We start from the raw sequence: 57,196 nt of genomic DNA, 5'->3' as shown, positions 1-57,196 counted from the left end.
GCCTGCTGCAGTGCAGTCAAGATAAGCGCTATACCGAGTGTGATTGCGCGTCGCGGCCTTCTCCAGTCTCTCATCATGCTCTCCTTGAAATCCAAAATTCGGTTGCGCGGCAGCAATGACAGCCGTGAGGAGAGGCTCGGTTGATCTTGATCAATGATGGGAGGGATTTAACTAAAGTGATAAATTTATTAATAAAACTGTCGGGTGATCACCGACGATGGCAGCAAGGGAAGGCGGCGCGGCAAGCGGTTGCAAGGGGGCGCAGACTTGGCTCTGGCATTATCGCGATCTGATCTGTGGCAGGGCCGAGCCCAGCCCGATGCCACGACCCTTTCCGTGAGCAGGATCATCCGCTGAGTGACGTTTCCAACGACCCACATCGTCGGCCGGGCCTTTGGTATGAATCTGCCGTGCTTCCGTAACCAAGTCACGGTACTGGTCCGCCTTTGTGGTCGTCGGCTGTGCCTGCTACGTCCGACCGGCTGCTGCTCGCTGCGGGCCTGCGTTGGGCGAAGATTCGTTGTCACAATGACGGCGAGCCATGTAGAAGCCATCATCTGACAAGCGTTACGCTTTGGCGAGGCCACGACGAACACGCCTGCCGCAACTTCGATGCGGCGCCGCGGGCGAACAAGCGCCTTCGCCGAAATCTTCGCGCATGCTGGCGCGCAGACCACCCATGCTGGTTGCCATCGCACTGGCCAACAAGATGGCGCGGTCGGCATGGGCCATGCTGACGAAAAAGGAGAACTACCGGGATCCGGCGACGGCGCCAGCTTGATTGACGATCGAGCCGTCGCTCGCTGGTCCGTCGGGAAGTGCGGAGGGCAGCGAACAGTAAGGGCAAATGATCGACACGATCGGGACAGCGAAAGCGGTCAAGCGTACGGAGCTGCAAATCTGATCCGCACCTGTCCGCGAATCTCCATGCCGGCCTGCGGCATATAAAGTGCCGCAACTGCGAAGCCTGATGGATGACCGGACCCGCTCACATTGCTATCGGTGTTCGAAATCCACTTGCATCACGGGGGGCATCCACACATGCGCTTGGGTCCTTGCGACCGAAACGAGGTTGTTCACCGTTAACACCGCCGAATAGCATAGTATTGCGCATATGATTGGGGATCATCCCTGGAGTTGGAGATTTGACTAGGCGCAGAGAAAGCGGCCCGCCTATGGCGAGCGCTTTTTGGTCGGTGATTTTTTAGTTCGCAGCCCGCCCGTCTTGTGCACCTTCGAGTGGGACTTCGCCAAGCCCGCCCAAGAGCTGCCAGGGCCAGGGCGCCAGCTTAGCGCATTGGTGACAGCGAGCCCGAAAAAGCTGGAGCGACTCATACCGAATGCCGCCGCGCGCTTGTCGGCCTGGCCAATCAGCCTTGTGGGCAGGTAGACGTTCACCCTCTCCGACTGATCCGGCGGATCCACGCCTACAACGAAATAAGCCAGCAGATCGCAGCCCTTGGGAAGCACGATCCCGTCGATCGGCGTCGGCTCGGGCAGAGACTTGCCGTGCTCGAACAGCAGATCAACCGCTTTCGCCAGCGTGTTCTCCGCTTTCTCGATTGCTTCCTCTAGCGATCTGCCACCGGCGACGCTGCCGGGAAAATCGGGGAACCACGCGCCGAACGTTCCCTTAGGACCGCGCTCCAGGACCGCCGGATATAGTTGCTTTTTCATTTGGCCTCTTCATAGCTGCTATTTCACACACTCTACGTGTGTCGAATCACACACAATCCGGGCGGCCATTGGGCGACAAGTCGCTCACCGCGCTCTTCGTCAGCGTCGCTGGCGCAAAACCAGCAGCCGTACGCGCGAGGGTGCATCGGCAGGCGGTACGTGACTCGATCGATCAGCGCCTGATATCGATATGGCAGCACGCCCGATCGCACGCGGCGAAGCCCAGCCTGGACACAATTGCCTACGAACCCTTCTCGTCTCTTACGATCCGGCGAAGCGGCCGGCGCGGATCGTGATGCCGGCGAGGCCTTTGCCCTCCGAAGAGCGCCGACTCGAACAGGACGAGCGCATAGCCGCTCAGACCGGCTGCAGTCGATATGCTGATGGGTATGCCATGCAGTGGGACGTGCTCACTTTGCTGCAATCCTCTGGGCCTCGCATTCGCCGTTCCTGCCTCGATGACGTCCGATGTGTGTGACCAAGGGAAACGCAATTTAGGTCCCGTGTGCGGCTAGAGAATTACCGGCCCCAGAAGGTCGGCTGCGCAAGGTCGGCCGCCGGCAAGGGCGGCTATACGGCGGCGAACGCACGGTCGGCGAGCATAATAGATCAAATCTCCGTTTGCGCCGCAGCGTGTTTGCGGATGCTGCGCAAGTGCCGTGCCAAATCGAAAAATTATTGCTGAACAACATGATCCGCCTGCGTCGCATTGGTTCATCCCCGACATTGTCACACATCCGACAAGGTTACCGAGGTCAGCCATGCGCAGATGCGAACGTCGCGCCGATGAGGAGCCCGGACGCGAACGGAAAAGTGACGGCGAGGCGCTGGTGGCCTCGACATGCTTTGGACATGCGGGTTGCGTTTGCTAGCACTGGATCGGCCTCGGCCTCGGCAGGGAAGCTAACGCCTGCACGCGCCCGACGGATTTAGGTTCGCTGAAGCGGCATCTCGTTACCCCTATCGTCTGACGCCCGACGAATACCGCGCCAGGTGGGGCCTGCCGGCAGACTATCCGATGGTAGCCCCTGATTATGCCGCGGCGCGCTCGGCTTTAGCCAAGACCATGGGCCTGGGTAGAAAGCCTAACCAGGGCGAACAGGCTGCCCCTGCAAGAGGGCCCGCAAAAAACGGCGCGGCCCTGAGCGTTGTCCTGGCGCGCTGACCGCCCTTCGCTCCAAACGGTCCGGTTTAGACGTTTGCCGGCATGCAGCAAGTGCGCAAGGCTTCTGTCGATTGCTGGTCCGGGGCGATTTCGTCCTCGGCGGTCGGTAAAGGATCGCCGTTGGTCGGCTGTTGGGCAATCTCCAAGAGGCAATCAGCTTACTTTGCTGAGATTGTTCGGCTGAGGATTTCCCGGTGCGGCGGTCCTGCTCGATTCGTAATTGACCTTCGTCAGGGAGAGCTGAAAGACCCGCACGCTCCGCAGTCCAGTCGCCATGCATTTTTCCTTTATGACAATTGCAGCGTGAATTGGGTTGCGGCCAAACCGGTTAAAATTGAGTTTGGCACAAGCGTGAACTCGCCAGGCCCTGAATCGACCAAGGAAGCCGCGATACCGACTCTGATGTAAAAGCTCGGGCACAACCGCTTCGTCCGCGGTCCGTTCGCTGCATTGGCCCATGCCCGGGCTCGCCAGTCACAGGGTCGTGGGGGTTCCGCCACGGGCGGACCCTAATTGGATAGGGCCGCCAAGCTTCGCTGCGACGCGCAGATCGAGAATGCCACTATCATTGCACTCGGTCTCGATGCCGGACCCGTTCATAGTGGCTGCTGCATCTTAGGGGTCGGCAACATGGCCTTGCCCTTCCTTGGCGTTACCCTCCGCGGGTGTCGCGTTTGGGCCAGTTTTTTGCCACTGCGAAGAACAAAAGTGATCCCGTACAGGTATGCGGTTAGCACGCGCCCCGGTATAGTCCAAGCCCATTTAATCGGTTTAGCTCCGCCGCAGACCGCATCTTACGTTTTGGAACATGCACGACAAGGCAACACGAACCAAAAAGAGCAGCGCCTCCCGGAAGGGTGGCGATATCAATGTGGATTTGATCGCGGTTGTCGCGGCCGTGACCGACCGCGACCCGTGTGTGCTCAGCATTGGGCAGCAGGATGCGCTTCCCTCCGGTCCATTCGAGCTCATTCACCGTTCGCTGCAGGCGGGTCTGAGGGGCTGGGTCGAACAACAAACAGGTCACCCGCTGGGCTACATCGAGCAGCTCTATACTTTCGCCGACCGCGACCGGATCAGCGCCGGGCGCGAGCAGCGCAACATCTCCATCAGCTATCTCGCATTGACCCGGCAGGAAGCTCTTGCCGTGCCGCGCAAGTCCCACTGGAAAAGCTGGTATGCGTATTTTCCCTGGGAAGACCATCGATCCGGCGCCCCGGAGGCGCTGAATGTCTTACGGCCGCGCCTGATGGCTTGGGCGAAGGGCGCCAGCGATGCAGCGGCGCAGCGCGAACGCCGCCAGCGCGCCGCCATCGCCTTTGCCTTCGATGATCGTCCCTGGAACGAAGACCTCACGCTGCAGCGCTATGAGCTGCTTTTCGAGGCAGGCCTGGTCGAAGAGGCTGGTAGCGGGCCGAAAACGACTCTCCCGGCGCCAGTGTCAGGCAACGCGATGCTCGGCGACCATCGCCGGATCCTTGCGACAGGCATCGCTCGGCTGCGCTCCAAGATCAAATACCGGCCCGTCGTGTTCGAACTCATGCCGCCGGTTTTCACGCTGCTGCAACTGCAACGGACCGTGGAAGCCCTGGCAGGCAGGCTCATCAACAAGCCGAACTTCCGCAGGCTGGTCGAGCAGCAAGAGCTGGTCGAAGAAACTGGCGAAAGTGCCCTCGATACGGGCGGGCGACCGGCGAAGCTCTATCGCTTCCGCCGCGACGTCCTCGACAACAGTGCTGTCGTTTCGGGGACAAAATTGCCGCTCTCACGCGCTTGACAATGTTATAGTCAACGTAGATATAAACCGCTTATTGTCACTCAGAATATAAGCGGAGGCGCGGATGACTGGCGCGTTACCTACGGCCGCGTCCCTCTACGAGCGCGTCCGGCGGGTGATCCCGCCAGTCGAATGGCCGGCCTTTGCCGATGACATCGATGCCATCCTGGCGCTGAAGCGCGAGCGCAACGCCGTCATCCTCGCGCACAACTACCAGACCCCCGAAATCTTCCATTGCGTGGCCGATATCGTCGGCGACAGCCTGGCGCTCGCCCGCAAGGCAATGAAGGTCGAGGCTGATACCATCGTGCTCGCCGGCGTGCATTTCATGGCGGAGACCGCAAAGCTTCTAAATCCCGACAAGACCGTGCTCATTCCGGATCTTGCCGCCGGGTGCTCGCTGGCCGACTCGATTACGGCCGGGGACGTGCGGCTGCTGCGCGAGCGCTATCCCGGCGTTCCGGTGATCACCTACGTCAACACCTCCGCCGCCGTAAAGGCAGAGTCGGACATCTGCTGTACCTCTGGCAATGCGCTCGCAGTGGTGAAGTCGCTCGGCGCGCCACGCGTCATCATGCTGCCCGACGAATATCTGGCAAGGAACATCGCGGCGCAAACCAAGGTCGAGATCATCGCCTGGAAGGGACGCTGCGAAGTACACGAGCGCTTCACGGCGGCCGACATTCGCGAACTGCGCGACGCGCACCCGGGTATCACCGTGCTCGCCCATCCCGAATGTCCGCCGGAGGTCGTCGCCGTAGCCGACTTCGCCGGCTCGACAGCGGCGATGTCCGACTATGTCGGACAGCATAAGCCGGCACGCGTGGTGCTGATGACGGAATGCTCGATGAGCGACAACGTCGCGGTCGAGCATCCAGACGTGGAATTCGTGCGCCCATGCAATCTCTGCCCACACATGAAGCGCATCACGCTCGCCAATATCCGTACCGCGCTCAAGGAGAACCGTCACATCGTGACGATAGATCTGCACGTCGCAGAGCGGGCCCGCTGGGCCGTCAAGCGCATGCTCTTCGTATGACGCCTGTTATCCATGACATTCGCGGAGCGCCGGTCATTGTCGGCGCGGGCATCGCAGGCCTCCTGACGGCGCTGCACCTGGCGCCGCAGCCGGTCATCCTTCTCTCCGGGACCCCGCTGGGCACGGATGCCTCGAGCACGCTTGCCCAGGGCGGGCTCGCAGCAAGCCTCGGCGAGGACGACAGTCCCGAGCTGCATCTCGCCGATACGCTTGCCGCCGGCGATGGGCTTTGCGACGAAGCGATGGTCAGGCGGGTGGTCGAGGCCCTACCCTCAGCCATCGACCATCTCATTCGCCTGGGTGCTCCCTTCGACCGCGCCTTGGACGGGAAGCTGCGGCTCGGCCTGGAGGCGGCGCATTCGCGCTGCCGGATCGTGCACGCCGCCGGCGACGCCACCGGCCGCGAGCTCTTCCGCGTGCTGCTCGCCGTGGCGCGGCGGACACGCTCGATCACCATCATGGAAGGTATGACGGCCCATCGTCTGGTGGTTGCGGAGGGCAGCATCGTCGGCATGCTGGGTGTGCTGCACAATAGCGTGTTCGCGTTGCCCACGCGCCGTGTGGTGCTCGCGACCGGCGGTATCGGCGGTCTTTTCAGCGACACCACGAACCCGCTCGCTTCGTTCGGGCACGGCCTGGCACTTGCCGCCTGCGCCGGCGCGGAGCTCGCCGATCTCGAATTCGTCCAGTTCCACCCGACCGCGCTTCACACGCCGCGCCGGCCAATGCCGCTTATAAGCGAAGCAGTCCGTGGCGAGGGCGCGGTACTGGTGGACGAATACGGTCAACGCTTTCTTGCCGCCACACCCCGCGCTGAACTCGCATCGCGCGACGTGGTCGCGCGGGCGATCGCCAATCAGCTCGCAGCCGGGCATCGTGTCCATCTCGACGCCCGGCAATGCCTCGGGCAAAAATTCGCAAAACGCTTCCCGGCGATCGATGCGGCTTGCAAGCAGGCCGGCATCGATCCTGCCGTGGAACCGATCCCGGTGCGTCCCGCGGCTCACTATCACATGGGCGGCGTGGCCGTGGATGCTGAAGGCCGTAGCTCCGTCTCTGGCCTGTGGGCGTGCGGCGAGGTAGCATGCACCGGACTGCATGGCGCCAACCGGCTCGCCAGCAATTCGCTGGCCGAAGCGGTGGTAACGTCTGCCTGGGTGGCGGCAAGCGTCGCCGGCACCTGCGCGGGCTGGCAGTGGTCCAGGCTCCCCGCAATCCTTCCACAGCGACCCGACCCTTCACCGATACGCCAAGTCGTCTCCAATGCGCTCGGCATCTTTCGCAAGGGCAAAGTGCTGCGCGAGGCGATCTCTACCCTTCTGCCGATCGCGGTTGGCGAAACGACGGCGGTCGACCCGGCGCTGGTGGCGCTGTTGATCGCGATCGCGGCATTTCGGCGCGAGGAAAGCCGCGGCTCGCATTACCGGTCCGATTTCCCCGGGCGCGATGCTGCCGCCCTGCCCTCGCGACTGACGCTCTGCACAGCCTTCGAGAATGCCGTCGCGCTCAACTGGCAGAGATCCGAACGGAGCTGTTGATATGACTTCCCTTGCACCGCTTCCCCAGATCATCATGGAACCCATTGTGCGCAATGCCCTGCTGGAAGATCTGGGCAGAGCCGGCGACATCACGAGCGATGCGATCATCCCCGCCGATTGCAAGGCGACGTTTGCGTTAAACGCCCGGCAGGGCGGCGTTGTTGCGGGGCTCGATCTGGTGATGTTTGCCTTCCTCCTGGTGGATCCCGGGATCAGCATACAGTTGCGGTGTCCTGAAGGCGGCAAGATTCCGGCGGGAGGCACCATCGCCATCATACACGGGCCGGCGCGGAGCCTGCTGACAGCCGAGCGGACGGCGCTCAACTTCTTGTGCAAGTTGAGCGGCATCGCCACGGCCACAGCCGCACTCGTAAACGCGGTGCGCGGCCATAACGCAAAGATCGTGTGCACGCGAAAGACGACCCCGGGCCTGCGTGCGCTGGAGAAATATGCTGTGCGCGCTGGCGGCGGCGCCAATCACCGCTTCGCGCTCGATGACGCCGTGCTCATCAAGGACAACCACATTGCCCTTGCCGGCGACATCCGGACCGCGATCGAGCGCGCGCGCGGCACGGTTGGCCACATGGTCAAGATCGAGGTCGAGGTCGACACGCTGGACCAGTTGGAGATGGCACTACAAGTCGGAGTGGACGCCGTGCTCCTCGACAACATGTCGGTCGAGGACCTTTCCCAGGCTGTGGCAATGGTCGGCGGCCGGGCGATCACTGAAGCCTCGGGTCGGATAACGCGCTCGAACGTCGCGGCCATCGCGGCAACCGGCATCGACCTCATCTCGGTCGGCTGGCTCACCCACAGCGCTCCGATCCTCGACATCGGCCTCGACATGCCGTCCGACCGAAACTGCAACAGGCATCTTAACTGAGGGAGAGGACATGAACCGGGATCGCAGGAACTGCTTTGGCCGCGGATCAACCTGCGCCAGCCCGTCCGGAGTTCCACCGTCGGCCGAGGTAAGCCTGCTTGCTACCGGGCGAAACGCTTCAACGGCCGAAGCGCGAGTGACAGACCAGCAAGTAACAAAAGGCCGCGTCGAAGCCCTTGGCCTCATCATCTGCCGACTCGACGAGCTACGCCAGTTGGCGGCCTCTCACGGGCTGGAGCTGCTTGGATATCTGCTGGACGTCGCCTTCACCGAATCCTGCGACTCGATCAGAAGGGTGCGTTCCGCCGCCGAAGACCAAACAACGGATGGAGCGGTTCATGCTGAAGATATCGGCTGAGCGAACGATGGCGCAGCCTGAGCTTTCGTTAGAAACGCGGGAAACTGCCTCTCCTTTCCGGCACCGGTCTCGGATCCTCAACGAGTGGTGGCGGATCAGCAGTCCGCGACAACACTGGCCAGCCAGTCGATGATTCACGAGGACACGAAGCAACGAACCCAATTTGACCGCGGGGGCCTTCATCGATGAGATCCCAAGAGGTGATCCGTGCCCAAGAACCTGGTCTACGGCGCCCAAACAGTGCACCGCACAACCCATGGGCAGGCGCCGACACGAATAGGGACCGCAAGGCGGGTAGGTTTAGAAAGTTGTCTGGAGAACAAAGGAATGCGTAAGATCGTCGCCGGCAAGCTCCACGGCATATACGTCACGGAGGCCAATCTCGACTACCATGGCTCAATCACGCTAGACCCGGATCATTGCGAGGCAGCAGGCATTCTGCCCATGGAATTCGTCGAGATCTGGAACAAGAATTCGGGCGAACGGATCTCGACCTATGTAATCCTCGGCGAGCGCGGATCGCGCTGCTGCATCCTCAACGGGGCCGCGGCGCGCACCTGCCAGCCTGCCGATCAAGTCATCATCTGCAACTCGGTCTATATCCATGACATAGAGTTGACTGCACTGAAGCCGCGCGTGCTGACCTTTGACAGAGACAATCGCATCGTTGATCGGCTGACCTATTCGGTGGGTCACAATGGCGACGGAGGCTACAGCTTTTCCATCCTCGACGAGGCCAGCAATGCCCTACCCGTGCCAGCGCTGGTGGGCAGATCATGACGGACCGGGCCGGCTGAGGCCCCAAGACTGTTCCGCGGAACAGGGTTTGCGAAACTTTTTGACTATGGAGGTGGAATGAACAGCGAATCATACCCCAACGCTGCCGCAAACTCGTTCGACGGAATGTCCCCCCAATGGACCCGCGAGGCGGCCGAGGCTATCCACGACCTGCCGTTCAACGATCTGCTGTTCCAGGCGCAGACGATCCATCGCCAGAATTTCGATCGAAACCAGGTGCAGTTGTCGCGCCTGCTTTCGATCAAAACCGGCGGCTGCCCCGAAGATTGCGGCTATTGCAGCCAATCCGCGCACCACGAATCGGGCCTCGACGCCTCGAAACTCATGGAGGTTCAACGCGTCATCGCCGAGGCCAGGAAGGCGCGGGACGCAGGCGCCACGCGCTACTGCATGGGAGCTGCCTGGCGCAGCCCAAAAGCACGCGACATGGACGCCGTGGTCGCCATGGTCGAGGGCGTGAAGGGTCTCGGCATGGAAACCTGCATGACGCTCGGCATGCTCGACCTCGATCAGGCGCACAGGCTCAAGCAGGGCGGCCTCGACTATTACAACCACAATATTGACACCTCCGAGCGCTACTATAAACGGATCATCTCGACTCGGACCTTTGCCGACCGACTGGACACGCTCGCCAATGTCCGGGAGGCCGGTATCAATATCTGCTGCGGCGGCATTGTCGGCATGGGCGAAGAGAAGGCCGACCGCATCGATATGCTGGTCACGCTCGCCAACCTGCCGGAACCGCCCGAGAGCGTGCCGATCAACATGCTGATCCCGATCGCCGGCACGCCGCTGGCACAGAGCAATCCGATCGAGCCGATTGAATTCGTGCGGATCATCGCACTCGCCCGCATCCTCATGCCAAAATCCGATGTGCGCCTGTCGGCCGGTCGCACAGCGATGAGCGACGAGATGCAGGCGCTGTGCTTCTTCGCCGGCGCCAATTCGATCTTCGTCGGTGACACGTTGCTGACTGCCGAGAACCCGGGCCAGGACAAGGACAGCGCTTTATTCCGCCGGCTCGGCATCAAGTCGATGGAGCCGGAAGCCAAGTGAGCGGGCGAGCCTTGCTCGACCGCTACGAGGCGACTTTGAGCGGGCTGGGCCGCAAGGACCGGTTGCGCACATTGAGCGCCCGCTCGGGGCTCGACTTCGCCTCCAACGACTATCTCGGCCTGGCGGGCTCGAAGCGTATGGTGCAGGCGATCACGGCGGCACTCGCAGCAGGCACGCCTGTGGGTGCGACCGGCTCGCGGCTACTGCGCGGCAACGATCCGGAACACGAGGCGCTCGAAGCCAAGGCAGCTGATTTCTTCGGCGCCGAGCGCGCGCTGTTTTTCGGCGGCGGCTATGTCGCCAATTTCGCTGTGCTCACGACCTTGCCCCAGAAAGGCGATCTGATCGTGCTGGACAAACTCATCCATGCCAGCGCACAAGAGGGCGCGCGAGCCGGCCGGGCCGAAGTGATGGAAGCCGCGCACAACGATGCGGGTGCCATCGACGACGCCATTGTCGCCTGGCGAGCCATGGGTGGGACTGGCCGCCCCTGGATCGTGGTCGAAAGCCTCTACAGCATGGACGGCGACCGGGCTCCGCTCGGCGAACTCATCGCGATCGCGGACCGTCACGAAGCGTTCCTGTTCGCCGACGAGGCGCATGCTACCGGCGTCTACGGCCCGACCGGGCGCGGTCTCGCGCACGAACTCGAAGGCCGCGACAATGTCGTGGTGCTGCACACCTGCGGCAAGGCGCTCGGCGCATCCGGCGCACTGGTCACCGCGCCGGCAGTGCTTTGCGACTACCTCGTCAACCGCTGCCGCCCCTTCATCTACGCCACCGCCCCCTCGCCGCTGATGGCAGTGGCGGCGGCAACAGCCCTCGACATCGTTGCCGATGAGCCGCAGCGCCGTGAGCGGCTGGCGAGCCTCGTCGCGCTTGCCGGCAAGAGGGCCGAGGCGCTTGGGTTGCCGGCGGCCGGTTCGCAGATCCTGCCGATCATCGTCGGCGACAATGAAGGCGCCATGGCGTTGGCGCATAAGTTGCGGGCGCGCGGTTTCGACGTGCGCGGCATCCGCCCGCCCACCGTGCCCGAGGGGACGGCGAGGCTCAGGATCTCGCTGACGCTGAATGTCGGCGAGGCCGACATTTCGGCGCTGTTTGATGCGCTTGCCGCGGAATGGGAGCGCACCCATTGACGGTCCAGATCGTTGTCGCCGGCACCGATACCCGCATAGGCAAGACTGTGTTCGCGGCGGGGCTGACCGGCCTGCTTGACGGCATCTACTGGAAGCCGGTGCAGTCGGGAACCTGCGAAGAAACCGACAGCGAAGTCGTCTCCCTGCTCGCCGATCTGCCAGCAGCTCGTGTGCTGCCAGAAAGCTGGCGCCTCAGGGAGCCGCTATCACCTCACCGCGCCGCAGAGTTGGACGGGGTGGAAATCGATGCATGCGCGCTTGTCCTGCCGACGACTGATCGGCCGCTCGTGGTCGAAGGCGCAGGCGGGCTGATGGTGCCGCTCAACAGGCGCGCGCTCTACATCGATGTCTTCGCGCGGTGGAACGCGCCAGTGGTGCTCTGCGCCCGCACTACCCTTGGCACCATCAATCACACGCTGCTCTCGATTGAGGCTCTGCGCGCCCGCTCCATACCATTGCTTGGCGTGGCGTTCATCGGCGACAGGATGGTCGACACGCAAAAAACGATCGCGGAAATGGGCAAGGTTCGCGTGCTTGGCCGTCTGCCGCGCCTGGAATCCCTGACGCCCGGAACGCTCGCTGCCGCCATGCGCGCGTCATTCAATGCCTGCGACTTCATGAGGATCCGGCCATGAGCTCCGCTGTGTGGCATCCCTTCACCCAACATGCCGTCGAGCCGGCCATGCCGTCGATCGCGCGGACCGGGGGCGCTTATCTTGAAACGGCCGACGGAAGGCTCATCCTCGATGCGATCTCGTCCTGGTGGGTCGTCACCCACGGCCATCGTCACCCGAAGATCATGGCCGCGATTCGGAACGCGACCGAGTCACTAGACCAAGTGATCTTCGCCGGTCTCAGCCACGAGCCGGCCGAGCAATTGGCCTCGGCACTGGTCAACATGGCGCCTGCAGGCCTCGACTGGGTCTTCTTCTCCGACAGCGGCTCGACCAGCGTCGAGGTGGCCCTCAAAATGGCGCTCGGCTTTCACCGCAACAACGGCGCGCCGCGCTCGCGCATCGTCGTTATGGAACACAGCTATCACGGCGATACGATCGGCACGATGAGCGTCGGCGCGCGCGGCGTCTTCAATGCCCCATACGAGCCCCTGCTGTTCGCGGTCGACAGCATCCCCTTCCCCGCCGCCGGACACGAACAGGAAACGCTCGACGCTTTCGAACGACTGGCGCGCGACTGCAAAGTTGCAGCATTGATCGTCGAGCCGCTGGTGCTCGGTGCCGGCGGCATGCGAATGTATCCCGCATGGGTTCTTACCGAACTCAAGCGCATTGCCGAGCGATCTGAAACGCTTTTCATCGCCGATGAAGTCATGACCGGCTGGGGCCGCACCGGTACCACGTTCGCCTGCGAACACGCAGCCATCACGCCCGACATATTGTGCACTTCGAAGGGTCTGACAGGCGGCTCGTTGCCGCTTGCGGCGACGCTGGCCACCGATGCGATCTTCCGCGCGCATTATTCCAGGGATCGATCCAAGACATTTTTCCATTCTAGTTCCTTCACGGCGAATCCTATTGCCTGCGCGGCAGCACTCGCCAATATTGCCATCTGGAAGGAGGACCCCGTGGCGGAGCGTGTGGCCACTCTGTCGGGGATGCAGACCGACAAGATCGCGCCGTTCAACGGGGACCCGCGCTTTGAGAACGTGCGCACGACCGGCACCATCGCCGCGCTCGACCTCAACGTCCGCAATGTAGGCTACCTCGCCGACGTCGGCCCAAAGCTGCGCGGCTTCTTCCTCGCGCGCGGGTTGCTGGTCAGACCACTCGGCAATGTCATCTATGTGCTGCCGCCTTATTGTGTGACTGCGGGCCAACTCGACCAGCTCTACGCGGCAGTAGATGAGGCAGCCGAGCTTGCGAGCGACAGCCTATGAACCGCACGGCCCGCATTATAGGCCTTGGCCATCATGTGCCGGCGCGCAAGGTGGGGAATGCCGAGATCGAGGCAGGCCTGGGGCTGGAAGACGGGTGGATCGAGGGGCGGACCGGCATCCGGTCACGCTTCTGGGCAGAACCCGACGACACACTCTCTGGCCTAGCGGCACAAGCAGGCGAGATGGCGCTTGAGGCCGCCGGCATCGATCGCAAGGACATCGGTCTGCTTTTGCTGGCCACTTCGACGCCGGATCACCTCCTGCCGCCCAGCGCGCCATTGGTGGCGTACAGGCTCGGCCTCGAAAATGCCGGAGCGGTCGACCTTGCCGGCGCCTGCGCGGGGTTCATCTATGCGCTGACCTTCGCCGACGGCTTCGTGCGCCTGCACAACAAGCCGGCCATCGTCATCGCCGCCAACATCTTGAGCCGTCGGATCAATCCGGCCGAGAGGGCCAGCGCCGTGCTGTTCGCCGATGCCGCTGGCGCCGTGGTGCTGGCCCCTTCAAACGATCCCGGCCACGGTATCCTCGGCTGCTCGATTGCCTCGGAGGGGTCCGCTTATGGCCTGATCCACATGCCCGCGGGCGGCAGCAATCGTCCGTTTTCTGGTGAAACTGATATCGCCGAAACGCGCATGACCATCGCGAGCGGCCGCGAGGTCTTCGTCAAGGCGGTCGCGATGATGAGCCGCTGCTCCAGGCAGGCGCTGCTGGCAGCTGGCCTCTCGGCGCCAGACATCGACCGCTTTGTGCCTCACCAGGCAAACGCCCGCATCTTCAATGCTGTTGGCAAGTCGCTCGGAATCGAGGATGAGCGCATCGTCAAGACCATCGCCGACTATGGCAACTCGTCAGCGGCAACCATCCCGCTGTCGCTCTCAATCGCGCACAGCGCCGCTCCGATCCAGCCGGGCAAGAAATTACTGCTGACGGCGGCCGGTGCCGGCCTTGCCGGTGGGGCATTGGTGGTCGGCGTTTAGCCCAGCCCGAGCACTGATGGGCGGTTGACGATCATGGATCTTCCTGGCGACGCAGCGCCATGATCGCTTGTAGGTGACCATGACTGATCGATGAACGGTGGGCCGTCGCAGATTTACGTCTTGCAGGTGGCTGGTTCCGACCTTCAAAGCTGGTGACATCCTGAGCACCGGCGCGTGGACACTCCGCTTCGCGTGATTGAGATCTTTGGAACGGTCTGGAGCTTGGCCGGGTACCGGGATGTGTCGGGCACTGGTTCGGCTGTCGTGGCTCGCGAAAGCATATGGAATTCACGGATCAGGTCCAACTCAATCTCGCCATCGGTCAGGCCGGTTTCATTGCCGGTTGAACCCCTCCCCCGAGCTCACGCGAACTGGGTCTTGGCCTCGGGCCACCCGTCAGGAGCGTTTCCAAATCGACGGCGGTGTAATTCAGCACCAGACAGGCAGCTTCATCGCCGCGTCGTCGGCGGAGAGTCGCTGCGTCCCCGCAGCGGTGAGGCACCGGCGATGATCAAGCGTCGAGTGCGACGAGGAGATTGAGATCCAGGGCCTTTGGGAGCATGCCCCTTAGCCATCCATCCCGTTGATCGCCGCCACTAAAGCAATCGATTTTACAACTGGGGGAATGCTGCGCTAGCAAAAGCAGTTTCAATGATGAGGTTCCCGTGAGTATATGGATGGTTGTCGATAGCCGCCTCCCGAAAAGTGAATGGCGAGCATCACCCGAGGCACACATGGCCAACTGGGACGTCCTGCCCATTCCATCGCGAATGCACTTCCGGTCGGATGCGCGACTAGCGCATGCTGCGACCATATAGATGACACCCTGTCTATTGAGCGCGTTTCAAATGAGCCCTGCGCACCGAGAACGAAAAGATGCTTTCTGGAGAGCCTTACAATGTTCTCGACCCCTTTCTGATCTCAGAGAGATACAGGGTGAGAGCTTTGTGTCAGAAGATAAACTTGACAGCGATTCGGACAACTATCTTCGTCGGACACTTTGCAAGCAAATTTTCGGTAAAGGCGGCAACACTGTTCGATACAGCCCCCTTTTTCTGCTATTACGGTTCCAACATAGGGTTTGGCATGCAAGTATTCCTCAATTTTAACTCCATAATCCTCGACGCTTGTCCAGTTCGCATAGGCGACTACATGCTTTTGGGGCCGGGCATCCAAATTCTGACGCCGATGCATCCACTAGATGCAGCCTTCGACGGAAAGAGCTGTACGGGAAGCCGGTTGAGATTGGGTCAGATGTATGGGTGGGAGGCGGGATCGGATCAGGCACTGTGATCGGTGCAGGCAGTATCGTAAACACGTGATGTTCCAGCCGGAGTGTTTGCAGCCGATAACCCTTGTCGCGTGGTCCGAGAAATCTCCGCAGACTCGACAAGTTAGGAACTAAATTTGGTTACAACCGCAACTCTTCAAACAATAAACCTTACGAAATGTCCGGTGTGCCGCTACAAGCACGTGACTTGAACCGGTGGCGGCATTGAAAGGTGGGCTAGCGGTATTTCTCACCACGACTTTCTCTGCGACCACACAACATGCACAAATGAGATCGACAGCAAATTCTCTCCCGCGACAGCGGTCACCTATCCTATGAAGGATCTGAAATCATAGGCTATACAAGACTTGCTGAGAACTGCTCGTTAGAGCATCTTCCACCAAAAGGCGTTGATCCATTCGCCTCAAAGCTCCTTTCCTAGGCGCTCCCCTTACCGCGATTCCTTTGAGATTCGTCAGCTTCTCGAAAGCTAGCCCTCTTAGAGCATGGGGCTCAAGGCGGGGCGCTGGCCTATTACAGCCGTGGATCTGAGCACAACCGATGCGAACTCAGACCGAAGTTGCGGCTATTTTTCGGCGTCCCTGATGAAGACTTGCACGACCTTGCCGAGGACCTCCCGGTCGGCTGGCGCAGGATAAAGACCGTCGCGGAGAAAACGTTCGACGTTTTGCCGAGTTGGACGCTGCAAGGAGAGAACTCGCAGCCTGGGAGAATTCACGATGATCAGCCCCTTCGTTACGCGCGACGGCTCTAGATGGATGCCAGACTATCTGACCTTTATCGATGGCAAGACCTGCATCGGCTGCGGCCGCTGCTTCAAGGTCTGCTCGCGCGAGGTCATGCATCTTTACGGCGTCGAGGACGCGGGTGAAATCCTCAGCGTTTGCGATGACGAGGACGACTTCGAGAGCGAGCTCAATCGCATGATCATGGTCGTCGACCAAGCCGGCCGCTGCATCGGCTGCGGAGCCTGCACTCGCGTTTGTCCGAAGAACGCCGCAGCTTGATCTGCCTGACAAACAGGAGAACGTCGGTGCCCCTCAGAATGTTTTGCCACATCATGGCGGTGGTCCTGTCCATCAATGCTGAAGCTGTCTATCTCGCCTCGCAATCCGTCGGATCGGCAGTCGTCAAGACGCTCACTTGTGCGCTCTTTCTCCAGGCCGGCTATTTCGCAAGCGTGCTCTTTCTCATCCGGCGATCTGCCCGTCCTGGCAGCACTGCACCACAGGCCAAGCATTTGGACGGCGGCAAGGAAGTTCGGCGCCAGTTGGCGCCCTGCCGTGAGGAGGAGGAATGAACCTTCGGATATCGCCGCGTCGGGGTGCGGGTTGCTTCGTTTCTACGACGGATCAGAAGCTAGGAATTAAGACGGTTCTCTTTGGAACACGACCTTTGGAAGCATTCGTGCATAACAGTTTTAGCTCAATCGCACCCAGTTGGAGAGAACACGGTGGCAAAGTTCTTTGGCCCGCCCCCCACGGGGGGTCGAGCGGCTCCTGCCAAGTCCAAGGTACGCTCCGGCCGACGCGGCCTGCGCTTCGTCGACTTGGCCGCCAGCATGGCGGCCCGCGGCTGCAACCTGGAGCGGGTCAGAGTCTACGCGCAGGCCAAGCCGGCATAAGGTTGCGAATGCCTGCAATCCACCGATCGGGTGGCCTGAGCCCCCGCAACGCTGGACAAGGCCCGGCAAAGGTGCACCGACAGCGCACACCTGCCGTACAAAGAATGCTCCCCCCGTCAACGGCACCCAGCAACGCTGCCCGTGCCAAGACCTCCGGATAGGACACGAAATGCGAACGCTACTCGTGGATCACCATGCAAAGCTCACCCAGGTGATGCAACGAGCGCTCTTGGATCGCGGTTTCACCGTTGATGTGATGCCTACTGTCGCTGACGCGTCGCTTGCATTCGGTGTTGCACGCTATGAAATTCTCCTGATCGAGTTAGCCTTGCCGGATGGAGATGGGTTGGATTGGCTGAGGCAGTTGAGGCGCCAGGGGCATTCGGTTCCTGCTATCATAATGAGCAGCCTCGATGATCCCGAGACGCGAATCTCGATTTTCAACGGGGGCGCGGACGACTTCTTGCGTAAACCGGTCTTGACCGATGAGCTCATTGCACGAATACGGGCCGTTCTGCGGCGGTCGACGCAGGTGGCCGATCCCATTGTCACGTTTGGCAATCTCACATTCGATCCGATTGGCCGCCAGGTTTCCGTTGCTGGTCAGCCGCTAAAGATCCCGCGCCGCGAACTAAGCATTCTTGAGCATCTGCTCAACCGCGCGGGTCGCACGTGTCCGCGCGAGCACCTAGTGGACAGCCTCTATGCCTTCGACGACGAAGTCTCGAGCAATGCGCTTGAAGTCGGAATCTATCGCTTGCGCGGGATTTTGGGCCAAGCCGGTGCGACGATAACGATCAAGACGGCGCGGGGGATCGGTTATGTCATTGAAGTGAACGACGTGCGCCAGACGGGTAGCTAGTCGAATCTGGCGGTCGATTGCCTTCGCCGCTGCTGATCTGGTTAGCACTCCTCGATAGGAAAATAAGGGCGTTAAGCTCTTTCGCCCGAAACCGCTCGATGACTCACACAAGCCCAGCACCCTCACAACGGTTCATCGGTTAGCGATGAGCGTCCTTGTGGATCCGCTCTAATAACAGGTTGGGCGATCTCGATAAGTGTCGAATGCGGCAGCAACAGCTCGAGTCACAAAGCGGTGCTCCTGCCTGACGCGGATGCACCCCTTTTCGATGTCGACTATCCCATCCTTGGCGAGGATGGCCAGGCGTTCAGCTGAATTGATAAGACGGATTGGGTCAAACCCGTAGGCGGCGCAAATTGCCGGCACATCGGCCTCCAAATCGCACATCAGCCGCTCGATGATTGCGGCTCGGACGCGATCTTCGTTGGTGAGCCGGCAGCCCTTTGCCGTCGCCAGACTGCCAGCTCTGATGTTGCGGCTATAGGTACGGGTTGCAACATCGTTCTGAACATAACCATCTCCGAGACGGCCAATGGCGGACGCACCGAAGCCGATCACGGTGTCGGGGGTGTCGGCTGAGTAACCGAGCGAGTTACGCCGCAAGCGGCCGGTTTGCTGCACCAGGGTGAGTTGGTCGTTCGGCAAGGCGAAATGGTCAAGTCCGATTTGGCGGTAGCCGGCTGCAACCAACGTCTCTGCCACGGCCGAGGCTTGTTCGGCGCGGGCAGCGATGTCCGGCAGCGCGGCCTCATCGACGAGGCGTTGGTTTTTCTTGAAGATCGGGACATGAGCGTAGCCGAACACCGCAAGCCGGTCGGGGCGCATGGCGGCCGCCGCGGCTGCGGTTTGCACACAGGACTGCACGGTCTGATTGGGGAGACCATAGATAAGGTCGAAATTAACGCGACCTATTCCGTGCTGGCGCAGGTTTTCTATCGCCGCTGTCGTCTGCGCTTCACTCTGGGTTCGATTAATCGCCTTTTGAACAACGGGATCGAAGCTCTGCACGCCGAGGCTCGCGCGGGTCACGCCGGCTGCCCCTAAGGCTTCCGCCATCTCGGCCGTGAATGCGCGCGGGTCGATCTCGACGGCGATCGTAGCCATTTTCCTGAACGCGAAACGGTGGCGCAGGAGTTCCATCAGGGCCAGAAACCCCGCAGGTCCGATCAGAGTCGGCGTGCCGCCGCCGAAGTGCACGTCGCTTACCGGTAGGGCCTGTGGCGCTTGCTCCGCGACCAAACGGATCTCTTCGCGCATAACCGTCAGATAATCGAGGATCGGCGCATCCCGGCGAGTGGCTGCGGTGGGGAAGCCGCAATACCAGCACAGTGATCGGCAGAACGGGATATGGAGATAAAGCGACACGGGCTCTTCGGCCGGCAGACCCCTCAGCCATTCCTCACAAGCCTTGGCGCCGACCGCTACGGAGAACTGCGAAGCAGCCGGATAGATCGTGTACCACGGCGGGCCAGCCTCGGCATATTTTGCTAGAATTGAGCTCTGCAACGGTCGCTGTTCCTTACTCAGATCAGCATTATCATGGCCGCTGCGGTCTCCAATGTCTTTGCGCTATGTCAATCGGTTTGGTTCAGCCGGAATCTGAAATCGATCTCGGAGCCCGCGTGGCTGTCCTCTTCACAGGCCGCAACCGCCGTTTACTGCCTTGTCCCCTGGAGCGCGCTCCAATGGTTCACCACCTATTGATGGTTTCCTGAAATTTCTCAATCCTGGAAAGAATGTCGTTGAACGATGGCGGGGTGTCATCGAACATCATCGGCGCCATTGCCCGATAATCCGCTCTGAGATCGTTGATCCGCGCCTCGCTTGGCATCAGCCGCAAAGTGCCTGGGCGCGCCTTATCGTAATTGGCCCAGCTCGAGCGAAAGAACGTCGCCTTGTGCTTTGCCACGGTTGCCAGCAGCTCGAGATCAGCGAGGGCGGCCTTTCCCTCGACGGAGTCGAGCATCATGGCGAGGTCGTAGTAGTGGCGCGAGAAATATTGCGGGGTTGCCGATTCTGCCGGACGATGGGTTTCGGCGTGTAAGGCGGTGGCCTTTTCCCAAAAGGTGCGCCGTGCTGACAGGACCATGACGGTCGTATCCGAGTCTTCGAAGAAATCGGGAAAATCCTCGGCCGCGTAGGGGCGAATGACCCTCCCCTCGGCGGGCCAAGGATCGCCGCGAGCGCCGAGCTCGAGCCTGACGCGAGGCGTGATGTACGCCATGCCTTGATATTCAGCCGTCGTAAGCGCGACCGGGTAGTGGAAGTTTACCGTTTGTGCGTCGGCTTCGTCGATCACTAGGGACCATTCGTCGTGCTGCGGTTCGCCGAGCTCTCGGACGATCGCGGCACGAAGACTGGGAAGCAGCGTGTCGGCGATATGCTTCTCTACATCTACAACCAGGTCATTGATGAGTTGACCCGACTTTTTTCGGCTGATGCCGTCCTTTTCTGGATCGCGATCGCCCGTATAGCCGAGGTCAGCCCGGTCGAAGGACAAATCGATGTCCTCGGAGAAACGGCGGATAATGCCAAAGGCCTTGGATAGGGACGTTCCGCCTTTGAAGACCAGGCTGGCTACGGCGTCCTCCGGAAGATCGAACAATCGTTTCAAGGTCCAGCAGACCCAGAAGTCCTTCTCGATGATCGTGTTGGCGACGCCGCGCGCGGCACCGGTTTCGCCAAAGAGTGCGGCCCGATCACTTTTCGGAAGGAGAGCAACCTTATCCATTCGACGCCGTGTTGCCGATCGAGATCAGCGTTGGACGCATCCAGGCGGGAGCCTGAACCGCGTTGGTCGCAAGTAGTCTCTTGTCACCCGCCGACAACCGACGCGCGGCGAGCTGGGCCACGTCGGCGGCCCGCACCGGCCCGACATGGCGAAGAGCTTGAACAACGGTCCCGGCAGGACTGCCCGGTGCGATCAGATGCTTGGGCGAAGCGTGACGCAGATCGACCATGCGCTTGCCCAGCAAGACCCGGCGCGGTGGCCCGTCCGTCAGATAAAGGCTCTTTGCGGGAACCTGCGTCGAGAGGCCGAGCGCATTGGCTGCGTGCGCGCCGGCGATCTGCGCTTTTGAACCGGTCTCCCGCGCGAGCGCCCGCGCGACGTCGTCGGGAGCCGGGGAAAGCTGACCCAGCTTCGGATGCACCCTCGGATAGTCATAGAGGCCACGCGCAAGACGGCGCAGCTTTCCACTCTTGACCAAGCGGGAGAGGGCCTGATCGACAGCAGCACGCCCCGCCACGTCGAGGAAGTCGCTGGGCGTGAAAACACCCCCACGCCCGCCGGCGCGGGCGCGGCGCATGATCCGATGTGCAACTGATGTCATGTTCGTATTCATTGTCGGAAAATAATCTATCTTTTTCTGACATTCAAGAGGCGTGCAAGTGGGCCTACCGCCGCAAACCGAGGAATCAACTTGTCCCTGTAGAGCGTCTCATTGTGAGCGCGACAGATTGCCCATGCGACTTTTCGAAGCACAAATGGAGAACACGCGGGAGGGAAGAGGTCAGCCTTCTGGCGGGTTCAAAGGATTTCCAACCGTTGGATGCTCTCGATCGCCAAATCGAAATTCGGGAAGGGATCCGACGATCATGGCGCCATAGTCTCGGTGCAAAGCGTCAATCAATCCGTCATGTGGCAGCGTTGCGGTCGAATTTCATTGCACGGGAATTTCCCGCGTCAGGAGCCCTCAATCGAGATCAGGTATCTCGACACGCAAATTCTTATTTTTTTTCACACTTGGGCATCCACCATCAACCAAGTCGCTAAACGCGGCAAAGACACCTGCTACTGCCGGTTGGACGAGCCGAGCCGGTTCAATCCTCAAGCACATTGGACCGGCTCCGCGCTCCAGACGACAGTTGACGTGGGCTCAGTCAGAGGCGTACCGGCATTCTGGAGGCTTAATAGGACTTATTGGCGAAAACTCTGCGGCGGTCCTCCAATATGGAGCGTTTGGCAGAGTGACAGCCAGCTAGGGTCAGGACTCATTGACCAGAAGATGAAGGCTGCAGCGAAGGCGATCGCCGACAGGAAGGTGTGAGCACATCGGTCGTATCTGGTGTGGATGCGTCGCCAGTCTTTGAGGCGTGCGAACATGTTCTCGATCCTGTGGCGCTGTCGGTATAGGACAGGATCGTAGTGGTGCTGAACACGATGCTTGGCATGGGGCGGGATGCATGGCGTGATACCGCGCTCGACGAGCGCCTGGCGGAAGGCCGCTGAACTGTAGGCCCGATCGGCCAGCAGGGCGTTGGCGGCGGGCAAATCCTCGATCACTGCCGCAGCAGTCTTGTGATCATTGGCCTGCCCTTCGCTCAGATGCAGCAGCCGCGGACGTCCCTTGCCGTCACAGACCACTTGCAGCTTGGTGGTCAGTCCGCCTCGGCTGCGTCCGATACATCGGGATAGAGCCCCTTTTTAAGGAGGCTGGCGGCAGTGCGATGCGCTTTGAGATGGGTGGCATCGATCATCAGATTGTCCGTTTTGCCGCCCTGCGCGGCCAGTTCCGCCAGGATGCGGTTGAACACACCCAGCCGACTCCAGCGGATGAAGCGGTTGTAGATGGTCTTGTGCGGACCGTAGTCGGAAGGGACATCTCGCCAGCGAAGGCCATTGCGGATCACGAACAGGATGCCGCTCAGCACCCGGCGGTCATCTACACGCGGCACACCATGCGACAAAGGAAAATAGGGCTCGATCCGGCGCATCTGCTCCGGCGTCAACATCAGCAAATCACTCAAGGCAGCACCTCCTGCCACCTTGAATCACCCAACAGATATCAAATCAACAAATTAATGGGTCCTGACCCTAGCTCGGGGTAGGAAGGACGCCAGTGATATCATTCAAAGGCGCGCTCAATGTTCTTCTCCGGATGCTCGGACTGGCGAAGCCCGAGCCAGTGGAACCTCGGGGCTGGTGGCGGCCGGTCATCGGATTAGAGTGTTGGAAGAATGATCGGCGACCGCCCCCTCTTATGTGGAAGGACTGTAGCGCGCGGACGCGCGCCACCTTCAAAGCAGAGCTCACTTGCTCGAACGGCCACGGAGTGTCACTGCGTAGACACTCGATTGCTGCGGATGGAACGGTGTTGCCGAGTGTCGTGTGCCTGGCGCCTGGTTGCAGCTTCCACGATTTCGTACGGCTCAAAGGCTGGTCGGCAGGCGCTCTGTGACGATCGTTTAGGCTGCGTTTCCGCGTTGTCCGGTATCCGACACGATGTTGGACATCCGACAACCCGATAGCAGAGCTATCTTACCGTTGAAATGGTTCTCCGTTTGGCACGGTATGTGCTGCGTTATGCGCAAACGCGTCAGGAACGAAGGAGACAGCGTACCATGATCACTCTTGCCGAAAATGTAGTCGCCGAAGTGTTGACCGGCCAGGCGCGGAACGCCGCCGTCGAGACTAGCTGCTATTCCTCCATCAGGCTCTCGATTCTACGCCTTTTCGCGAGTCGCGGTGCCAAGCCGATCGGTGTGATCCAGCCTGCCAGGCCTTTTGCGAGCCCCTACGGCGACCAAACGTCTTTCGCTGCCCGCAGCGCCTGCCGGTCACCTTCCGCCCTTCCGTCGCTTAGAGAGTGAAGTGCCAGCCACCATGTCCGAACAGCCCTTGCCGACGCTGCCGATGTGGCGCGTCGATCACATCGAGCCCTCGCCCGAGATGTTGGCCCTATGCGCCAACGGTCCGATCCATCGCGTGCGCTTCCCGTCCGGGCACGAAGGCTGGTGGGTGACAGGCTACGGCGAGGCCAAGGCGGTGCTGTCCGACGCGGCGTTCCGGCCCGCGGGAATGCCGCCGGCGGCATTCACCCCAGATTCGGTGATTCTCGGTTCGCCGGGGTGGCTGGTCTCGCACGAGGGGGCCGAGCATGCCCGGTTACGCATGATCGTGGCGCCGGCCTTCAGCAACCGCAGAGTGAAGCTGCTCGCGCAGCAGGTTGAGGCGATCGCCGCGCAGTTGTTGGAGACGTTGGCGGCCCAGCCCCAGCCCGCCGATCTGCGGAGCCACCTCTCCTTTCCCCTTCCGGCCATGGTCATCAGCGCGCTGATCGGCGTCCTCTACGAGGATCACGCCTTTTTCGCCGGGCTGTCCGACGAGGTGATGACTCACCAGCATGAAAGCGGCCCGCGTAGCGCGTCGCGCCAGGCCTGGGAAGAACTGCGCGCCTACATTCAAGGCAAGATGCGGGACAAGCGCCAGGATCCGGGCGACAACCTGCTGACGGATTTGCTCGCGGCGGTCGACCAGCGCAAGGCCACCGAGGAAGAGGCGATCGGCTTGGCGGCGGGCATCCTGGTGGCGGGGCACGAGAGCACGGTCGCGCAGATCGAATTCGGCCTGCTGGCCATGTTCCGCCATCCGCAACAGCGCGAACGCCTGATCGGCGACCCATCCCTGGTGGACAAGGCGGTGGAGGAAATCCTGCGCATGTACCCGCCGGGCGCGGGCTGGGACGGCATCATGCGCTATCCGAGGACCGACGTCACCATCGCGGGCGTGCATATTCCCGCGGAGAGCAAAGTGCTGGTCGGCCTGCCGGCGACGTCATTCGATCCGCGCCATTTCGACGACCCTGAAATCTTCGACATTGGACGCGACGAAAACCCGCACCTGGCGTTCTCCTACGGGCCGCACTACTGCATCGGCCTGGCGCTGGCCAGGCTGGAACTCAAGGTGGTGTTCGGTACGATCTTCCAGCGCTTTCCCGCCCTGCGCCTGGCCGTGGCGCCCGAGAAGCTGAAGTTGCGCAAAAAAATCATCACTGGCGGGTTCGAGGAGCTCCCGGTGCTCTGGTGATGCGCACACGCCGCCGCGAATCGCGATCTTCTCCGCAATTTGCCGGCGCGCCTGGCGCGCCGGTCAGATCAGCCAGCCAACAGGTAACCAAGATGGACGTGCAAGAAACCACGGCAGTATGCCGGGACGCCTTCGCCGAACTGGCCTCGCCAGCGTGCATCCACGACCCGTATCCGTTCATGAGGTGGTTGCGCGAGCACGATCCGGTGCATCGCGCGGCGTCGGGCCTCTTTCTGTTGAGCCGCCACGCCGACATTTCCTGGGCGCTCAAGGCCACGGGCGATGCGTTTCGGGGACCGGCGCCGGGCGAACTGGCGCGCTATTTCCCGCGTGCGGCGACCAGCCTGTCGCTCAATCTGCTGGCGTCCACACTAGCGATGAAGGAACCACCGACGCATACGCGTCTGCGCCGGCTGATCTCGCGCGATTTCACTATGCGCCAGATCGACAACCTGCGGCCGAGCATCGCGCGCATCGTCGCAGCGCGCCTGGACGGCATGGCGCCCGCGCTGAAGCGCGGGGAGGCGGTGGACCTGCATCGGGAATTCGCGCTGCCTTTGCCCATGCTGGTTTTCGCCGAACTGTTCGGCATGCCCCAGGACGACGTGTTCGAGCTCGCCGCCGGCATCGGCGCCATTCTGGAAGGCCTGAGCCCGCACGCCAGCGATCCCCAGCTCGCCGCGGCGGACGCGGCCAGCGCCAGGGTGCAGGCCTACTTCGGCGACCTCATGCGGCGCACGCGCAGCGATCCCCGCCGCGACATCGTTTCGATGCTGGTCGGCGCACACGACGGCGATGCCGAGACGCTGTCGGATGCGGAGTTGATCAGCATGCTGTGGGGCATGCTGCTGGGCGGCTTCGCCACCACTGCTGCGACCATCGACCATGCGGTCCTGGCGATGCTGGGGCATCCCGAACAGTGGCACTGGCTGCAGGGAGACGCCGCGGGGGTAGAGGCATTCGTCGAAGAAGTCCTGCGCTGCGACGCGCCTGCCATGTTCAGCTCCGTTCCGCGTATCGCCCGGCGCGACATCGAATTGGGCGGCGTAGTGATCCCGAAGAACGCGGACGTGCGCGTGCTGATCGCGGCCGGCAATCGCGACCCGGACGCCTTCGCCGATCCCGACCGCTTCGATCCCGCGCGGTTCTACGGCACCAGTCCTGGCATGTCGACCGGCGGGAAGATCATGCTGAGCTTCGGCCACGGCATCCACTTCTGCCTCGGTGCGCAACTGGCCCGGGTGCAGTTGGCCGAGAGCCTGCCGCGGATCCAGGCGCGCTTCCCCACGCTGGCATTGGAGCAGCCGACCCGGGAGCCCTCCGCGTTCCTTAGGACCTTCCGCGCGCTGCCAGTGCGGCTGCATGCGCCAGGGTGGGGCTGAGATGCGCGTCGTGGTCGACCAGGATCTGTGCGGAACCACCGGGCAGTGCGTGCTGACGCTGCCGGGCCCCTTTCGCCAGCGCGAACCGGACGGTGTGGCCGAAGTGTGCGTGGCGACGGTCCCGCAGGCGCTGCACGCCGCCGTGCGGCTCGCGGCCAGCCAGTGCCCGGTCGCCGCCATTCGGGTCATTGAAAGCGATGCTGGCGATGACGAGCGCGCCCGCGCTGACCCTGCGCCTTCTCCGGCGGAGGGCGAGCGGCATGCCGCGAAAGACCAACGCAATCCAGGAGTACCCGATGGGACGCTTTGAAGGCAAGGTGGCCGTGGTGACCGGCGCCGGCGCCGGCATCGGCAAGGCATGCGCCCTCGCCATCGCGCGCGAGGGCGGCGGAGTGGTGGTGGCCGACATTGATGGCTCGGCGGCCATCGCCTGCACCGCGCAGATCGCGGCCGAGGCGGGCCACGCGCTGGCCCTGGCTATGGACATCGCCGATGCGCAGGCGGTGGCAGCGCTGTTCGAGACGGCGAAGCGGCACTTCGGTGGGGTCGACCTGCTGGTGAACAACGCGAGCGCCATGCATCTGACGCCCCGCGACGGCGCGATCGTCGACCTGGACCTGGCGGTCTGGGACCAGACCATGGCGACCAATCTGCGTGGCACGCTGCTCTGCTGCCGGCAGGCCATCCCGCGGATGATCGCCCGCGGCGGTGGCGCGATCGTCAACATGTCGTCGTGCCAGGGGCTCAGCGGTGACACCGCGCAGACGTCCTACGCCGCGTCAAAGGCGGCGATGAACATGCTTTCGGCCTCGCTCGCCACCCAGTACGGTCATGCGCAGATCCGCTGCAACGCGGTTGCACCGGGTCTCATCATGACGGAGCGTCTCCTCGCCAAGTTGGACGAGTGCATGGAACGGCATCTGCGCCGGCACCAGCTCCTGTCACGCGTCGGCCGCCCCGAGGACGTGGCCGCGCTGGTGGCGTTCCTGCTCTCCGACGATGCTGCGTTGATCACCGGGCAGGTTGTGTGCATCGACGGCGGCATGCTGGCGCATGTGCCGACGTACGCCGACGGTGGCAACAGCCGCGCCGCGCGGGCTGCTGGCGACACCGCCGAAGCGGCGCGCTGCTGATGAACATGCTGCTCAACCCGCTGGACCGTCGGCACCGGCTGCGGTACGACATCCCGGTCGTGCCCGGCGCTTTTCCCCTAGTCGGGCATCTCCCCGCCATAGTCTGCGACCTGCCCCGCCTGCTGCGGCGCGCGGAAACGACGCTGGGCAGCCACTTCTGGCTGGATTTCGGCCCTGCCGGACACCTGATGACCTGCGTTGATCCGGATGCGTTCGCATTGCTCCGGCACAAGGACGTGTCCTCGGCGCTGATGGAAGAAATCGCGCCCGAATTGCTGGGCGGAACGTTGGTCGCCCAGGACGGCGGCGCGCACCGGGAGGCGCGCGGTGCGATTAATGCGGCATTCCTGCCCCAGGGGCTGACCCAGGCCGGCATCGGCGAGCTGTTCGCGCCCGTCATCCGGGCGCGGGTGCAGGCGTGGCGCGACCGCGGCGACGTAACCATCCTGCGCGAAACCGGCGACCTGATGCTCAAGCTCATCTTCAGCCTCATGGGAATCCCCGCGCAGGACCTGCCGGGATGGCATCGCAAGTACCGGCAACTGCTGCAGTTGATCGTCGCGCCCCGGATCGACCTGCCAGGACTGCCCTTGCGGCGTGGCCGCGCCGCCCGCGACTGGATCGACGCTCACTTGCGCCAGTTCGTCCGCGACGCGCGCGCGCATGCCGAGCGCACCGGGTTGATCAACGACATGGTGAGCGCCTTCGATCGCAGCGACGATGCGCTCTCCGATGGCGTCCTGGTCGCCAATATCCGCTTGCTGCTGCTTGGCGGTCACGACACCACTGCCTCGACGATGGCCTGGATGGTGATCGAACTGGCGCGGCAGCCTGGGCTGTGGGACGCCCTGGTCGAGGAGGCGCAAAGCGTGGGCGCGGTGCCGACCCGGCATGCGGACTTGGCGCAGTATCCGGTCGCCGAGGCGCTGTTCCGCGAGACGCTGCGCGTGCATCCGGCGACCACGCTCCTGCCGCGTCGCGCACTGCAGGAATTGCAACTCGGCCAACGGCGCATTCCCGCGGGCACCGATTTGTGCATCCCGCTGCTGCATTTCTCGACCTCGGCGCTGCTGCACGAGGCGCCTGATCAGTTCCGCCTGGCGCGGTGGCTGCAACGCACGGAGCCGATCCGCCCGGTGGACATGCTGCAGTTCGGTACCGGCGCACACGTCTGCATCGGCTACCCCCTGGTATGGTTGGAAATGGTGCAGTTCTGCATCGCCTTAGCGCTGACCATGCACAAGGCCGGGGTGCGGCCGCGGTTGCTGAGCGACGCCGAAAAAGGCCGGCGCTATTACCCGACCGCACATCCGTCCATGACAATCCGCATCGGATTCTCATGAACTGGCATCGCATGCCCCGTGTGGCGAGGCAGCTGCGCCGACGACACGCGGCATTGCCGCACTCGGCGCGCGCGCACGGTGCGACGCCGGCAACACCGCGGCGGCTCGGCGCTCGCCCTGGCCGTCTCCTGTCAGGTACGAGGACATGAACAACACGCACGGCAGCCTGCTGCCGCAGATCTGGATGCAGGACGGCGCAAAGCGGGTCGAACAGGCGCTAGCGCGTCTTCTCTGCGCCGAAGACGAGGGTGAGACCGAGCTGATGGCGGCGATGCGCTACGCCACCTTGCATGGCGGGAAGCGCACGCGGGCCTTGCTCTGTCTGGCTGCCGGCGCACTGACCGACACGCCGGCGCACATGCTCGACGACGTCGGCGCCGCAATCGAGATGATGCACGCCTGTACCCTGGTCCACGACGACCTGCCCGCGATGGATGACGACGTGCTTCGCCGCGGCCTTCCGACCGTCCACCTCAAGTTCGGCGAAGCCACTGCGATCCTGGTCGGCGATGCGCTGCAGGCGCACGCCTTCCTGACCCTGGCCAGCCTGAAGGCGCCTGGCGACAAACGTATTGCGCTCGTGCGCGATCTAGCGCAGGCGGTATCCGCCGAGGGTGCCGCAGGCGGGCAGGCCATGGATCTGTCGCTGGTCGGAAAGCACGTCGAGCTGGACAGGATCGTGGCGATGCACCGGATGAAGAGCGGAGCGCTAGTGCGCGCGTCCGTTCGCATGGGGGCGCTATGCGCCATCGCGGAGGATCCCGCGCACGCTGCGCTGTACTATGCGCTCGATCGCTACGGCGCCTGTTTCGGCCTGGCGCTGCAGGTGGTCGACGACATTCTCGACGCGACAGCGGACACCGCGACGCTGGGCAAGACCTCCGGCAAGGACGCGGCGGCGCAGAAGCCGACCTGCGCGTCGATCATGGGGCTGCAGTCAGCGCGCCAGTTCGCGCTGGATCTGTTGCACGACGCCGAGGGCGCCATCGCCCCGCTGGGGCCGCGTGCGGAACGGCTGACGCAGATGCTGCAGCGGGCCAACGCGTATCTGTTCAAGCACACGCCATGGGCATGAGCGCGCCCGTCCGGGTGGAGTTGCCTTTGTGCCGCTGCGATCGGCCAGCAGCAGCGGTGCATGCTGCACTGTGTCCGAGCCGCCGCGCCGATTGGAGCAGTTGGCCAGCACGGCCACGGCGCACGCGGCGCGCTACGCGCAAGCCTATGCGGCCTGGTTCTCGTCAACCGCAGAAGGAGCGTCCCGCGTGAACGCGCTGTCCGAACAGATCCTTTCCGAATTGCGCCACCTGCTGAGCGAGATGAGCGACGGCGGCAGCGTCGGTCCGTCCGTCTACGACACGGCGCGAGCTCTGCAGTGCCACGGCAACGTCACCGGTCGGCAGGACGCATACGCGTGGCTCATGGCGCAGCAACAGGCCGATGGCGGATGGGGAAGCGCGGACTTCCCGCTGTTCCGCCATGCACCCACGTGGGCGGCGTTGCTGGCATTGCAGCGTGCCGATCCTATTCCCGGCGCTGCCGACGCAGTCCAGGCTGCAACCCGATTCCTCGAGCGCCAGCCCGATCCCTACGCGCATGCGGTGCCGGAAGACGCGCCGATCGGCGCGGAGCTGATCTTGCCGCAGTTGTGCGGCGAGGCCGTATCCTTGCTGGGCGGCGTGGCGTTTCCGCGCCACCCGGCGTTGTTGCCTTTGCGGCACGCGTGCATGGTCAAGCTGGGGGCGGTGGCGACATTGCCGAGCGGCCATCCTTTGCTGCACTCCTGGGAAGCCTGGGGGACGTCGCCGACCACCGCATGCCCGGATGACGACGGCAGCATCGGCATCAGTCCGGCGGCCACCGCCGTGTGGCGTGCACACGCCCTGACACAGGGGAGCACGCCGCAGGTCGGGCGCGCCGACGCGTATCTGCAGTCGGCATCGCGGGCGACGCGCAGCGGCATCGAAGGTGTCGTTCCCAACGTCTGGCCGATCAATGTGTTCGAGCCGTGCTGGTCGCTGTTCACCCTGCATCTGGCAGGGCTGTTCGCGCATCCTGCGCTCGCCGAGGCGGTGCGCGTGATCGTCGCGCAGCTCGACACCCGCCTGGGCGTGCTCGGTCTGGGCGCGGCCTTGCACTTCGCTGCCGACGGGGACGACACTGCCGTTGCGTTGTGCGTCCTGCGCCTTGCAGGGCGCGACCCGGCGGTCGATGCGTTGCGCCATTTCGAAATCGGCGATCTGTTTGTCACCTTCCCCGGCGAGCGCAATGCCTCGGTGTCGACCAACATCCATGCCCTGCATGCCTTACGACTACTGGGAAAGCCCGCCGCCGGCGCCAGCGCCTACGTCGAGGCCAATCGCAACCGGCACGGTCTGTGGGGCAACGAAAAATGGCACGTTTCGTGGCTGTATCCCACCGCGCATGCGGTCGCTGCGCTTGCGCAAGGCAGCCCACAGTGGCGCGACGAGCGCGCGCTGGCGGCACTGCTGCAGGCGCAGCGCGACGACGGCGGCTGGGGCGCCGGTCGCGCGTCCACATTCGAGGAAACCGCCTACGCGCTGTTCGCGCTGCATGTAATGGACGGGGGCGAAGAGCCGACAGGGCGCCAGCGCATCGCGCAAGCGGTGGGGGGTGCGCTGAAGTGGATGCTCGCCCGCCATGCGACGCATGCATTGCCGCAGACGCCGCTGTGGATCGGCAAGGAACTGTATTGCCCGACCCGGGTCGTGCGCGTGGCCGAACTCGCCGGATTGTGGCTGGCGCTTCGTTGGGGGCGGCGCCTCCTGGCGGAGGGAGCAGGAGCGGCGCCATGATCCAGACCGAACGCGCGCTACAGCAGGTGCTGGAGTGGGGGCATTCCCTGACCGGTTTCGCCGACGAGCATGCCGTGGAAGGGGTCAGGGGCGGCCGTTACATCCTGCAGCACATCCACCCGAGCCTGCGCGACACCAGCTCTCGCACCGGCCGCGATCCGCTGGACGAAACGCTGATAGCGGCGTTCTATCGTGAACTGGCGCTGCTGTTCTGGCTCGACGATTGCAACGACCGTGGCCTGATCGCGCCGGAGCAGCTCGCCGCGGTGGAGCAGGCGCTTGGGCAGGGCGTGCCGTGCGCGCTCCCCGGATTCGAGGGCTGCGCTGTACTGCGCGCTTCGCTGGCCGCGCTCGCCTACGATCGTCGCGACTATGCTCAGCTACTCGACGATACCCGGTGCTACTGTGCGGCGCTGCGCGCCGGCCACGCGCAGGCGGCAGCGGCGGAACGCTGGTCCTACACCGAATACATGCACAACGGCATCGACTCGATCGGCTACGCGAACGTGTTCTGTTGCCTGTCGTTGCTGTGGGGGCTGGACATGGCGACCTTGCGCGCGCGTCCGGCGTTTCGCCAGGTCCTGCGGCTCATCTCCGCGATAGGGCGCCTGCAGAACGATCTGCATGGACGCGACAGGGACAGGTCGTCCGGCGAGGCCGACAACGCCGCGATCCTGCTGCTGCAGCGCTATCCGGCTATGCCTGCGGTGGAGTTCCTCAACGACGAGCTGGCCGGCAATACGCGCATGCTGCACCGGGTGATGGCGGACGAACGCTTTCCCGCGCCGTGGGGACCTTTGATCGAGGCCATGGCCGGCATCCGCACGCAGTACTACCAGACCTCGACCACCCGCTACCGCGGCGAATAGGTCTCCGCCTCATGGCTGACGACCGCGCTGTGCAGAGCTGCCATGAGCTTTTTGCCATCGTCGATAGACCGTCGATGTCGCCGTCGAACAGGCGCTCCCAGCTCTTGTCGACGCGGACGTCCTTCTGACAGCTGTCGCCAAATTCGTTCCTGCCCTCGATCGTGATCGTCCTTTCCACCGCCATCTCTTTGTCTCCGAACAAAACGATGCTGATTGACGGCTCAAGCCTAACGACCCGTGTTCGACCGCAGAGAAATTACCGGTCTCTCCGGTCCGCCGGTGATGAAACCACAGTGCCCGATATCCAGGAAAAATCATAAGACAAGGGCGTCGCATGAATCCGTTTCGCCGCGACGCGCTTTAAGGCGGTCAAACAGAATAACAAAAAGCGCTGACCGCAAGGCCAGCGCTTTTTGTCTGGGCAGGGAAGCCTCAGTTGGCAATGCAGAAATGCTGTTCGCCGTCATAGCCGGTGAATGTGCCGGTACGGGCGTTGAAGCTGCGATAATGGTTCGAGCAATAGACACACCATTCACGTGTCCACGGTTCGGCATAACGGTCGGCGTAGACCACCTGCGGCTGCGCGTAGTAGCGGCGAACCGGGGCCGGGCGCACCAGTACGTCGCGATGATAGTGATCGCCATCGTAGTAATCGCGCGGCGGCGGCCGGTCATTGGTCAACCCGCTAACGATCACCGCGCCGGCGGCAAGGCCGAGCACGCCGGCGGCAACCGCGTCACCGTCGCCGTGAAGGCGCCAATCACTCGCATTGGCAGCGGGCAAAGTCGCGAGCGTGGTGGCGACCACGGCGGCGGACAGAACGGCAGTCTTGAAAATTCGCTTCATGTCGATCTCCTTCGTGCCGGATCGTTGAATTTCGGGGATGCGGTCCGGCGATACCGAACAAGCAAGCGGCGTACCTATTTGAAATTTCTGATTTTGCGCGTCTCTGACCGTCGGCATTGTCAACTTGCCGACCTTTTGGGTCTCGGTCCGACAATCGACCCACCCAAAATGCGCGAAAGCAACGGTCTAGTCCGGGCATGTCAGTGCTCATCTTCTGGCCCAGCAGTGTTGCCGCTCCTAAGTATGAAGCAACCGCCGTTCCATCTCGATCGGCCTATGAATTTGCTCAGGACGCCCGTGGTCATAGACCGGCACGGTGCGCTTTCCCCGATGCTCGGGCAGCAAGAGGGCATGGCCGCGATAGTCGGCGGTCGGCGCGGCTACGGCCCGATGATCTAAGACTATTCGCAATAATCAATGTTTGAGCACGATCTTGCCACGGGCTCCGGTTGCAACTGCGCTGTGCGCCGCACCGATGTCCTTTAGTGGAAAGGTGCTGGCGATATGAGTGGGCAGCAGGCCTTGGGACGCTGCATTCAACACGGCTTCGAGCGTGGCCGCGTCAGTCCGATGATAAAGCTCGCGGATAGTCACGCGATTGCCGATATTTGCACCGTCGGGCACGGGAACAATACTGGCAACCTGACCCGCGTTCCGCACATGCGCGATGAGATTGCCCGCCACTGGTTCCGCTGCGCTGACTGCATAATCAAATGTGCATCCGTAAGCGCAATGGAAATATCGAGCGCTTCGCCGGCCAAATCGCGTCCTCGGCGAGGCGTTCCGGCCGCACTGCGGCCACCGGTCTGGCCCCGATTTCCTGTAGATAATGAATAGCGACGCGCCGACCGAACCCAAGCTGCCCGAGATCAATACGCGATCACCCACCTTGACACTCAAAGCGTCTACCGCTTGCTGTCCCATGAGCCCGGCCTTAACCAAGGCCGCGCCCTGCTCAAAGCGCAGATTGGCTGGCAACAGGCAGTGGCCGGCACAACCCCATATTCGGCGTGGGCGCCCTTGCCGTTCGCTGCAAAGTCGGCAACGACGCGGTCACCAACCGAAAACTCAGTCACCGCGGCGCCAAGTTCAGCAATGATGCCTGCGGCATCGCCACCCAGCATCGCAGGAAGTTGCAAGGGTATGTACTGGGGCACAAAGCCCTGCCGCAGAAGGAGATCGAAGGGATTCACCGCCGAGGCTGCGATTTTGATGAGAATCTCAGCCGTTTGCGGCTTCGGCTTGGATACCTCTTCGATTACGAACTGATCGATGTCACCATAGGACTTAAGAAGAGCAGCTTTCATGACTTGACTCCAGAGCGTTGCTGGCTCGCCCAGCCACGTTTTCAGGCGGTCGGCAAGCATTGGTAGGTTTTTTGAACGGTTTCATGCCCGGGATGCGCGCCGCCAGCTGGAACATTTCGATGCCGAGCTCGAGCCGCCGGAGAGTTTCGCAGTCTATGACTACGTGCCGCCGCCGCCCGTGCCCGCGATCTTCGTGGAGCCACGGCCGCGCGACTTACTTCATCGAATTGCCGCCGCCGGTCGACGTCTTGGTCCTGCCGACGCCCGGCTTTGTGCCCCTGCCCGCCTGGGTGAACCCGCCGCGTGCCATAGTTGAAAGGAGTTCCGAACGCGACGCCTGCTTGTCGCGGGCACAAAAGGTCCCCAAGCCCCAGAACTACCTCGGCACACCGGTGAAGACAGTGATCTGGCCTCGTGTCCGGGTCATTCACCGAATCCACCTCAGCCTCTACGGAGGGAGTGCTTTCAATCCGAGCGTCAAGGGCAACGCACTATTCAGCCCAATTAAGAACGCGCCCTGTGCAAGCATCCCGATGTATTATGGCGGCACGACCTTCGACTGCGCTGCGATGGAGCCGGTATTCCACGACGTGCCATTCGCAGCGAGACTGAAGACCTTCTATAAAGCGAAGCTCGCAGAGCAAGTCTATTCGACGATGACGTGCTAGCGCGACTTGGTGCTGGTCGACCTCAGCTCGACTGCGCTGAGGGCACTTGGTGTCCGCCGCGGCGACCTCATCGATACGGAAAAGGACCAGTATCCGGGCACGCGCAAGTGGGCCGAGGCCATTCACGCGCAGTGCCCTGCGGTTGAAGGGTTGTGCTGGGTTCCCGTCAGGATGATCGTGCCCGCGCCGGTGTCCTCTTCGGCGATCGTATCCCCGCGACTGATCTCGTGCCTGCGATCGCTTCGCGGAGCATCCTCGAGAATGTCGACCTTTACTCCGACCTATTGGCCCTGGCAGAGCGCGTCCTCTGTAGCCGGATGGATACAAAAGGCCTGTTCGGTCAGGTGACGAGAAAACAGCCACCGAAAGTGGCATGGCGCTCGTCGCCTATCTCCAACTCGTTCGTCCCGAAGAAGCCATGAAGGCGTCCTCCGACGAGAAGGCCAACTTTTCGCGCAGGCATCCCGTGCAACAAAACAGGCCGGTCCAACACGTCACCGCTTTGCAACGTGCGCTACCAGCTTTGCTATCGCCTCGTGTCGACTGACTGAATGGGCAACGACAAATCTGAGATAAGCTTCGGCTAGGTCTGGTTCGAGACCTGCGCTCAGAGCGAGGTCACGCAGGCGCTTGGTCTGTGCGGCCTCACGCGTACTGTCTTGGGGCAAGTATCCATATTGGGCTTTGAGGAAGCCGACCTCCTCCGTGCAGCGAAATCGCTCAGCGAGCATGTGGATGATCGCGGAATCGATATTGTCGATTGTATTCCGATGCTCTGCCAAGCGAACTTCGTGCTTAAGATCTTTCTTCATCCATTCTCCTGAGCTGACAGCAAAAAGCCTGGATGACCCCTCGCGAGAAGTCGGGCTTTCGGCAGATTTTCCCACCGCCATCGCAGCGGGATGCTGGCAATGACGAACGTCCACCGCGGCACTAGCTCGATCCCTCGTAGTCAGCGAGGCGCCGTAACGCAACGTCTATTGTCAGTGACAATAGCCTCGCAATCTGTCCTTATCCTGTCGGAACGCGCAACGAGACATGTCTGCGCGCGAGCATCCGGAAGCGGGTTTGAGGCATCCAACTCGCACAACCTTGTGGGCGCAGCCGCAGCGATCAGCGGGGCACTCGTTAATGTCGTTTTCCATTTGATTCTGCGAATCCGACCTCAACGATTTCAGTATGTTGCGGGCGCACCCCGGGAACCTGGGTATCGCCAGCAGACATTGCTCGGCTTCTCCTAATGCGACTACCCATACCCCACGAGCACGATCTCCGGCGCTTCCGGGTGCTCGGCGCAATCATCCCCGATCTCGACCCTGTCATTGCCGAGCGACACGAGAATGTGCCTACACCTGCAAAGCCGATCCTACCGCTTCGCCTGAGGCCTGCTCTGCTGGCAAGGGGTAGCCATCGTCGAGCGTGTCGGACCAGAGATGCTCCGATTGCTGCGTGGTCACATGATGGGTGACAACAGGGTGAGATTCACCGACGCCACCGACGACATGATAGCCCGAGGGCGCAGGTCGAGAGCCTCTTCTTAAATGCAGCTAATTTGAGAATCTGACGCCAAAGATTCTCACGATTAAATGCCAAGCCTGAACCGTACCGGCGCATTCTTAGAGTCCGTTTGAAAACGCTCAGTGAGCGATGCGTCTGAGCAAGAGGCTGCCCATTGCGACATGGATCATGGCCTCCGACACGTCGAGGCGAGTCTCGTAGTCGCGCACGAGGCGGCGCCATCTTGTCATCCAGCCGAAGGTTCGTTCGACCACCCAGCGGCGCGGCAGCACTTTGAAGCCCGGCTCTTTATCGGTGCGGCGGACGATCTCGATGATGAAGTCGAGATAAGGCGCTGGTCTATGTCGCCGGTTTTGCGCCGGATGCAGGCGAAAGCGCCGGCGCGCTCGACGCCAAGTTTCCAGGAGCCTTACTTGGACCCGATACCCTGGCGCAGCCGGTGCCTCTTCTCGCTGGCGGCAACGACCTCTATGTCCGGCAGGACAAGTTCCACGAAGCGTTCGCGCCGGATCTGCCGGAGGATGCGGCGAGACTGGCAGCGGCCACGCAGCGACCGATCACCGACATCGCTTTCAGCGAACCGGCGACCATCTCTGCCTGGAAGACCATTCCGTCGTGATTCATTTACGGTGACGGAGATACTGCCATCCCACCGAAGGCTCAGGCCTTTATGGCCGAGCGAGCGCACGCTAAGGGCGTCGTGGTCGTGAAGGGTGCGTCGCACGTAGTCATGATCTCGCATCCCGATGCGGTGGCAAAAATCATCGAGGACGCGGCGAGCGCGGCTCCTTGATCCTTGCGGCAATGTGCCCCCGTCACCGGCGATGCCGCCGTCGCCTCAAATTTCACTATGCACTACCAAAACGGAGACACTTCCCGGATCTTGGATCAGCGGGCCACCGACACGATACGCTACCGCCGTCCCCTGATAGACAGGGCTAGTGGTTTCAAGCCCGCTGCCGAATGGTGGCGGCTTTTTCCTAGCCGGCGCGGAACATCGGAGCCGCGCGCAGGTTCTAACAACGGCGGCATGCATCTAGCCGATAGCGGTCGCTGACCATTGTCCCTCATTGGTCGGCCCGCCATCGCTATTTTAAGGTGTTACTCGACCTGATATTTACGAAACCGTAAGTGGCTGACCGAAGGCAACGCTTCTACCGTCTACGCTTGCAGCGACCGTGAAGTCCTATCTCAGGCGTTCTGGAAATCAATTATGTCCGCACCGCCTTCCGGTTCCAGTGGTTCATGGCGCGGCCTCTCGTGCCACATCACCTGACGGAAATCGCGCATGTCTAGCGCAACCCACCCCGGCGCCGGTTCGTTGACCCTTGCTAGTTATCCTGGCACTTCTGTCTCTTGCCCGCTGCTCTCCCGAGTGGCGGGCTTTTTCTTGGAACCTATCACGCACGGCGAAGTTTATCGTGATGCTCGGAGGTCCCCTCCACCGAGCAGCCAAGCAAAAAGGCCCGTCACTGCTTCGTTAGTGGCGGGCTTTTAGCATCAGCTTTCAGTGCTTCGTCGCTTTCCTTCAGCTGGCGAAACACCTCGCGCCAAAAGCGATAGTCAGCTTCACGCCCATCGTAGTGCGCGGTCAAAGCACAATGGGCAACCGCCGTCGCTGCGTCTACTCCGTAGACGTCCATCGCCGCCCGCAATGCGGCATTCGGTTCGACGAGGTCCGAAAGCTTCAAGACATTCCCGTGGCTTGACATGTTCACTCGTCAAGGATGAGCGCGTCGTGGTCGGGCAGCTGATGATAAGCTACTTGCCGAAGGTCCCGCATGTCTACTTTCTGGCCGCAGATTTCGCAAGCGTAGAAATGATCCTCTTCATGCGCAGGGGCGCCATCATGTCGAGTACCAGGGATGGGCGGGCCAAGGTCGGATAGCTTGGTCATCACCGGCCTTTGAGGGCTTTCGCCTCGCGTTCCAGGGTGTCGCGGTCATTGCCGTGCTTTGCGATCAGCTCCCGGACCTGCGGGATAGACAGGCCGAACTTGCTCGCGAAATAGCCGACCTCGTATTCCTCATCGCCGCTCACGCGGCTGCGATCCTGATAGCCAAGCTTGTTCTTGTCGTCGGTCGGTTCTCCCAAGCTGCGATCGACCGCAACGTGCGCCACACTGATTTGTTTCGCTGGGTATTTCCAATTTCGGAACTATTTTAGCAAAAGCTTATTTAACTGCCGACTTGTGTGAGTTCCGTCTATGCGTTTGAAGTTCGTCGCGCCGTTGATGCCGACCCTTGTCGACCAGCCTCCCGGGGGCGATGGCTGGATTCACGAAGTCAAGTTCGACGGCTACCGATCGCAGATCATCAAGGATGATGGTGGCGTGCGGATCTTCACCCGTCGGGGGCTCGACTGGACGGCGAAATATCGCGACCTGGTGCAGGAGGCGAAGAACCTCGGCGCGGAAAGCGCCATCGTTGACGGTGAGATCATCGTGCTCAACGTGGCCGGCTTGTCCGACTTCGGCGAACTGCGCAAGGCGATCACGCGGCGCCAGCACGACCTTTATTTCGTCGCCTTCGATCTCCTGCATCTCAACGGCGATGATTTGCGCGACATGGCGCTTGAGGAGCGGCGCGAGATCCTGGCCAGCATAATCCGGCCTGGCGGCCGGATCCAGTTCAGCGAGCCCCTGCCGGGCGAGGCCAAGGCGATTTTTTAGCAACTCGACCGGGGCGGCCTCGAGGGGATGGTATCGAAGCGCCGTGACAGCAAATACCGCAGCGGCCCGTCGACCAACTGGCTGAAGGCGAAATGCTACACGGTCGACGAATACAAATTGCTCGGCGTCGAGCGCGAGGCGGACAAGCCGGCCTTCGCCCTGATGGCCGACCGGGCCACGGGCCGCTATGTCGGCTCGGCCTTCATCAATTCCAGCCGCGCCATCCGCGAGCGGTTATGGAAGCGGGTCCAGGAGCACGCCCGGCCGGCGCCGAACGGGGTGACGCGGCCGGCGACGCAATGGGTGAAGCCCGGCATCATCGGCCGCGTGAAGCATCTGCGCGGCGAGGAAGACCTACGCCATGCTTCATTGCAGGACTTCAGAGAGGAATGAGCAAGCGAGGCAGTGATTTTCTCTACCATTGGATGGCGGGTCATTTGTCCGACGATCCGATCACGGACCACGTGCTGTTGATCATTGAAATGGCTGTAGATGCGAAGCTGGCGGCTGTAGCCCAAGGCATTCCAGGCAAAGAGATTGATGAAGAAATTGGCGCGGTTTTCGAAGCCATTATGCAGGGTCTGCGCTAAAAGGCTACCCTTCCCATGCGTTGAAGATACTTGCAGAAGCTGGCGGCATATCGCGGCGGCGCTAAACGGCAAGATGATGTCAAAATCGCCTTACAATTAAGTGCCAAGCGACAACACTGAGCAGGATTGTGCGAAGTGCAACGAAATGTCGGACATCCGACGTAGTGCTTCCGGTGGACCCCGTTGTAATTGGAGGGGTTCTCCTTTGGCACGACTGATGCAGTGTGATCCGCAATACGACGGCAGTGAGATCGCACGAAGAAAGTCGAATGGGCGCAATGGTTCCCTCCTAGCGTGATCCACAGTTTCAATCGATCCTAAGCATCGGAGCCAGGATATCGGCATCGTCCATATTCGGCGGGATCAGAACCGGGTGATGGGGCAGCAGCCTGCGCAGGGCCGGTGCCGGAGCCTCGGAATAGAACTGGAGACGCCATGACGGGACAGAGCGAACCATCCGAGGAAGAAAAACAACAAACGCCGGCAATCGGGCCCCACCGTTTGAAGCCCGAGTCGCCTGGTCACGAGAGGGAACAACATTCACCCGAGTTCGGTGCTGAGATGATGCTCCTCCAGTGTTTTTCTCCTTGGAATTCTTGTGCGTGGCATCGGGGCGCGATTTGGGGGCCGTCGCGGAATCAAGCAGGCTCGCGACCTTGAAGGTGCAATCTGACCTCGGGAGGATGATTTGTTCCGCTGGACCGATCGCCTCTGTCGGGCATTAGATCGGGAAGCTCCCGTTGGCGGACTTTCGGCGGACATTCCTTGCACCGCTTTGACGTAAGAGGATGCTTGGGATATGGGGCGATGTCTCACAACCGCAAGGCGGCCTTCAGCGTTGCGAGGCACTCCACCGGCATCATCGCCTCGCTGCTGTTCCTGGCGCCGATCGTGTGGACGGTGCTGTCGGCCTTCAAGCCGGCGGCCGAAGCGCGCCTGCCGCCGCTGCCGCCATGGCCGACCACGGGCTTCTCCATCGAGAATTACCAAACGCTGAACTCCTTCGGCGATGGGCTGTGGATCTCGGCGCAGAACAGCTCTACGTCTCGGTGATGACCGTTATTCTGTCGGTCATCGTCAGCGTGCTGGCCGGCTACGGCTTTTCGCGGTTCCGCTTTCCCTTCAAGGACCTGTTCTTCGTCCTCATCCTGTCGACGATCATGATCCCGTTCCAGTCGATCCTGACGCCGATCTTCCTGGTGCTGACCAAGCTTGGCCTGCACAACACGCTGACCGGCTTGGTCGGCGTCTATGTGACGCTGCAATTGCCGTTCTCGATCTTCATGATGCGCAACGCCTTCGACGCCGTGCCGCGCGAGATCGAGGAGGCCGCGCGCATGGACGGCGCCGGCAACGCCACCATGCTTTTGAAGGTGATGCTGCCGCTGGTCTGGCCGGGCGTCGTCACCATCGCGCTGTTTGCCTTCCTCGGCGCCTGGAACGAATTCCTCGCCGCGCTGGTGCTGATGACCGACCAGTCCAAATTCACGCTGCCGGTGATGATGACGGCACTGCAGTCGGGCCGCTTCGGCGCCATCGACTGGGGCGCCGTGCAGGCGGGCGTCACCGTGATGATGGTGCCGTGCCTGATCCTGTTCCTCGCTTTGCAGCGCTTCTACATCCGCGGCCTGATGGCCGGGGCCGTCAAATAGAGCATGATCCCCGAAAGTGGGAACCGGTTTTCGGAAAAGATCATGCTCCAACAAAAAGATAGACATCAGATCGAATGGAGTGAGTTCATGACCGCATCGCCATCCGCCCGTCCCGTCCCTGCAAACAAGTTGCAAAAGACGGGCAAGCCCAAGCTCGCCTTCCGCCCGCTGCCGGTGCCGCAGGTCGATGTGCACGGCTTCTGGGGCGACCGTGCCGACGCGGTGGCAACCCGCACCGCCGACATCCTTTACGACCGCTGCGTGGAGGCGCGCATGCTGGAACAGATCGATCCGGACCGCCCCTCGCCCGGGGTCGTCATTCCCTTCCACTCGCCCTCTCCCGACGAAGCCGACCGCCAGGGCGCCGAATTCACCGGCTCGACGGTGACCACGCAGATGTTCTGGGATTCCGACCTCGGCAAGACGATCGAGACCGCGGCCTATTCGCTCTACCGGCGCAAGAACCCCGAACTGGAGAAGAAGATCGACGCCGTCATCGACATGTACGGCAAACTCCAACAGCCCGACGGGTACCTCTCCAGCTGGTACCAGCGCATCCAGCCCGGCAAGCGCTGGACCAATCTGCGCGACTGCCACGAGCTCTATTGCGCCGGCCACCTGATCGAGGGCGCGGTCGCCTACTACCAGGCGACAGGCAAACGCAAGCTGCTCGACATCATGTGCCGCCATGCCGACCACATCGCCTCGGTGCTCGGGCCCGAGCCCGGCAAGAAGAAGGGCTATTGCGGCCATGAGGAGATCGAGCTGGCGCTGGTGAAGCTGGCCCGGGTGACCGGCGAGCAGAAATACATGGAGCTGGCGAAGTACTTCATCGACCAGCGCGGGCAACAGCCGCACTATTTCGACGAGGAAGCGCGCGCCCGTGGCGCCGACCCGAAGGCCTATCATTTCAAGACCTATGAATACAGCCAGTCGCACAGGCCGGTGCGCGAGCAGGACAAGGTCGTCGGCCATGCGGTGCGAGCCATGTACCTCTATTCGGGCATGGCCGACATCGCCACCGAATATGGCGACGATAGCCTGCGCGTCGCCCTCGACCGGCTGTGGGACGACCTCACCACGAAAAACCTCTACATCACCGGCGGGCTTGGGCCGTCGGCGCACAATGAGGGTTTCACCAGCGACTACGACCTGCCCAACGAAAGCGCCTATGCCGAGACCTGCGCGGCGGTAGGCCTGGTGTTCTGGGCGAGCCGCATGCTCGGCATGGGGCCGAACGCCCGCTACGCCGACATGATGGAGCGCGCGCTCTACAATGGCTCGATCTCCGGCCTGTCGCTCGACGGCTCGCTGTTCTTCTACGAGAACCCGCTGGAAAGCCGGGGCCGGCACAACAGGTGGAAATGGCACCGCTGCCCCTGCTGCCCGCCCAATGTCGGCCGCATGGTCGCCTCGATCGGCAGCTATTTCTACGGCCTCGCCGACGATGCGCTGGCTGTCCACCTCTATGGCGACTCGACCGCCCGCTTCGAGATCGCCGACCGGCCCGTCAGTCTCGTGCAGACGAGCAACTATCCGTGGGACGGCGCGGTCGCGATCGCGGTCGAGACCGAGACGCCGGTTGGGTTCACGCTCTACCTCCGAATACCCACTTGGTGCCGCAAGGCGGCCTTGCGGGTGAACGGCAAGACGGTCGATCTCGATACGGCAACAAGCGACGGCTATGCCGCGATCCGCCGCGAATGGCGCCAGGGCGACCGCGTCGAGCTCGACCTCGAAATGTCGATGGCCCGTCTCTTCGCCAACCCGAATGTGCGCCAGGACATCGGTCGCGTAGCACTTGCGCGCGGCCCACTGATCTATTGCGTCGAGCAGACCGACAATGGCCGCGGGCTACATCGCATCGCCTTGCCGCGCACGGCCAGGCTCGAGGCGCATCTCGAGCCGAACCTGCTCGGCGGCATCGTCAGGCTTTCGACCATCGGCAGCAGGGCAGTGGCTGAAAACTGGGGCAGCAATCTCTACCGCTCCGAACCGCCGGCGACCGAGGAGACAATGCTCAAGGCGGTTCCCTATTTTGCCTGGGACAACCGCGATCCCGGCGAGATGCTGGTCTGGCTGAGGCAAGGGTGAGGGCGGCCGGGGCCGCGTGCGCATCGGGTCCGGCGCGCCCGATCAAAGGCGCGGCCGCGCAGGCCTATTGAATGTCTGTTGACGAATGAAGTTTGGGAGGAAATGCATAAGGCGGCGGTTACGGCGCATCCGCGTTATGTTGTCTCGAAAATCGATCCGAGGCTCTACGGGTCCTTATCGAGCATCTTGGATGACAATGGCACGCGAGGGACGTCATCGATCTCGTCCGGGAACTCAATGTTCCGATCGTGCGCTATCCCGGCGGCAATTTCGTGTCCGCTTACAATTGGGAAGACGGCGTCGGCCCCAAGGAAGAGCGCCCGGTGCGCCTTTGACCTTGCGTGGCACACGTCGGAGAGCAACGAAGTCGGACTGCATGAATTCGCCAACTGGTGCGCCTTCGCCATCAACGAAGCCGCCCGCATCCGCGGCCAGCGCGTCGCCATCGGCCGTGCGATCGTGAAGGAGCCGAAGGCGTCTGGTGACCAGAACCGGTTGCGCCGACAGTCGGACTTCGACAAGACCGAATTGCATGAGCCGGGCGAGGTCGAGCCGCCCACCTGTCGGGGAACCTTGAGTGTCTTGGAGACGTCATTGATCGTCCCCCAGTGCTCGCTGTGAGCAGTGTGGCAGGTGTCTGAGCGATGATCAGCAGTCGGCCAGATGGTCGGACACGCCCTTGCCCGCGTCCCTCGGCCCGGGCTGGCCAGGGGAGTGAAATGGCTACCCAGGCTGCAGTGCCTCGTCTCCGAATTAAACCTGCACTTTTTCACCGCCCGCTTTGCGGGCAGTGATCCACTGCATTGCGGCGGTTGAATCTTCCAATATGGCGACGCGTCTTGCAAAGCCGAGAAAGGCATTGCGCGCGACGCTTAAAGGCTTGCGTCCATCGTACGCGTCGTAGCACGCCCTGAGCGCGGTCTCATGGATCACGTCTCTGCGATCTTCCGGCCATTCATTGAGAAAATCTATTCCGTCAGCAAGACTGGCAATCTCTTGTACGATATAGGCTGCACGCTTCACGAAAATTGGGGTGCCGAAAGCCTCAGCGTTCATTCGTTCCTCCGGACTGCCGAACGAGCCAAACAAAGTGAAAGAGGGCATGACGTCGACCGGCCAACCATCGCAGAGTTTGATGTCAGGGCAATGACCCGTAATAGGAGGAATCTGGGCGATACCGATTCCTCGGCACGTCGCAGGCCAATTCCTGCAAATTTGGCAACGGCAGGCTTCCCGGCTGCGGTTGCATCTTGCACTATCTCGGGGGCGACGATGACACGAGCCGCAAATCCCGTGCAGCCCGGATTCGTTAATCGAGGCCATTGCGACGGCACACTATTCGCGCCCACGTGGCAAGGTGGTGCCGTTCCCCGGCTCTCGCTAAAGTCCGCGGAGGACTTTTTGGGACCGTTTTGCCGTGCAAATCGCCGAATGACTTAAATCGCCCGACGACTTCCGCCTTCGCGCCTATCTGATCGAGTCGCCGAGCTTTTCGGGAGGCCCAGTCCGGAGATCTCGCGCACCCATAGCGAGATCCACCAAAAATTGCTCTCGAGCGAGGCATCAATCCTTTTCGCGTCGATCCGACGACCGATTTAACCGTCCCGCCCAGTAGAGCGAATACTCATCCGGTCTGAGATTGACGATGGGTTGTTGTGTGCACCGCCGTTTTCTACGCCAGAGTGTCCCAATCACCGCACAAGAGATCTGATGCCATTCACACATCGCCTTAGATCCGTACATTCCAATCGAATAATCGCCTAATTAAGCCCTATGCGATGACGTTCAGCTTGTTCTCCAATGTCTCCCGAAAGGCAAGCAATGAGCATTCCAGAACAGTTGGACGACAGTACGCCGCTCCGCCTAAACGTAGCTGCCGGGATCGCTTTTCCGGACGGCTCTATGGGTGCGGCGGGTTTGCGAAAAGAACGAGATGCTGGCCGCCTTCAGACAGAGTTGATCGCAGGCAAGGAATACGTCACTTTGGCAGCGATCGCAGAAATGAGAGAGCTATGCCGCGGACGTCGAAAGGGGCGCGCCTTGTGTGGCGCGCCGAAAGCAGAAGGGCGGACGGAAAGCTCCGCAACGCAGCCGGCTGGTTCATCCGCGACGGCGCAACCTTCCTCAGCGCTTGCGGCGGCACTGGCGACCGCGAACGCGCTGAAAAGCGGCTCGCCAGTCACATCACCGAAAAATACCGACCGGCCCGCGAGCGCGGTCGTGACCCCGCAACGGTCTCGGTAGCAGACGCCGTAAGCGTATACCTTACCGACGTCGCGCCCTCGCACGCCAAGCCGAAGGAAACCGCCGACCGGATGATCGTTGTCCTCACTTGGTTCGGCGACAAAAAAATCGGCGACATCGATGGCAAGATGTGCCGCGATTACGCCAAGGCACACGGCAACGGCGCTGCCGCCAGGCGTCAGTTGGAGGATTTGAGAGCGGCGCTGAACAATTATCATCGCGAAGGCTATGTAACTTCTGCGCCGGCAATTGTGCTGCCCGCGAAGGCAGCACCGCGTGACCGCTGGCTGACCCGCGATGAGGCAGCCGCCCTGCTTCGCGCCGCGTGGCGCATGCGCCAATCATGGAAGGGCAGGCCAAGCGATCGTCGCACCGCACGCCACGTCGCGCGCTTCATCCTGGTCGCTCTCTACACCGGCACGCGCTCCGCCGCGATCTGCGGCGCGGCCGTCCGGCGGACAGAAGGTGCGGGACATGTCGACACCGAACGCGGCGTTTTCTACCGCCGCGCCAGTGGTCGCCGCGAGACCAAGAAGCGTCAACCGCCCGTCAGGCTGCCTGATCGCCTCCTGGCACATGTGCGCCGATGGGCGAGCACACCGCTGGAGATCAAGACCAAGGGCCGCGGAAAAAGCGCCAGCATTGGCCGCATGATCGCCCATGACTACGTGGTTGAGTGGAACGGCAAACCGGTGCAGTCGATCAAGAAGGCCTTCCGCTCGGTGGTCGAGGCGGCCGGACTGGGCTGGTATGAGGAGGTTGCGACACCGCACGGCAGCGTCCAGCGCGTCTTCCGCACCGACATCACCCCGCACGTTTTCCGCCACACGGCCGCGACCTGGCTGATGCAGCGCGGTTCCGATCCCTGGGCGGCGGCCGGATACCTCGGTATGAGCGTTCAAGTGCTCATTCAGACTTATGGCCATCATCACCCCGATTTTCAGGCCCAGGCCGCCGAGGCAATCGTCTCCAAGTCACGGGTGCGAAACCTGCCCAATACGACAGTCAGCACGCGCGAGGCACAGAAGGAGAACATTTCCAGCTACCCCACAGTTACCCCACAGATATACCGGAAATAAACGTGAACATTGGCCCTCAGACGCCACCAGAAATGGCGGAAATCGGGGCTTTTGCTGGCCAACCCGCCCGTTCGGGACGAGGGGGTCGCAGGTTCAAATCCTGCCACTCCGACCAGAAAACAACGTGTTAGCGCATCCCAACTTTGGCGCTCGAACTGATATCTCACCTGAAATTACGGCGAGACGAGCGCCTTGCCAGCGCAGCCCTCTGCTTTGTGGACATGACCTAGCCGCGCCTATCGAAGGCCGAAAAAGCTCAATATCGCCAGCACGATGACCACCGCTCCAACGAGCCAAATGATATTGTTCATGATCTCCTTCCTCTAGCCTCGAGAGCCCGCGCCTCTGACGAAGAACGTGGGCTGACCGGCCTTGCCGACTGATCTTCAGCAGACACAAAGCCATGGTTTCGGTTCCGAGAGATAAAACAATTAGAAAGAACTAATGTTCCTCCGCCCGAAAAAATCGCCAACATCCCGGCGCGTCCCGACCGTCCCTAGAAAGACCGGAACCAAAGGGTCCAGCGGCAGTTAATCCAACGAAGGGCTAAATCAAGGCATTGGAGAAACTGCAATGAAGTCAATGATCATGTGTGCTTTGGCGCTTTCCATCGGATTGCCGGCTGTCGCTTCGGCGGCCGAAGCCGACGTAATCATCAGGACCCACCATCGCCACCACAGCAACGTCAGGATCATCAACGAGGACGGCCAGCGCCTGCATCATCGCCATCATGGCACGGTGGCTTTCTACGATCACGGCCGCCGGCACCATCGCCCCGATTCCGTCGTTGTTACGAGTTCTGTCTACAAGCACCATCACCGCCGTCCCGTGGTGATCGAAAACAACGGTTATTGATCGACCCGAAGGCTCGGCTCTTTGCAGCCGGGCCTTCTGGAAGAAACCTGAAATGTCACTGACGATCTGGCTTGCCGACACAAGGCATCAACTGCGGGCAGCCGTGTGATGCCATTCAACCCCTCCGAAAAAAGTCGCGCAGTCTCGCCTCTTAGGCTGGAATGCCGGCTATGCCGCCTGCAGACATTTAGGGTTCGCCCGTCACGCGGGCGCGGCGGGCGAACCCTATCAGCGCAGGAAGGGACGTAGCTGCGCCAATCTGCCAAATACTCTGGGATGGTCAGCCAAAGGCTATTCCAATCGCCATGAAGGTGATGGGCATGGCGAAGATCACTGCGAGCAACCAGCGCGCCTGGCCAACACTCTTGTCCATTAGCTTCCTCCCGGGCGTAGCCGACAACGGCCACGAACGACGGCTGTTCCCAGCAGCACCACAGGCAGGACCATTGCATTTTGCGGCCGGACCAAGGTCCGGCGCCCCACCGGACCGAAGCCCAGCCAGGGAACGTTTTCGCTGCGACCTTGTTTCGAGTGGTTGGGCGCGAGGACGATCAAACGAGGAAGCGAAACTGGATGAACGTGTCGAACAGTGAGGCCATACAATCCGATGTGTTGGGGGTGCGCGTAGCTGACCTTAAAGTCAGAATGCGGCAGGCCCGGATTACCATGAGCGATATGAAGACCTTCCAAAAGGTCGCGGCCATGATGGTCGACGAGCGAGGCAGCATTGATGGCGACGACTTAATCGCCGCATCCTTCGTTGCCGGCAGGTTGCTTGACGAGAAACCGCTCTGAGACCATGCGGACAATCAGCAAGCTTTTTGATTCCCACGCCGAAGCCGCCCGGATTGCTGGAGAGCTGATGGCGGTCGGTGTTCCCCGCGTTCAGATTGCCATCATCGGGCCCTACCAGGACGAACTTGCAGTCCTAAGGTCTCCAAGTGTCATCCTCGGTACAGTTGGTGCGGCATTGGCTTGCCTGAGCGCCATGGCCGTCTACGGCGTCAGTTCTCTACCGGCCGGACTGCCGGCAACAGCACTGGTTTGCGCGGTCTGCGGCGGCGCTGCCGGCGGGCTGCTCGGAGCCTTCATGACCACGGCGGCAAAGCCAGATGATCCAAGCGTTGCCGAGGGCATCGTCTTGGTGACGGCGCATGTCTATGAAAATGAAACCGACATCGCCCAGGCAGTGCTTGGCGGTTGCGGTCCCACCGCATTCATCGCCGAAGCAGCCTGAATTTCAGGCAGACTGAACGAACGGCGCGGCAGGAAGGCCTGGCGCCACACCAGCGCGAGCCGCTGAGGTCGCACCGTCGGCCAAGGATCGACGAAAGGCCGCCCCGACGTCGTCAGGGGCGGACCCTCTACGCCTCCAGTGATTGAATTTAGACACTCGACGGCCACCAACTTCGAGTGGCCGAGAACGCTCCCGCATCGGCTGGCCCTGTGGCCCATGCCGGCAGGGCTCTTTCGCTAGCCAATCTTTGACGAAATGATCGTTGGCTCCAGATAGGTCCATGGCATGATGGAGCCAACGAAACGGCGAGCCTGGTGCTGACATGAATTTGATCTCAACGACGGCCTTGACACCGGTTCTTTTGATTGCGGTACTTCTCGTTACCGGCTGCTCGTCGATCGGCAGGACCGCCGATCCGGCGACGTACGACAAAATGAGCTGCACCGAGCTCAACAGCGCGCTGGGCGAAAAGGCCCGCGAAATCTCACAAACCGCCATCACCCGCGGCAAGGTCGCCAACACCAGCGTTCCGCGCTGGCTGCTTGGCGGCTCGCGGGTGAAGACCGCTGTCGCCAACCGTGAAACAGCCAGGATCGACCGGCTGAAGCAGCAGCAGGATGCCATTGCCGCCGCGCGGGCGCGTAATTGCCCGAGGTCAGCAGGCTGAGCGAACAGACGCCATGATGATTGCCTTCACCTGAAGCGGCGTGTCAGGCGCTCAGCCGAAAGCGCGTCACATCGATCGCCGCGTTCATGAGCGTCTGCGTGTAAGGCGCTTGCGGGTTGCTGAAGATCGCCTCGGTCGGCCCCTCCTCGACGATCTTGCCTTGCTTCATGACGATGATGTAGTCGGCCATCGCGCGTACCACGGCGAGATCGTGGCTGATGAAGAGGTAGGACAGTTCATGGTCCGCCTGCAGCTTGCGCAACAGTTCGACGATCTGCTTCTGCACCGAGCGATCAAGCGCCGAGGTGGGCTCGTCCAGCACGACCATTTTGGGTTTGAGGATCATGGCGCGGGCAATGGCGATACGCTGCCGCTGGCCGCCGGAAAATTCGTGCGGGTAGCGGTTGCGGGCGTTGGGATCGAGGCCGACTTCCCGCAAGGCCTCGATCGCGCGCTGATCGCGCTGCTTGCCCGAAAGGTTGGGCTCATGCACAAGCAGCCCTTCGGTGATGACCTGGCCGACAGTCATGCGCGGCGACAGCGAGCCGAACGGGTCCTGGAAGACGAGCTGCATCTGGCGCCGCAACGGCCGCATCGCCTGGCGGTCGGCGGTGGAAATGTCGCGATCGCCGAAGCGGATCAAGCCATCGCTCGGCAGCAGCCGCAGCAGAGCGCGGCCGAGCGTCGATTTGCCCGAACCGGATTCGCCGACAATGCCGATGGTCTGGTTGCGCTGTAGCCGGATCGAAATGTCGTCGACGGCGCGCAGCATCAGCGGCTCGCCCGCCAGAAACCCGCCGCCGATCCTGAATGTGACTTCGACATGCTTGCCTTCGAGCACCACGGGGGCATTGGCGGGCGGCGGCGCCTTACTTCCCGTCGGCTCGGCCGCCAGCAGCATCTTGGTGTAGGCGTGCTGCGGGTTGGCGAAGATCGCTCCCGCCTCGCCCTCCTCGACCACCTCGCCCTGGCGCATGACATAGACCCGGTCGGCGAAGCGCCGGACGATGCCGAGATCGTGAGTGATGAAGACGATCGCCATGCCGAGCTTGCGCTGCAATTCGGCGAGCAGCATCAGGATCTGCGCCTGGATGGTCACGTCGAGCGCCGTGGTCGGCTCGTCGGCGATCAATATGTCCGGGTCGTTGGCCAGCGCCATGGCGATCATCACACGCTGGCGCTGGCCGCCGGACATTTCGTGCGGATAGGATTTCATCCGCCGCTCCGGATCGGGAATATGCACCAGCCGCAAGAGCTTGAGCGCCTCTTCGCGTGCTTCGGCGGCAGTCAGGCCGCGATGCCTGCGGATCGGTTCGATCAGCTGATTGCCGATCGAATAGAGCGGATCGAGCGAGGTCATCGGCTCCTGGAAGATCATGCTGATCTTGGCGCCACGCACCTTGTTCAAGTCGGATTTGCTCAGCGTCAGCAGGTTGCGGCCGCGATAGTCGACGCTGCCCGTTGCTTCACCGTTCGAGGCGAGCAGGCTCATCGCCGCCATCATCGTCTGGCTCTTGCCGGAGCCGGACTCGCCGACCACGGCGACGGTCTCGCCGGCATTGACGTGGATGTTGATGCCCTTCACCGCTTCGACCGCACCGTCGAGCGTGCGGAAGCGGACGCGCAGGTCCTTGACGCTGAGGATCGTTTCGGGGGTGGCCATGTCAGCGGTTCCCATCTTTATCGATCTCTCGGGTCGAGTGCGTCACGCAGGCCGTCGCCGACGAAGTTCAGCGCAAACAGCGTCGAGACGAGGAAGAAAGCAGGAAACAGGAGCAGCCAGTTGGCGGTGCCGATGTTCTTGGCGCCGACCGAGATCAGCACGCCCCAGCTGGTCATCGGCTCCTGCACGCCAAGGCCGAGGAACGACAGGAAACTCTCCAGGATGATGACCTGCGGCACCAGCAAGGTCATGTAGATGACGACCGGACCGAGCAGATTGGGGATGACATGGCGCAGCAGGATGCCGCGCTGGCCGACGCCCATGGCCTCCGCCGCCTGGACATATTCCTGGCGGCGGATCGACAGCGCCTGGCCGCGCACGATGCGCGCCATGTCGAGCCACAGCACTGCCCCCACGGCCAGGAACATCAGCACGAAGTTGCGGCCGAAAAACACCACCAGCATGATGACGAAGAAGATGAACGGCAAGGAGTAGAGCACATCGACGATGCGCATCATCACCTCGTCGATCTTGCCGCCGGAGAAGCCCGCGGCGGCGCCATAGATCACCCCGATCACCACCGCCACGACGCCGGCGAGCAGGCCGATGGCCAGTGAGATGCGCCCGGCCATCAGCGTACGCGAGAGCAGATCGCGGCCTGTGTTGTCGGTGCCGAACAGGAAATATTGCTGCTTGACCGATGCGCTCATCGTCACTTCGAGACCGTCGGGCGACTTGCTCTCGATCTTGGTGTCGTCAAAGGCATCGGAGCGGTCGAGGTAGCGGATATTGCGGTCATCGATCGGCTTGGTCGACTTGACCGTGACGAAGATGTGATCGCCCTCCTGGTGCCATTCCTTGACATCGACCCGCATGCGCTTGATCGCATCATTGAGCGCGGACTCGATCATGTCAGGCTTCGGATAGGCTGTCAGGCTTGGCGGCATGCGCACATAGTCGGCATAGATGGTCGTGTACTGATGCGGCACGAACCAGGGGCCAAACACGCTGACAAGCCCGATCAAGGCGAGGTAGTAGAGGCTGAACATGGCGGCGCGGTTGGCCTTGAGGCGCGCCCAGGCATCGCCCCATAGCGAGCGGCCGACGATAGCGGGAGCAGTGGCTGCGATGTCAGTCATAGCGCACCCTCGGGTCGACGACCGCGTACATGACGTCGACGATCAAGTTGAAGACGATGGTGAAGATGGCGATCACCACCACCGTTCCCATCACCAACGTGTAGTCGCGGTTGAGCGCGGCATCGACGAAATAGCGGCCGACGCCCGGGATGGAAAAGATCGTCTCGACGATGACGGAGCCGGTCAAAAGGGCAGCCGCCGCGGGGCCGGTGAACGAAACGATCGGCAAGATGGCGCCGCGCAAGGCGTGCTTGACCACCACCGACCAGTCGGAAAGGCCGAGCGCGCGGGCGGTGCGGATGTGATGGGAGCGCAGCGATTCGATCATCGAGCCGCGCATGAGGCGGGCGACGATGGCGATCTGCGGCAAGGCAAGCGTCAGCACCGGGCCGACCTTGTTGATGAAGGCGCCATCGCCCCAGCCGCCGATCGGCAGGAGCTTCCAGGTCAGCCCGAAGAGAAGCTGGATCACCGGCGCGATGACGAAGGTGGGGATGGTGCTGCCGGCCGTGGCCAGCGCAATCACCGTATAGTCGCCAAGCTTGTTCTGGTTGAGCGCGGCAATGGTGCCAAGCACGGAACCGAGCAGCAGCGCCAGGATCAGCGCAGAGGCGCCGAGTTGCACCGAAATGGGCAGTCCCTTGGCAAACAATTCGGTGACGGTGAAATCCGGCATGTTGTAGCTCGGGCCGAAATTGCCGCGTAAGAGATTGCCGAGATAGTGGACATATTGCAGCCAGAGCGGATCGCTGAGGCCGAACTGGGCTTCAAGATTGGCCTTGATCTCGGGACTCAGCCCCCGCTCCTGGTTGAATGGCCCGCCCGGCGCGACGCGCATCAGGAAGAACGCCATCGTCACGATGACGAACAGCGTCGGTATGGCGGTCAAAAGCCGCCGGAATACATATCGCAGCATCGGTGCCCCACTTGATCCGGAACACGCCTGTCCGATGGGACCATTGTGCTCCAGCCTTCAAATCTTCGCACCGGATTTTCCGAAAATTGATTGCGCTTCCCGGCCGATGCGATGGCAAACCAGCACCGCCGCGCACGAAGTGCGCGGCGGCTTGGCCAGGGATCAATCCTTGCTGACGAAACGCGACGGATGGACGTCCATCACATTGTCGACGAAGCCATGCAGCTTCGAGGACACGATGTCGTGGTAGCTGTAGTAGAGCAGCGGGATCTGGCCGACATCGTCGACGAGAATGCGCTCGGCCTCGGAGAGCTCCTTCATGCGCTCCTCGGGCTTGCCGCCGGCGGCGGCTGCCTTGTCCATGGCCGCTTCATAGGCCGGGCTGTTGTAGTTCGAGTAGTTGTTGCCGCTCGCCTTGCGCGAGATGCCAAGGAAGGTTTCCGGATCCTTGTAGTCGGCGATCCAGGCGGCACGCGCCACGTCATAGTTGCCCTTCTGCTCGAGGAAGGAGTAGTGCGTCTTGGTGTCGGTGTTGAGCAGCGTAACGTCGATGCCAAGCGGCTTCAGCTGTTCCTGGATGGCGACCGCGGTGTTCTTGTGGTTCTCCGAGGTGTTGTAGCGGATTTCCATCTTCAGCGGATGTTCGGGCGTGTAGCCGAGTTTCTCGAGGATTTTCTTGGCTGCGTCCTCGCGGTCGATCTGCGGCATGTCGGCGTATTTGGCCATTGCGGGCGTGTAGCCCTCGATGCCGGGAGGCACCATCGAATAGCCGGGCAGCATCGAGTTCTGCCAGACCTTTTCGGCGATGAAGTCGCGGTCGATCGCCATCGAGATGGCGTTGCGCAGTTCGGGGTTGTTCCACGGCGCCTTGTCGGTCTTGATCGCGTAGTAATAGGTGCCGAGATACGGGCCGACATGGATCTGGTCGCCGAACTTGGTCTTGAGGTCGGCGAGCTGTTCGGTCGGCAGATCGTCATAGCTGTCGAGTTCGCCGGCCTCGAAGCGCTTCATCGCCGATGAGCGGTCTTCGGTCGGGATGTAGTTGACCACGTCGAACTTGACGGTCGCGGCGTCCCAGAATTTCGGATTCTTGACCAGCTTCATGTGGTCGTTGGGAACCCATTCGGCCAGCGTGTAGGCGCCGTTCGAGACGAGATTGCCGGGCTTGATCCAGTCGGCGCCGAGTTTCTCAATCGAAGCCTTGTTGACCGGATAGGTCGCCTGGTGGGTCAGCATCTCGAGGAAGTAGGGCGTCGGCGCCTTCAGGGTCACCTCGAGGGTGTTGGCGTCGATTGCCTTGACGCCCATATCCTCGGGCTTGCCTTTCTTGGTGTTGACGTCCTCGGCACCCTTCACCGGATACAGCATCGAGGCGTATTCGGCGCCGGTCGCCGGATCTTCCAGCCGATGGAAGGCGTAGACGAAGTCGTCCGCCGTCACCGGGCTGCCGTCAGACCACTTGCCGTCCTTGCGCAGCTTGAAGGTGTAGACGGTGCCGTCATCCGACACCGTCCAGCTTTCGGCGGCGCCGGGAATGAGGTTTGCCTTCTGGTCCTGCATGACCAGACCCTGGAACAGGTCGCGCAGCACATTGGCTTCATAGACCGTCGAGGTCTTGTGCGGGTCGACCGACTCCGATTCGGCGGCGGTGCCCCTGTTATAGACGCTCTCGGCGAACGCCGGCGTGTAGAACGCGCCGGCGGCTACCGCCATGGTGGTGGCGAATACCGTCGCCTTCAGCATGTTTTTCAGCATGAAGTTCTCCCTGTGGGCGCAGCCGTCGGCACGCCTTTAAGTGTTGACGCCCCGGAACCGATGCCTGGTTCCTTCGAGCGCGCCGCCGGTTCCCCCCGGCAGCTGGTGGCAGGAGACTAGACAGGAGGTAAGCTCTTTTCAACCGAGTACTGATTGACCCTAAGTCAATCCGCAGAATCGAAGAAGCAACAGCTAAATTAGAACGGCGTTTTCAATCGCACGCATCCTCGGGTTGTACCCAGAGTTTTCGCTTTTGCATGCGAACTTGGGCATGCTGGTATCATGGTTGAGAACCTCATTTTCAGGCTCCGAAGGCGCGCGTTCCGAACAGATAGTTCGGGAACCTCGGCGGTCGAGTTCGCGCTGCTATCGCCGCTCTTTATCCTTCTTCTACTCGGAATGGTTGCGTACGGTATCTATTTTGGTGCCGCCAACTCGATCCAGCAGATCGCAGCGGATGCCGCCCGGACGGCGATAGCCGGGTTGAACCAGACCGAGCGGCAGACGCTCGTGGCCGCCTTCCTCGCCAACAATGCCGGTGGTTACCCCTTCGTGGACGCCAGCAAACTGACCTACCAGGCCAATGACAGTGTGGCCGACGGCAGCCAGTTCGTGGTGTCGATCTCGTACGATGCGCGCAACCTGCCGATCTGGAATCTCTTCCCGGGCATAGCCATGCCGGGGACCACCATCAAGCGTCAGTCAACAATCAGGGTTGGGGGTATCTGATGCTGCAGCGTGCGCGCGAGCGCATCGGTCGGCTTGCACGGTCGATGGTGCGGGACAGGAAGGCGAACTTCGCCGTCATGACCGCGCTGAGCGCGCCGGTCGCGCTGGCGCTGGCCGCGGTGGCCATCGATGAAGCGTCCATCTACTCCGAGCGCCGGCAAGCCCAGGCGATGGTCGATCTGGCGGCCATCACCGCCGCCTCGAACATCAACAATGTCAATACGGCGGTCGTCACCGCGCTCACCGACAACGGCATGCCGGGTGTCGTCGTTCAAGCCTCGGGCCAGACCATCGCCCCGGCCGTCGACAAGACGGTGGTGACGGTCACGCAAGGCCGATATGCCTCGACGACCACCAATGTCACCCAGCGCTTCCAGGCGGGTGTGACACCCTACAATGCGGTGCGTGTCACGCTGGCGAAAGTCCCCGCCCGCTATTTCGCGAGCTCGCTCATCCCCACTCCGGTCATCGGCACCCAGGCTACGGCCAGCATGACGCCGCAGGCGACATTCTCGGTGGGGTCGAGACTGCTCAGCGTCAATGGCGGCATCCTCAATGCTTTGCTGAGCGGGCTCCTCGGCGGCAACATCTCCCTCAGCGTCATGGATTATAACGGGCTGATCTCTGCCGATGTCAGCGTGTTGTCCTTCATCAGCGCGCTCGCCACACAATTGAACATCACGGCCGGCACCTATTCGGACGTGCTGGCCTCGAAAGCGACCGTCGGCCAGATCGCCACCGCCATGGCCAACGTCCCTGGCCTCGGCAATACGGCCAAGGTCGCCCTGCAGACCATCGCCTCCAAATCGACCAGCACGGTCAAGATCCCGCTCAGCAGCCTTGTCGATCTCGGCTCCGTCGGCAGCCTGGGGCTCGGGCAACAGCCTTCCGGCCTCGGCGTCGACGCAAGCGCCATGGGAATGCTGACTGCCGCCGCCGTGCTCGCCAACGGCACCAACCAGGCCGCGCTCGATCTCGGCGCCACCATCCCGGGACTGCTCTCGACCAAGCTCAACATCGCCATTGGGCAGCCGCCGCAATCCTCGCCCTGGCTGGCGGTCGATGGCATCGGCACCGTCGTGCGGACCGCTCAGACGCGCATCAAACTGACGGCCACCGTCGGTGTCGGCACGCCAG

Annotated in this window: 50 protein-coding genes and 8 pseudogenes (2 of these 58 running past the window's edge); 40 read left to right on the top strand and 18 right to left on the bottom strand. The window is 62.1% G+C overall.

Translation table 11 applies throughout. The features are described from left to right. Nucleotides 1-74, bottom strand: partial view of an OmpW/AlkL family protein gene (locus ACWGS8_RS17775; protein WP_454582141.1) — the beginning only. It extends 619 nt beyond the left edge of the window; the window shows 74 of its 693 coding nt (coding positions 1-74); it begins with the start codon at nt 72-74; its stop codon lies off the left edge, out of view. Nucleotides 75-658: 584 nt separating this feature from the next. On the opposite strand from ACWGS8_RS17775, the pseudogene ACWGS8_RS17770 reads away from it, so the two are divergent. Further along, nucleotides 659-781 (top strand): annotated as a pseudogene (locus tag ACWGS8_RS17770) (IS110 family transposase); the annotation flags it as partial. Between the two features lie 392 nt (nt 782-1,173). Here the strand turns inward: ACWGS8_RS17770 and ACWGS8_RS17765 are convergent. Then, nucleotides 1,174-1,677 carry a type II toxin-antitoxin system HicB family antitoxin gene (locus ACWGS8_RS17765; RefSeq protein WP_454582140.1) on the bottom strand — a complete coding sequence of 168 codons (504 nt, stop codon included), beginning with the start codon at nt 1,675-1,677 and terminating at the stop codon, nt 1,174-1,176. A gap of 935 nt (nt 1,678-2,612) precedes the next feature. Here ACWGS8_RS17765 and ACWGS8_RS17760 point away from each other — a divergent pair. The 17 genes and pseudogenes from ACWGS8_RS17760 to ACWGS8_RS17680 all read left to right on the top strand — a co-directional run. Further along, a pseudogene (locus tag ACWGS8_RS17760) lies at nt 2,613-2,842 on the top strand (MucR family transcriptional regulator); the annotation flags it as partial. Between the two features lie 808 nt (nt 2,843-3,650). Further along, nucleotides 3,651-4,619 carry an NUDIX hydrolase gene (locus ACWGS8_RS17755; protein WP_454582139.1) on the top strand — a complete coding sequence of 323 codons (969 nt, stop codon included), beginning with the start codon at nt 3,651-3,653 and terminating at the stop codon, nt 4,617-4,619. A gap of 64 nt (nt 4,620-4,683) precedes the next feature. Next, nucleotides 4,684-5,658, top strand: a complete 975-nt coding sequence (gene nadA, locus ACWGS8_RS17750) for a quinolinate synthase NadA (RefSeq protein ID WP_454582138.1) — start codon at nt 4,684-4,686, stop codon at nt 5,656-5,658. Then, nucleotides 5,655-7,196 (top strand): L-aspartate oxidase, encoded by a 1,542-nt coding sequence (locus ACWGS8_RS17745; RefSeq protein ID WP_454582137.1) that lies wholly within the window; start codon nt 5,655-5,657, stop codon nt 7,194-7,196. The genes nadA and ACWGS8_RS17745 overlap by 4 nt, the downstream gene beginning before the upstream one ends. Nucleotide 7,197: 1 nt before the next feature. Next, the gene (nadC, locus tag ACWGS8_RS17740) at nt 7,198-8,079 is read left to right on the top strand and encodes a carboxylating nicotinate-nucleotide diphosphorylase (RefSeq protein WP_454582136.1); all 882 of its coding nucleotides are present in this window, start codon (nt 7,198-7,200) and stop codon (nt 8,077-8,079) included. Between the two features lie 10 nt (nt 8,080-8,089). Next, on the top strand, nt 8,090-8,437 hold the full coding sequence (locus ACWGS8_RS17735; protein ID WP_454582135.1) for a hypothetical protein: 348 nt from the start codon (nt 8,090-8,092) through the stop codon (nt 8,435-8,437). 327 nt (nt 8,438-8,764) lie between these two features. After that, complete coding sequence (panD, locus tag ACWGS8_RS17730) at nt 8,765-9,217, top strand: aspartate 1-decarboxylase (protein WP_454582134.1); 453 nt, start codon at nt 8,765-8,767, stop codon at nt 9,215-9,217. Between the two features lie 75 nt (nt 9,218-9,292). Then, on the top strand, nt 9,293-10,291 hold the full coding sequence (gene bioB / locus ACWGS8_RS17725; protein WP_454582133.1) for a biotin synthase BioB: 999 nt from the start codon (nt 9,293-9,295) through the stop codon (nt 10,289-10,291). Further along, nucleotides 10,288-11,430: an 8-amino-7-oxononanoate synthase gene (locus ACWGS8_RS17720; protein WP_454582132.1), complete on the top strand. Its 1,143-nt coding sequence runs from the start codon at nt 10,288-10,290 to the stop codon at nt 11,428-11,430. Before bioB ends, ACWGS8_RS17720 begins: the two co-directional genes overlap by 4 nt. Then, the gene (gene bioD / locus ACWGS8_RS17715) at nt 11,427-12,065 is read left to right on the top strand and encodes a dethiobiotin synthase (RefSeq protein WP_454582131.1); all 639 of its coding nucleotides are present in this window, start codon (nt 11,427-11,429) and stop codon (nt 12,063-12,065) included. The genes ACWGS8_RS17720 and bioD overlap by 4 nt, the downstream gene beginning before the upstream one ends. Next, a complete protein-coding gene (locus tag ACWGS8_RS17710) occupies nt 12,062-13,324 on the top strand; it encodes an adenosylmethionine--8-amino-7-oxononanoate transaminase (RefSeq protein WP_454582130.1) in 1,263 nt (420 codons plus the stop codon). The genes bioD and ACWGS8_RS17710 overlap by 4 nt, the downstream gene beginning before the upstream one ends. Continuing rightward, entirely contained in the window at nt 13,321-14,304 is a 984-nt protein-coding gene (locus ACWGS8_RS17705; protein WP_454582129.1) for a beta-ketoacyl-ACP synthase III, read from the top strand. The genes ACWGS8_RS17710 and ACWGS8_RS17705 overlap by 4 nt, the downstream gene beginning before the upstream one ends. A gap of 876 nt (nt 14,305-15,180) precedes the next feature. Further along, nucleotides 15,181-15,597, top strand: coding sequence for a maltose acetyltransferase domain-containing protein (locus ACWGS8_RS17700; protein ID WP_454582128.1), 417 nt, complete (start codon nt 15,181-15,183; stop codon nt 15,595-15,597). Between the two features lie 587 nt (nt 15,598-16,184). Further along, a pseudogene (locus ACWGS8_RS17695) lies at nt 16,185-16,318 on the top strand (CCE_0567 family metalloprotein); the annotation flags it as partial. Next, nucleotides 16,315-16,602: a ferredoxin III, nif-specific gene (gene fdxB / locus ACWGS8_RS17690; protein ID WP_454582127.1), complete on the top strand. Its 288-nt coding sequence runs from the start codon at nt 16,315-16,317 to the stop codon at nt 16,600-16,602. The pseudogene ACWGS8_RS17695 and the gene fdxB, both read left to right, overlap by 4 nt. Nucleotides 16,603-16,640: 38 nt before the next feature. Next, nucleotides 16,641-16,895, top strand: coding sequence for an exopolysaccharide production repressor protein (locus ACWGS8_RS17685; RefSeq protein WP_454582126.1), 255 nt, complete (start codon nt 16,641-16,643; stop codon nt 16,893-16,895). 493 nt (nt 16,896-17,388) lie between these two features. Then, on the top strand, nt 17,389-18,081 hold the full coding sequence (locus ACWGS8_RS17680; protein ID WP_454582125.1) for a response regulator: 693 nt from the start codon (nt 17,389-17,391) through the stop codon (nt 18,079-18,081). Nucleotides 18,082-18,249: 168 nt separating this feature from the next. Here the strand turns inward: ACWGS8_RS17680 and hemN are convergent, their stop codons facing one another. From hemN to ACWGS8_RS17660, 4 genes and pseudogenes are all read right to left on the bottom strand, one after another. Further along, on the bottom strand, nt 18,250-19,587 hold the full coding sequence (hemN, locus tag ACWGS8_RS17675; protein WP_454582124.1) for an oxygen-independent coproporphyrinogen III oxidase: 1,338 nt from the start codon (nt 19,585-19,587) through the stop codon (nt 18,250-18,252). 184 nt (nt 19,588-19,771) lie between these two features. Further along, a complete protein-coding gene (locus ACWGS8_RS17670; RefSeq protein ID WP_454582123.1) occupies nt 19,772-20,812 on the bottom strand; it encodes a nucleotidyl transferase AbiEii/AbiGii toxin family protein in 1,041 nt (346 codons plus the stop codon). Continuing rightward, nucleotides 20,805-21,425, bottom strand: coding sequence for a DUF6088 family protein (locus ACWGS8_RS17665; RefSeq protein ID WP_454582122.1), 621 nt, complete (start codon nt 21,423-21,425; stop codon nt 20,805-20,807). Before ACWGS8_RS17665 ends, ACWGS8_RS17670 begins: the two co-directional genes overlap by 8 nt. Before the next feature lie 656 nt (nt 21,426-22,081). Next, nucleotides 22,082-22,830, bottom strand: a pseudogene (locus ACWGS8_RS17660) (IS5 family transposase); the annotation flags it as partial. A gap of 856 nt (nt 22,831-23,686) precedes the next feature. Here ACWGS8_RS17660 and ACWGS8_RS17655 point away from each other — a divergent pair. From ACWGS8_RS17655 to ACWGS8_RS17620, 8 genes are all read left to right on the top strand, one after another. Further along, nucleotides 23,687-24,889: a cytochrome P450 gene (locus tag ACWGS8_RS17655; RefSeq protein ID WP_454582121.1), complete on the top strand. Its 1,203-nt coding sequence runs from the start codon at nt 23,687-23,689 to the stop codon at nt 24,887-24,889. Between the two features lie 92 nt (nt 24,890-24,981). Beyond that, nucleotides 24,982-26,271: a cytochrome P450 gene (locus tag ACWGS8_RS17650; protein WP_454582120.1), complete on the top strand. Its 1,290-nt coding sequence runs from the start codon at nt 24,982-24,984 to the stop codon at nt 26,269-26,271. Between the two features lies 1 nt (nt 26,272). Then, entirely contained in the window at nt 26,273-26,581 is a 309-nt protein-coding gene (locus ACWGS8_RS17645; RefSeq protein WP_454582119.1) for a ferredoxin, read from the top strand. Then, nucleotides 26,568-27,404, top strand: a complete 837-nt coding sequence (locus ACWGS8_RS17640) for an SDR family oxidoreductase (RefSeq protein WP_454582118.1) — start codon at nt 26,568-26,570, stop codon at nt 27,402-27,404. Before ACWGS8_RS17645 ends, ACWGS8_RS17640 begins: the two co-directional genes overlap by 14 nt. After that, nucleotides 27,404-28,747 carry a cytochrome P450 gene (locus ACWGS8_RS17635; RefSeq protein WP_454582117.1) on the top strand — a complete coding sequence of 448 codons (1,344 nt, stop codon included), beginning with the start codon at nt 27,404-27,406 and terminating at the stop codon, nt 28,745-28,747. Before ACWGS8_RS17640 ends, ACWGS8_RS17635 begins: the two co-directional genes overlap by 1 nt. A gap of 145 nt (nt 28,748-28,892) precedes the next feature. After that, nucleotides 28,893-29,822: a polyprenyl synthetase family protein gene (locus tag ACWGS8_RS17630; RefSeq protein ID WP_454582116.1), complete on the top strand. Its 930-nt coding sequence runs from the start codon at nt 28,893-28,895 to the stop codon at nt 29,820-29,822. Between the two features lie 187 nt (nt 29,823-30,009). Then, entirely contained in the window at nt 30,010-31,560 is a 1,551-nt protein-coding gene (locus ACWGS8_RS17625; RefSeq protein WP_454582115.1) for a hypothetical protein, read from the top strand. After that, nucleotides 31,557-32,429 carry a terpene synthase family protein gene (locus tag ACWGS8_RS17620; protein ID WP_454582114.1) on the top strand — a complete coding sequence of 291 codons (873 nt, stop codon included), beginning with the start codon at nt 31,557-31,559 and terminating at the stop codon, nt 32,427-32,429. The genes ACWGS8_RS17625 and ACWGS8_RS17620 overlap by 4 nt, the downstream gene beginning before the upstream one ends. A gap of 432 nt (nt 32,430-32,861) precedes the next feature. On the opposite strand, the gene ACWGS8_RS17615 is transcribed toward ACWGS8_RS17620, so the two are convergent. The 3 genes from ACWGS8_RS17615 to ACWGS8_RS17605 form a co-directional block, all read right to left on the bottom strand. Beyond that, nucleotides 32,862-33,275 carry a BA14K family protein gene (locus tag ACWGS8_RS17615; protein ID WP_454582113.1) on the bottom strand — a complete coding sequence of 138 codons (414 nt, stop codon included), beginning with the start codon at nt 33,273-33,275 and terminating at the stop codon, nt 32,862-32,864. Nucleotides 33,276-33,689: 414 nt separating this feature from the next. Next, nucleotides 33,690-33,959 carry a zinc-binding dehydrogenase gene (locus ACWGS8_RS17610; protein ID WP_454582112.1) on the bottom strand — a complete coding sequence of 90 codons (270 nt, stop codon included), beginning with the start codon at nt 33,957-33,959 and terminating at the stop codon, nt 33,690-33,692. A gap of 221 nt (nt 33,960-34,180) precedes the next feature. Beyond that, nucleotides 34,181-34,582 carry an alcohol dehydrogenase catalytic domain-containing protein gene (locus ACWGS8_RS17605; RefSeq protein ID WP_454582111.1) on the bottom strand — a complete coding sequence of 134 codons (402 nt, stop codon included), beginning with the start codon at nt 34,580-34,582 and terminating at the stop codon, nt 34,181-34,183. A gap of 248 nt (nt 34,583-34,830) precedes the next feature. Here ACWGS8_RS17605 and ACWGS8_RS17600 point away from each other — a divergent pair, with 248 nt between their 5' ends. Further along, nucleotides 34,831-35,250: a hypothetical protein gene (locus tag ACWGS8_RS17600; protein ID WP_454582110.1), complete on the top strand. Its 420-nt coding sequence runs from the start codon at nt 34,831-34,833 to the stop codon at nt 35,248-35,250. 494 nt (nt 35,251-35,744) lie between these two features. Here ACWGS8_RS17600 and ACWGS8_RS17595 read toward each other — a convergent pair whose 3' ends face one another. Together ACWGS8_RS17595 and ACWGS8_RS17590 are read right to left on the bottom strand one after the other, a co-directional pair. After that, nucleotides 35,745-36,062 carry a chorismate mutase gene (locus ACWGS8_RS17595; protein WP_454582109.1) on the bottom strand — a complete coding sequence of 106 codons (318 nt, stop codon included), beginning with the start codon at nt 36,060-36,062 and terminating at the stop codon, nt 35,745-35,747. 825 nt (nt 36,063-36,887) lie between these two features. Next, nucleotides 36,888-37,136: a transposase gene (locus ACWGS8_RS17590; RefSeq protein ID WP_454582213.1), complete on the bottom strand. Its 249-nt coding sequence runs from the start codon at nt 37,134-37,136 to the stop codon at nt 36,888-36,890. Between ACWGS8_RS17590 and ACWGS8_RS17585 the strand changes: the two are divergent. Beyond that, nucleotides 37,097-37,561: pseudogene (locus ACWGS8_RS17585) on the top strand (alpha/beta fold hydrolase); the annotation flags it as partial. The gene ACWGS8_RS17590 and the pseudogene ACWGS8_RS17585 overlap by 40 nt on opposite strands. A gap of 676 nt (nt 37,562-38,237) precedes the next feature. Here ACWGS8_RS17585 and ACWGS8_RS17580 read toward each other — a convergent pair. Beyond that, nucleotides 38,238-38,459, bottom strand: a complete 222-nt coding sequence (locus ACWGS8_RS17580) for a hypothetical protein (RefSeq protein WP_454582108.1) — start codon at nt 38,457-38,459, stop codon at nt 38,238-38,240. 205 nt (nt 38,460-38,664) lie between these two features. Then, nucleotides 38,665-38,862, bottom strand: coding sequence for a DUF3606 domain-containing protein (locus tag ACWGS8_RS17575; protein WP_454582212.1), 198 nt, complete (start codon nt 38,860-38,862; stop codon nt 38,665-38,667). Nucleotides 38,863-38,974: 112 nt separating this feature from the next. Between ACWGS8_RS17575 and ACWGS8_RS17570 the strand changes: the two are divergent. The 5 genes and pseudogenes from ACWGS8_RS17570 to ACWGS8_RS17550 all read left to right on the top strand — a co-directional run. Next, nucleotides 38,975-39,832 (top strand): annotated as a pseudogene (locus ACWGS8_RS17570) (ATP-dependent DNA ligase). Next, nucleotides 39,829-40,029: a hypothetical protein gene (locus ACWGS8_RS17565; RefSeq protein WP_454582107.1), complete on the top strand. Its 201-nt coding sequence runs from the start codon at nt 39,829-39,831 to the stop codon at nt 40,027-40,029. Before ACWGS8_RS17570 ends, ACWGS8_RS17565 begins: the two are co-directional and overlap by 4 nt. An 807-nt stretch (nt 40,030-40,836) precedes the next feature. After that, nucleotides 40,837-41,681: pseudogene (locus ACWGS8_RS17560) on the top strand (carbohydrate ABC transporter permease). A gap of 87 nt (nt 41,682-41,768) precedes the next feature. After that, a complete protein-coding gene (locus ACWGS8_RS17555; RefSeq protein WP_454582106.1) occupies nt 41,769-43,775 on the top strand; it encodes a glycoside hydrolase family 127 protein in 2,007 nt (668 codons plus the stop codon). A 102-nt stretch (nt 43,776-43,877) separates the two neighbouring features. Continuing rightward, nucleotides 43,878-44,189: pseudogene (locus ACWGS8_RS17550) on the top strand (alpha-N-arabinofuranosidase); the annotation flags it as partial. A gap of 339 nt (nt 44,190-44,528) precedes the next feature. On the opposite strand, the gene ACWGS8_RS17545 reads toward ACWGS8_RS17550, so the two are convergent. After that, nucleotides 44,529-44,831: a DUF982 domain-containing protein gene (locus ACWGS8_RS17545; protein WP_454582105.1), complete on the bottom strand. Its 303-nt coding sequence runs from the start codon at nt 44,829-44,831 to the stop codon at nt 44,529-44,531. A gap of 734 nt (nt 44,832-45,565) precedes the next feature. On the opposite strand from ACWGS8_RS17545, the gene ACWGS8_RS17540 reads away from it, so the two are divergent. The 5 genes from ACWGS8_RS17540 to ACWGS8_RS17520 all read left to right on the top strand — a co-directional run bounded on the left by ACWGS8_RS17540 (nt 45,566) and on the right by ACWGS8_RS17520 (nt 49,857). Next, nucleotides 45,566-47,098: a tyrosine-type recombinase/integrase gene (locus ACWGS8_RS17540; RefSeq protein WP_454582104.1), complete on the top strand. Its 1,533-nt coding sequence runs from the start codon at nt 45,566-45,568 to the stop codon at nt 47,096-47,098. A gap of 573 nt (nt 47,099-47,671) precedes the next feature. Next, the gene (locus ACWGS8_RS17535) at nt 47,672-47,953 is read left to right on the top strand and encodes a hypothetical protein (protein WP_454582103.1); all 282 of its coding nucleotides are present in this window, start codon (nt 47,672-47,674) and stop codon (nt 47,951-47,953) included. 573 nt (nt 47,954-48,526) lie between these two features. Further along, complete coding sequence (locus ACWGS8_RS17530) at nt 48,527-48,748, top strand: hypothetical protein (RefSeq protein WP_454582102.1); 222 nt, start codon at nt 48,527-48,529, stop codon at nt 48,746-48,748. A gap of 67 nt (nt 48,749-48,815) precedes the next feature. Continuing rightward, nucleotides 48,816-49,190: a hypothetical protein gene (locus ACWGS8_RS17525; protein ID WP_454582101.1), complete on the top strand. Its 375-nt coding sequence runs from the start codon at nt 48,816-48,818 to the stop codon at nt 49,188-49,190. A gap of 322 nt (nt 49,191-49,512) precedes the next feature. Then, a complete protein-coding gene (locus ACWGS8_RS17520) occupies nt 49,513-49,857 on the top strand; it encodes a hypothetical protein (protein ID WP_454582100.1) in 345 nt (114 codons plus the stop codon). Nucleotides 49,858-49,900: 43 nt separating this feature from the next. Here the strand turns inward: ACWGS8_RS17520 and ACWGS8_RS17515 are convergent, their stop codons facing one another. The 4 genes from ACWGS8_RS17515 to ACWGS8_RS17500 all read right to left on the bottom strand — a co-directional run bounded on the left by ACWGS8_RS17515 (nt 49,901) and on the right by ACWGS8_RS17500 (nt 55,330). Continuing rightward, on the bottom strand, nt 49,901-51,520 hold the full coding sequence (locus ACWGS8_RS17515) for an ABC transporter ATP-binding protein (RefSeq protein ID WP_454582099.1): 1,620 nt from the start codon (nt 51,518-51,520) through the stop codon (nt 49,901-49,903). A gap of 17 nt (nt 51,521-51,537) precedes the next feature. Further along, nucleotides 51,538-52,659, bottom strand: a complete 1,122-nt coding sequence (locus tag ACWGS8_RS17510; RefSeq protein ID WP_454582098.1) for an ABC transporter permease — start codon at nt 52,657-52,659, stop codon at nt 51,538-51,540. Beyond that, nucleotides 52,652-53,575: an ABC transporter permease subunit gene (locus tag ACWGS8_RS17505; RefSeq protein WP_069091716.1), complete on the bottom strand. Its 924-nt coding sequence runs from the start codon at nt 53,573-53,575 to the stop codon at nt 52,652-52,654. The genes ACWGS8_RS17510 and ACWGS8_RS17505 overlap by 8 nt, the downstream gene beginning before the upstream one ends. Nucleotides 53,576-53,737: 162 nt before the next feature. After that, entirely contained in the window at nt 53,738-55,330 is a 1,593-nt protein-coding gene (locus ACWGS8_RS17500) for a peptide ABC transporter substrate-binding protein (protein ID WP_454582097.1), read from the bottom strand. A gap of 282 nt (nt 55,331-55,612) precedes the next feature. On the opposite strand from ACWGS8_RS17500, the gene ACWGS8_RS17495 reads away from it, so the two are divergent. Then, a complete protein-coding gene (locus ACWGS8_RS17495; protein ID WP_454582096.1) occupies nt 55,613-56,059 on the top strand; it encodes a TadE/TadG family type IV pilus assembly protein in 447 nt (148 codons plus the stop codon). After that, nucleotides 56,059-57,196, top strand: the 5' portion of a protein-coding gene (locus ACWGS8_RS17490; protein ID WP_454582095.1) for a hypothetical protein. 632 nt of this gene lie beyond the right edge of the window; only the first 1,138 of its 1,770 coding nucleotides appear in the window; the start codon lies at nt 56,059-56,061; its stop codon lies off the right edge, out of view. Before ACWGS8_RS17495 ends, ACWGS8_RS17490 begins: the two co-directional genes overlap by 1 nt.

Source organism: Mesorhizobium sp. 43Arga (genome assembly GCF_053714255.1).
Note: the sequence above shows the minus strand (reverse complement) of the source record. Positions and strands in the feature narration are given on the sequence as shown.

What these genes read in the sequence shown, in the direction of transcription:
- ACWGS8_RS17765 (WP_454582140.1), bottom strand. Translation starts at nt 1,677, where the DNA reads ATGAAAAAGCAACTATATCCGGCGGTCCTGGAGCGCGGTCCTAAGGGA.
- ACWGS8_RS17755 (WP_454582139.1), top strand. Translation starts at nt 3,651, where the DNA reads ATGCACGACAAGGCAACACGAACCAAAAAGAGCAGCGCCTCCCGGAAG.
- nadA (WP_454582138.1), top strand. Translation starts at nt 4,684, where the DNA reads ATGACTGGCGCGTTACCTACGGCCGCGTCCCTCTACGAGCGCGTCCGG.
- ACWGS8_RS17745 (WP_454582137.1), top strand. Translation starts at nt 5,655, where the DNA reads ATGACGCCTGTTATCCATGACATTCGCGGAGCGCCGGTCATTGTCGGC.
- nadC (WP_454582136.1), top strand. Translation starts at nt 7,198, where the DNA reads ATGACTTCCCTTGCACCGCTTCCCCAGATCATCATGGAACCCATTGTG.
- ACWGS8_RS17735 (WP_454582135.1), top strand. Translation starts at nt 8,090, where the DNA reads ATGAACCGGGATCGCAGGAACTGCTTTGGCCGCGGATCAACCTGCGCC.
- panD (WP_454582134.1), top strand. Translation starts at nt 8,765, where the DNA reads ATGCGTAAGATCGTCGCCGGCAAGCTCCACGGCATATACGTCACGGAG.
- bioB (WP_454582133.1), top strand. Translation starts at nt 9,293, where the DNA reads ATGAACAGCGAATCATACCCCAACGCTGCCGCAAACTCGTTCGACGGA.
- ACWGS8_RS17710 (WP_454582130.1), top strand. Translation starts at nt 12,062, where the DNA reads ATGAGCTCCGCTGTGTGGCATCCCTTCACCCAACATGCCGTCGAGCCG.
- ACWGS8_RS17705 (WP_454582129.1), top strand. Translation starts at nt 13,321, where the DNA reads ATGAACCGCACGGCCCGCATTATAGGCCTTGGCCATCATGTGCCGGCG.
- ACWGS8_RS17700 (WP_454582128.1), top strand. Translation starts at nt 15,181, where the DNA reads ATGCTTTCTGGAGAGCCTTACAATGTTCTCGACCCCTTTCTGATCTCA.
- fdxB (WP_454582127.1), top strand. Translation starts at nt 16,315, where the DNA reads ATGATCAGCCCCTTCGTTACGCGCGACGGCTCTAGATGGATGCCAGAC.
- ACWGS8_RS17685 (WP_454582126.1), top strand. Translation starts at nt 16,641, where the DNA reads ATGTTTTGCCACATCATGGCGGTGGTCCTGTCCATCAATGCTGAAGCT.
- ACWGS8_RS17680 (WP_454582125.1), top strand. Translation starts at nt 17,389, where the DNA reads ATGCGAACGCTACTCGTGGATCACCATGCAAAGCTCACCCAGGTGATG.
- ACWGS8_RS17670 (WP_454582123.1), bottom strand. Translation starts at nt 20,812, where the DNA reads ATGGATAAGGTTGCTCTCCTTCCGAAAAGTGATCGGGCCGCACTCTTT.
- ACWGS8_RS17665 (WP_454582122.1), bottom strand. Translation starts at nt 21,425, where the DNA reads ATGAATACGAACATGACATCAGTTGCACATCGGATCATGCGCCGCGCC.
- ACWGS8_RS17655 (WP_454582121.1), top strand. Translation starts at nt 23,687, where the DNA reads ATGTCCGAACAGCCCTTGCCGACGCTGCCGATGTGGCGCGTCGATCAC.
- ACWGS8_RS17650 (WP_454582120.1), top strand. Translation starts at nt 24,982, where the DNA reads ATGGACGTGCAAGAAACCACGGCAGTATGCCGGGACGCCTTCGCCGAA.
- ACWGS8_RS17645 (WP_454582119.1), top strand. Translation starts at nt 26,273, where the DNA reads ATGCGCGTCGTGGTCGACCAGGATCTGTGCGGAACCACCGGGCAGTGC.
- ACWGS8_RS17640 (WP_454582118.1), top strand. Translation starts at nt 26,568, where the DNA reads ATGGGACGCTTTGAAGGCAAGGTGGCCGTGGTGACCGGCGCCGGCGCC.
- ACWGS8_RS17635 (WP_454582117.1), top strand. Translation starts at nt 27,404, where the DNA reads ATGAACATGCTGCTCAACCCGCTGGACCGTCGGCACCGGCTGCGGTAC.
- ACWGS8_RS17630 (WP_454582116.1), top strand. Translation starts at nt 28,893, where the DNA reads ATGAACAACACGCACGGCAGCCTGCTGCCGCAGATCTGGATGCAGGAC.
- ACWGS8_RS17620 (WP_454582114.1), top strand. Translation starts at nt 31,557, where the DNA reads ATGATCCAGACCGAACGCGCGCTACAGCAGGTGCTGGAGTGGGGGCAT.
- ACWGS8_RS17615 (WP_454582113.1), bottom strand. Translation starts at nt 33,275, where the DNA reads ATGAAGCGAATTTTCAAGACTGCCGTTCTGTCCGCCGCCGTGGTCGCC.
- ACWGS8_RS17605 (WP_454582111.1), bottom strand. Translation starts at nt 34,582, where the DNA reads ATGAAAGCTGCTCTTCTTAAGTCCTATGGTGACATCGATCAGTTCGTA.
- ACWGS8_RS17595 (WP_454582109.1), bottom strand. Translation starts at nt 36,062, where the DNA reads ATGAAGAAAGATCTTAAGCACGAAGTTCGCTTGGCAGAGCATCGGAAT.
- ACWGS8_RS17565 (WP_454582107.1), top strand. Translation starts at nt 39,829, where the DNA reads ATGAGCAAGCGAGGCAGTGATTTTCTCTACCATTGGATGGCGGGTCAT.
- ACWGS8_RS17555 (WP_454582106.1), top strand. Translation starts at nt 41,769, where the DNA reads ATGACCGCATCGCCATCCGCCCGTCCCGTCCCTGCAAACAAGTTGCAA.
- ACWGS8_RS17545 (WP_454582105.1), bottom strand. Translation starts at nt 44,831, where the DNA reads ATGAACGCTGAGGCTTTCGGCACCCCAATTTTCGTGAAGCGTGCAGCC.
- ACWGS8_RS17535 (WP_454582103.1), top strand. Translation starts at nt 47,672, where the DNA reads ATGAAGTCAATGATCATGTGTGCTTTGGCGCTTTCCATCGGATTGCCG.
- ACWGS8_RS17530 (WP_454582102.1), top strand. Translation starts at nt 48,527, where the DNA reads ATGAACGTGTCGAACAGTGAGGCCATACAATCCGATGTGTTGGGGGTG.
- ACWGS8_RS17525 (WP_454582101.1), top strand. Translation starts at nt 48,816, where the DNA reads ATGGCGGTCGGTGTTCCCCGCGTTCAGATTGCCATCATCGGGCCCTAC.
- ACWGS8_RS17520 (WP_454582100.1), top strand. Translation starts at nt 49,513, where the DNA reads ATGAATTTGATCTCAACGACGGCCTTGACACCGGTTCTTTTGATTGCG.
- ACWGS8_RS17515 (WP_454582099.1), bottom strand. Translation starts at nt 51,520, where the DNA reads ATGGCCACCCCCGAAACGATCCTCAGCGTCAAGGACCTGCGCGTCCGC.
- ACWGS8_RS17510 (WP_454582098.1), bottom strand. Translation starts at nt 52,659, where the DNA reads ATGACTGACATCGCAGCCACTGCTCCCGCTATCGTCGGCCGCTCGCTA.
- ACWGS8_RS17505 (WP_069091716.1), bottom strand. Translation starts at nt 53,575, where the DNA reads ATGCTGCGATATGTATTCCGGCGGCTTTTGACCGCCATACCGACGCTG.
- ACWGS8_RS17500 (WP_454582097.1), bottom strand. Translation starts at nt 55,330, where the DNA reads ATGCTGAAAAACATGCTGAAGGCGACGGTATTCGCCACCACCATGGCG.
- ACWGS8_RS17495 (WP_454582096.1), top strand. Translation starts at nt 55,613, where the DNA reads ATGGTTGAGAACCTCATTTTCAGGCTCCGAAGGCGCGCGTTCCGAACA.